This window comes from Streptomyces macrolidinus (assembly GCF_023887685.1).
Classification (GTDB): Bacteria; Actinomycetota; Actinomycetes; order Streptomycetales; family Streptomycetaceae; genus Streptomyces; species Streptomyces macrolidinus.
The window spans coordinates 1-57,671 of record NZ_JAMWMR010000005.1; the positions used below are offsets into that span (position 1 = coordinate 1).

Annotated in this window: 40 protein-coding genes, 1 pseudogene and 1 CRISPR repeat array; of the genes and pseudogenes, 19 read left to right on the forward strand and 22 right to left on the reverse strand. The window is 71.4% G+C overall.

Annotated elements, in window-relative coordinates; translation table 11 throughout:
• Positions 1-302 precede the first annotated feature (302 nt).
• Positions 303-752, forward strand: a complete 450-nt coding sequence (locus NGF19_RS07465) for a PTS sugar transporter subunit IIA (protein ID WP_252423252.1) — start codon at positions 303-305, stop codon at positions 750-752.
• A gap of 92 nt (positions 753-844) precedes the next feature.
• A complete protein-coding gene (gene ptsP, locus NGF19_RS07470; protein ID WP_252423254.1) occupies positions 845-2,515 on the forward strand; it encodes a phosphoenolpyruvate--protein phosphotransferase in 1,671 nt (556 codons plus the stop codon).
• 108 nt (positions 2,516-2,623) lie between these two features.
• Here ptsP and NGF19_RS07475 read toward each other — a convergent pair whose 3' ends face one another.
• Both NGF19_RS07475 and NGF19_RS07480 read right to left on the reverse strand, forming a co-directional pair.
• Complete coding sequence (locus NGF19_RS07475; RefSeq protein WP_252423256.1) at positions 2,624-3,547, reverse strand: DUF8829 domain-containing protein; 924 nt, start codon at positions 3,545-3,547, stop codon at positions 2,624-2,626.
• Positions 3,548-3,656: 109 nt separating this feature from the next.
• Positions 3,657-5,624 carry an acetoacetate--CoA ligase gene (locus NGF19_RS07480; RefSeq protein WP_252423258.1) on the reverse strand — a complete coding sequence of 656 codons (1,968 nt, stop codon included), beginning with the start codon at positions 5,622-5,624 and terminating at the stop codon, positions 3,657-3,659.
• 212 nt (positions 5,625-5,836) lie between these two features.
• Here NGF19_RS07480 and NGF19_RS07485 point away from each other — a divergent pair, with 212 nt between their 5' ends.
• Positions 5,837-8,203 (forward strand): glycoside hydrolase family 31 protein, encoded by a 2,367-nt coding sequence (locus NGF19_RS07485; RefSeq protein WP_252423260.1) that lies wholly within the window; start codon positions 5,837-5,839, stop codon positions 8,201-8,203.
• 71 nt (positions 8,204-8,274) lie between these two features.
• Here the strand turns inward: NGF19_RS07485 and NGF19_RS07490 are convergent, their stop codons facing one another.
• The 6 genes from NGF19_RS07490 to NGF19_RS07515 all read right to left on the reverse strand — a co-directional run bounded on the left by NGF19_RS07490 (position 8,275) and on the right by NGF19_RS07515 (position 17,030).
• Positions 8,275-8,811, reverse strand: coding sequence for an NUDIX domain-containing protein (locus tag NGF19_RS07490; RefSeq protein WP_252423262.1), 537 nt, complete (start codon positions 8,809-8,811; stop codon positions 8,275-8,277).
• A 34-nt stretch (positions 8,812-8,845) separates the two neighbouring features.
• The gene (locus tag NGF19_RS07495) at positions 8,846-9,655 is read right to left on the reverse strand and encodes a M15 family metallopeptidase (protein ID WP_252423264.1); all 810 of its coding nucleotides are present in this window, start codon (positions 9,653-9,655) and stop codon (positions 8,846-8,848) included.
• A 14-nt stretch (positions 9,656-9,669) separates the two neighbouring features.
• Complete coding sequence (locus NGF19_RS07500) at positions 9,670-13,254, reverse strand: hydantoinase B/oxoprolinase family protein (protein WP_252423266.1); 3,585 nt, start codon at positions 13,252-13,254, stop codon at positions 9,670-9,672.
• Between the two features lie 99 nt (positions 13,255-13,353).
• Positions 13,354-13,749 (reverse strand): DUF742 domain-containing protein, encoded by a 396-nt coding sequence (locus tag NGF19_RS07505; protein ID WP_252423267.1) that lies wholly within the window; start codon positions 13,747-13,749, stop codon positions 13,354-13,356.
• Positions 13,750-13,758: 9 nt separating this feature from the next.
• Complete coding sequence (locus NGF19_RS07510; protein WP_252423268.1) at positions 13,759-14,199, reverse strand: roadblock/LC7 domain-containing protein; 441 nt, start codon at positions 14,197-14,199, stop codon at positions 13,759-13,761.
• Positions 14,196-17,030, reverse strand: a complete 2,835-nt coding sequence (locus NGF19_RS07515) for a nitrate- and nitrite sensing domain-containing protein (protein ID WP_252423270.1) — start codon at positions 17,028-17,030, stop codon at positions 14,196-14,198. The genes NGF19_RS07510 and NGF19_RS07515 overlap by 4 nt, the downstream gene beginning before the upstream one ends.
• 299 nt (positions 17,031-17,329) lie before the next feature.
• Between NGF19_RS07515 and NGF19_RS07520 the strand changes: the two genes are divergently transcribed.
• Entirely contained in the window at positions 17,330-17,890 is a 561-nt protein-coding gene (locus tag NGF19_RS07520; RefSeq protein WP_372505612.1) for a hypothetical protein, read from the forward strand.
• 112 nt (positions 17,891-18,002) lie between these two features.
• Here the strand turns inward: NGF19_RS07520 and NGF19_RS07525 are convergent, their stop codons facing one another.
• The 5 genes from NGF19_RS07525 to NGF19_RS07545 all read right to left on the reverse strand — a co-directional run bounded on the left by NGF19_RS07525 (position 18,003) and on the right by NGF19_RS07545 (position 27,546).
• On the reverse strand, positions 18,003-22,580 hold the full coding sequence (locus NGF19_RS07525) for a coiled-coil domain-containing protein (RefSeq protein ID WP_252423277.1): 4,578 nt from the start codon (positions 22,578-22,580) through the stop codon (positions 18,003-18,005).
• Between the two features lie 156 nt (positions 22,581-22,736).
• The gene (locus NGF19_RS07530) at positions 22,737-23,612 is read right to left on the reverse strand and encodes a hypothetical protein (protein WP_252423278.1); all 876 of its coding nucleotides are present in this window, start codon (positions 23,610-23,612) and stop codon (positions 22,737-22,739) included.
• A gap of 127 nt (positions 23,613-23,739) precedes the next feature.
• On the reverse strand, positions 23,740-25,266 hold the full coding sequence (locus NGF19_RS07535; protein ID WP_252423279.1) for a hypothetical protein: 1,527 nt from the start codon (positions 25,264-25,266) through the stop codon (positions 23,740-23,742).
• 168 nt (positions 25,267-25,434) lie between these two features.
• Entirely contained in the window at positions 25,435-26,853 is a 1,419-nt protein-coding gene (locus tag NGF19_RS07540; protein WP_252423280.1) for a HEAT repeat domain-containing protein, read from the reverse strand.
• Positions 26,854-27,153: 300 nt separating this feature from the next.
• On the reverse strand, positions 27,154-27,546 hold the full coding sequence (locus NGF19_RS07545) for an ankyrin repeat domain-containing protein (protein WP_252423282.1): 393 nt from the start codon (positions 27,544-27,546) through the stop codon (positions 27,154-27,156).
• 364 nt (positions 27,547-27,910) lie between these two features.
• On the opposite strand from NGF19_RS07545, the gene NGF19_RS07550 reads away from it, so the two are divergent.
• Together NGF19_RS07550 and NGF19_RS07555 are read left to right on the forward strand one after the other, a co-directional pair.
• Positions 27,911-28,105 (forward strand): hypothetical protein, encoded by a 195-nt coding sequence (locus tag NGF19_RS07550; RefSeq protein ID WP_252423284.1) that lies wholly within the window; start codon positions 27,911-27,913, stop codon positions 28,103-28,105.
• Positions 28,106-28,142: 37 nt separating this feature from the next.
• A complete protein-coding gene (locus tag NGF19_RS07555) occupies positions 28,143-29,798 on the forward strand; it encodes a P-loop NTPase family protein (RefSeq protein WP_252423285.1) in 1,656 nt (551 codons plus the stop codon).
• An 81-nt stretch (positions 29,799-29,879) separates the two neighbouring features.
• Here NGF19_RS07555 and NGF19_RS07560 read toward each other — a convergent pair whose 3' ends face one another.
• Entirely contained in the window at positions 29,880-31,379 is a 1,500-nt protein-coding gene (locus NGF19_RS07560) for an SCO1417 family PLP biosynthesis transcription factor (protein WP_252423286.1), read from the reverse strand.
• Positions 31,380-31,442: 63 nt separating this feature from the next.
• Between NGF19_RS07560 and yczE the strand changes: the two genes are divergently transcribed.
• The 4 genes from yczE to NGF19_RS07580 all read left to right on the forward strand — a co-directional run bounded on the left by yczE (position 31,443) and on the right by NGF19_RS07580 (position 34,960).
• Positions 31,443-32,156 carry a membrane protein YczE gene (yczE, locus tag NGF19_RS07565; protein WP_252423287.1) on the forward strand — a complete coding sequence of 238 codons (714 nt, stop codon included), beginning with the start codon at positions 31,443-31,445 and terminating at the stop codon, positions 32,154-32,156.
• Positions 32,153-32,920, forward strand: a complete 768-nt coding sequence (locus NGF19_RS07570) for a glycerophosphodiester phosphodiesterase family protein (RefSeq protein WP_252423288.1) — start codon at positions 32,153-32,155, stop codon at positions 32,918-32,920. Before yczE ends, NGF19_RS07570 begins: the two co-directional genes overlap by 4 nt.
• Positions 32,921-32,965: 45 nt before the next feature.
• Positions 32,966-34,330 (forward strand): MFS transporter, encoded by a 1,365-nt coding sequence (locus NGF19_RS07575; RefSeq protein WP_252423289.1) that lies wholly within the window; start codon positions 32,966-32,968, stop codon positions 34,328-34,330.
• A gap of 255 nt (positions 34,331-34,585) precedes the next feature.
• Positions 34,586-34,960, forward strand: a complete 375-nt coding sequence (locus NGF19_RS07580; RefSeq protein ID WP_109379407.1) for an RNA polymerase-binding protein RbpA — start codon at positions 34,586-34,588, stop codon at positions 34,958-34,960.
• A 118-nt stretch (positions 34,961-35,078) separates the two neighbouring features.
• Here NGF19_RS07580 and fxsA read toward each other — a convergent pair whose 3' ends face one another.
• The 4 genes from fxsA to NGF19_RS07600 all read right to left on the reverse strand — a co-directional run bounded on the left by fxsA (position 35,079) and on the right by NGF19_RS07600 (position 39,152).
• Positions 35,079-35,645, reverse strand: a complete 567-nt coding sequence (fxsA, locus tag NGF19_RS07585; protein ID WP_252423290.1) for an FxsA family membrane protein — start codon at positions 35,643-35,645, stop codon at positions 35,079-35,081.
• A 45-nt stretch (positions 35,646-35,690) separates the two neighbouring features.
• Positions 35,691-36,485, reverse strand: a complete 795-nt coding sequence (locus NGF19_RS07590; protein ID WP_252423291.1) for a polyprenol monophosphomannose synthase — start codon at positions 36,483-36,485, stop codon at positions 35,691-35,693.
• Positions 36,486-37,016: 531 nt separating this feature from the next.
• Positions 37,017-38,633, reverse strand: a complete 1,617-nt coding sequence (locus tag NGF19_RS07595) for an amidohydrolase (protein WP_252423292.1) — start codon at positions 38,631-38,633, stop codon at positions 37,017-37,019.
• Between the two features lie 78 nt (positions 38,634-38,711).
• Positions 38,712-39,152, reverse strand: a complete 441-nt coding sequence (locus NGF19_RS07600; RefSeq protein WP_252423294.1) for an Lrp/AsnC family transcriptional regulator — start codon at positions 39,150-39,152, stop codon at positions 38,712-38,714.
• Between the two features lie 214 nt (positions 39,153-39,366).
• On the opposite strand from NGF19_RS07600, the gene NGF19_RS07605 reads away from it, so the two are divergent.
• Positions 39,367-39,777 carry a hypothetical protein gene (locus tag NGF19_RS07605; RefSeq protein WP_252423296.1) on the forward strand — a complete coding sequence of 137 codons (411 nt, stop codon included), beginning with the start codon at positions 39,367-39,369 and terminating at the stop codon, positions 39,775-39,777.
• A 350-nt stretch (positions 39,778-40,127) separates the two neighbouring features.
• On the opposite strand, the gene NGF19_RS07610 is transcribed toward NGF19_RS07605, so the two are convergent.
• The 4 genes and pseudogenes from NGF19_RS07610 to NGF19_RS07625 form a co-directional block, all read right to left on the reverse strand.
• On the reverse strand, positions 40,128-41,303 hold the full coding sequence (locus tag NGF19_RS07610) for an acyl-CoA dehydrogenase family protein (RefSeq protein ID WP_252423298.1): 1,176 nt from the start codon (positions 41,301-41,303) through the stop codon (positions 40,128-40,130).
• A gap of 336 nt (positions 41,304-41,639) precedes the next feature.
• A pseudogene (locus NGF19_RS07615) lies at positions 41,640-41,780 on the reverse strand (peptidase C39 family protein); the annotation flags it as partial.
• A gap of 785 nt (positions 41,781-42,565) precedes the next feature.
• Positions 42,566-43,804, reverse strand: coding sequence for an IS701 family transposase (locus tag NGF19_RS07620; protein WP_252423853.1), 1,239 nt, complete (start codon positions 43,802-43,804; stop codon positions 42,566-42,568).
• Positions 43,805-43,936: 132 nt separating this feature from the next.
• Positions 43,937-44,491 carry an AAA family ATPase gene (locus tag NGF19_RS07625; protein ID WP_252423300.1) on the reverse strand — a complete coding sequence of 185 codons (555 nt, stop codon included), beginning with the start codon at positions 44,489-44,491 and terminating at the stop codon, positions 43,937-43,939.
• A 405-nt stretch (positions 44,492-44,896) separates the two neighbouring features.
• A CRISPR array of direct repeats spans positions 44,897-47,304; the repeat unit is 29 nt; unit sequence GGGACCATCCCCGCGGGCGCGGGGAGCAG.
• Between the two features lie 355 nt (positions 47,305-47,659).
• Between NGF19_RS07625 and cas3 the strand changes: the two genes are divergently transcribed.
• The 8 genes from cas3 to cas2e are packed head-to-tail and all read left to right on the forward strand — an operon-like array spanning position 47,660 to position 56,906.
• Positions 47,660-50,476: a CRISPR-associated helicase Cas3' gene (gene cas3 / locus NGF19_RS07630; protein ID WP_252423855.1), complete on the forward strand. Its 2,817-nt coding sequence runs from the start codon at positions 47,660-47,662 to the stop codon at positions 50,474-50,476.
• On the forward strand, positions 50,469-52,169 hold the full coding sequence (casA, locus tag NGF19_RS07635) for a type I-E CRISPR-associated protein Cse1/CasA (RefSeq protein WP_252423302.1): 1,701 nt from the start codon (positions 50,469-50,471) through the stop codon (positions 52,167-52,169). Before cas3 ends, casA begins: the two co-directional genes overlap by 8 nt.
• Positions 52,166-52,849 (forward strand): type I-E CRISPR-associated protein Cse2/CasB, encoded by a 684-nt coding sequence (gene casB, locus NGF19_RS07640; RefSeq protein ID WP_252423308.1) that lies wholly within the window; start codon positions 52,166-52,168, stop codon positions 52,847-52,849. The genes casA and casB overlap by 4 nt, the downstream gene beginning before the upstream one ends.
• On the forward strand, positions 52,846-54,051 hold the full coding sequence (gene cas7e / locus NGF19_RS07645; protein ID WP_252423309.1) for a type I-E CRISPR-associated protein Cas7/Cse4/CasC: 1,206 nt from the start codon (positions 52,846-52,848) through the stop codon (positions 54,049-54,051). Before casB ends, cas7e begins: the two co-directional genes overlap by 4 nt.
• Positions 54,048-54,779 carry a type I-E CRISPR-associated protein Cas5/CasD gene (gene cas5e / locus NGF19_RS07650; protein WP_252423310.1) on the forward strand — a complete coding sequence of 244 codons (732 nt, stop codon included), beginning with the start codon at positions 54,048-54,050 and terminating at the stop codon, positions 54,777-54,779. Before cas7e ends, cas5e begins: the two co-directional genes overlap by 4 nt.
• Positions 54,779-55,564 carry a type I-E CRISPR-associated protein Cas6/Cse3/CasE gene (cas6e, locus tag NGF19_RS07655; RefSeq protein ID WP_252423311.1) on the forward strand — a complete coding sequence of 262 codons (786 nt, stop codon included), beginning with the start codon at positions 54,779-54,781 and terminating at the stop codon, positions 55,562-55,564. The genes cas5e and cas6e overlap by 1 nt, the downstream gene beginning before the upstream one ends.
• Positions 55,561-56,547, forward strand: coding sequence for a type I-E CRISPR-associated endonuclease Cas1e (cas1e, locus tag NGF19_RS07660; RefSeq protein ID WP_252423312.1), 987 nt, complete (start codon positions 55,561-55,563; stop codon positions 56,545-56,547). Before cas6e ends, cas1e begins: the two co-directional genes overlap by 4 nt.
• Entirely contained in the window at positions 56,544-56,906 is a 363-nt protein-coding gene (cas2e, locus tag NGF19_RS07665) for a type I-E CRISPR-associated endoribonuclease Cas2e (protein ID WP_252423321.1), read from the forward strand. The genes cas1e and cas2e overlap by 4 nt, the downstream gene beginning before the upstream one ends.
• The last annotated feature ends 765 nt before the right edge of the window (positions 56,907-57,671 follow it).

Here is a 57,671-nt window from a genome sequence, read left to right on the forward strand (position 1 = left end):
TGTTTTCCCGCCTCTCTGACCACCGTTCCGCAGGCATGCGGAACGACCTCTGAGAGAGGGACTGACGAGTTGGATGCTGCCCGGCCAGGACGCTCGATCGCGTCGCTCAGCCCCAGGCAGGGGTACGACAGTACACGGGGCGCGGAGCCCACGCAAACCAGTTGAGCCGTCTCCCCGGGTCGCCAACCCCTACGTCTTATAAGGAACCGGCACTTCATCTGACATACGCTGCATGCACAGTGCGCCGTCCGGGACACACAGTGACGGCCGCCCGGTTGAACTCCACCGTCGGGAGGCTTCCCATGACCACCGTGACGTCCCCTGTCACAGGACGCGTGATCGGACTGGCCGCCGTGCCGGACCCCGTCTTCTCAGGCGCGATGGTCGGGCCGGGTACCGCGGTCGACCCCGTACGTGAGCCCTCGGCGGCCGTCTCTCCCGTCGACGGGGTTCTCGTCTCGCTCCATCCGCACGCGTTCGTCGTCGTGGACGCGGAAGGTCACGGTGTACTGACGCACCTGGGCATCGACACCGTGCAACTCAACGGTGAGGGCTTCGAGGTACTGGTCCACAAGGGCGACACCGTGACGCGCGGTCAGGCGATCGTGTGCTGGGACCCGGCTGCCGTGGAGCAGGCCGGAAGGTCTCCGGTGTGCCCGGTCGTGGCGCTCGAGGCCACGGCGGATTCCCTTTCCGGTCTTCTCGAGGACGGCGAAGTGACGGCGGGCGCCCAGCTCTTCATCTGGCGGTGACGCCGACGCCGTACCGAGGCACACCGTACTGAGACACGACGCAGACAACCATCGCGGTGGCGGACCCGCCGCGTGATTCGGAGACGGGTGAGATGGAGACAACGCTGCGAGGCGTCGGTGTGAGTCACGGCCTGGCGATCGGCGAGGTTCGGCATATGGGGACGGCGGTGCTCGAACCGCCGGCCAAACAGATTCCGACGGACGACGCGGAACGCGAACAGGGGCGCGCGCGCCAGGCCGTCGAAGCGGTGGCCGCCGATCTCGTCGCGCGCGGCAACCTGGCGGGGGGCGAGGCCCAGGCCGTGCTGGAAGCCCAGGCCCTGATGGCGCAGGACCCCGAGTTGATGGCGGACGTGGAGCGCCGTATCGCCGTCGGGAGCACGGCGGAGCGAGCGGTGTACGACGCCTTCGCCGCGTACCGCGAACTGCTGGCCGCCGCCGGGGAGTACCTGGCCGGTCGCGTGGCCGACCTCGACGACGTGCGGAACCGTATCGTCGCCCGGCTGCTCGGGGTGCCGATGCCGGGTGTCCCGGACAGCGACGAGCCGTACGTCCTCGTCGCCCGTGATCTCGCGCCCGCCGACACGGCTCTGCTGGACCCGACCCTGGTCCTCGGCTTCGTCACCGAGGAGGGTGGGCCCACCAGCCACAGCGCGATCCTGGCCCGGGCGCTCGGTGTCCCCGCCGTGGTGGCGCTCGCGGGTGCCGGTGAGCTCACCGAGGGCACGGTGATCGCCGTCGACGGCAGTACCGGCGAGGTCTTCGTGAACCCCAGCACCGAGAAGAAGGCGCAGTTGTCGGCGGCGGCCGTCGAGCGCAAGGCCGCTCTGGCGGCGTCGACCGGGCCGGGGGCCACCGCCGACGGTCACAAGGTGCCGCTGCTGGCGAACATCGGTGGCCCCGCGGATGTGCCGGCCGCCGTCGAGGCCGGGGCCGAGGGCGTCGGTCTGTTCCGTACGGAGTTCCTGTTCCTGGACGACGACCGGAAGGCGCCGTCACGGGAGAAGCAGGTCGAGGCGTACCGGCAGGTGCTCGAGGCCTTCCCGGAGGGCCGTGTCGTGGTGCGGGTGCTGGACGCGGGCGCGGACAAACCGCTGGACTTCCTGACTCCGGCGGACGAGCCGAACCCGGCGCTCGGCGTGCGCGGTCTGCGGACGCTGCTCGACCACCCCGAGGTGCTGCGGACGCAGTTGACCGCGCTCGCGCAGGCCGCGTCGGGGCTGCCGGTCTACCTCGAGGTCATGGCGCCGATGGTCGCCGACCGCACCGACGCGAAGGCGTTCGCGGACGCCTGCCGCGAGGCCGGGCTGCATGCGAAGTTCGGCGCCATGGTGGAGATCCCGTCCGCCGCGTTGCGAGCGCGCTCGATTCTCCAGGAGGTCGAGTTCCTGTCGCTGGGGACCAACGACCTCGCGCAGTACGCGTTCGCCGCCGACCGCCAGGTGGGCGCGCTCTCGCGGCTTCAGGATCCGTGGCAGCCCGCGCTGCTCGACCTGGTCGCGCTGTCCGCGGACGCGGCGAAGGCCGAGGGCAAGAGCTGCGGGGTCTGCGGTGAGGCCGCGTCGGATCCGCTGCTCGCGTGTGTGCTGACCGGTCTGGGTGTCACCTCCCTGTCCATGGGTGCGGCGTCGATTCCCTATGTCCGGGGGACGCTGGCGAAGTACACGCTGGCGCAGTGCGAGCGTGCCGCGGCGGCGGCGCGGGCCGCCGACTCGGCCGACGGGGCGCGCCGGGCTGCGCAGGCGGTGCTGTCCGGCGAGTAGCCGTCGGCTTCATAGGGCGGGGCGCTCCGCCTGCGGGCGGGGCGCTCCACCTGCGGGTGGGGCGCCCCGCGTGTGTTCGGGCGCCGGTCGGTGTTCAGTGGGTGCGGTTCATGCGTGCCTCGGTGGGTCCGGCTCGTCCGTGCCGTGGGTGTGGCTCGCCGGTCCTTCGTCCCCGAGGTCGGGTGGTGCGCAGTAGTCGACGTTGGACTCCGGTGAGATGAGATCGCCGGATTCGACGTCGGTGCAGTAGGCGTCGAAGACCTCTCCCGCGCTGAGGGGTTCGAGACGCTCCGCGCGCAGGCGCCAGCCGTAGACGCGGTCCGCCGTGCCCGGTGCGATGGTGCGCATGACGAGTCCGCCCGCGCAGCGGGTGGCGATGCCCAGGGCGAGGACGGTGGTGAACTCGAGGGCCTGGGTCTGGTCGAGCTGGGTCGTGCCGTCAAGGTCCCCGTCTGCGTGCAGCGCCGCGACGAGGGACTCGGGTGCGGTCGAGACGCTGCACACGAGGTGGTGGTGGCCGGGGCTCGCGGTGTCGAGGATGCGGCCGAGGAGCCGGGTCGCTCGGGCGAAGGCGGCGTGTCCGATGTCCTCGCCGCAGGCGGCGCAGGGGCCGAGGTGGGCGAGCACAGAGGTCGCGTACTGCCAAGTGGCCTGTCGTACGGCCTCGTCGACCAGGTCCGGGACGAGTTCGTCCAGAGGCCGGCCGTCGTAGGGGACGGTGGGTCCGAGGGCGGCCAGTTCCGCTGTGAAGCGGCTACGGCTGGCCGGGTCGTCGGGTTCCAGGCCGCTGTCGGCGCAGAAGTCCGCGTACTCCTGTGGGTCGAAGAGGGCGACCGTGGTGTGACTGCCCTGCTCGGCAAGGCTCTTGAGCAGGGCTTCCACTTGTCGGAGATAGGTCGTGTGGTCGTCGAAGGCGAAGGTGCGGTAGCGCCGCATCGCGGTGAAGTCGTCCTCGTCGGTCAGCAGACCGATGGTTCCCGCGATTTCGCGGCGCAGGACGCGTCGCACGGTGTCGTGCTCGGTGTACGGCATGGTTCCCCCTGCATGCGGTCGATCAATGCTCACTCACAGTAACGGGAGGCACTGACAACGCCGGTCGGCCGCGGTGGCGAGGGGGCTGGCGGGGTGCCCGCGGGGCGGGTCACTCCCGCTTGCGGGCGAGGTCCTCGAAGAAGTGGAGGAGGTCGAGGTTGTCGATGGAGCCCGGGTTCACGGCCTTGTCCAGGGGGGTGCCCTGGAGGAGACGTTTGACCGGGACCTCGATGCGCTTGCCCGTGAGGGTGTGCGGGACGCCCGGGACCTCGATGACCTCGTCGGGGACGTGCCGGGGCGAGAGCTGTTCACGGATGGTCTGTTTGATGCGGTTCAGGAGGGTCTCGTCGAGGACGGCTCCGGGGGCCAGGTGGACGAAGAGGGGCATCCAGTAGCCGCCGTCGGGCTGTTCCACGCCGATGACGAGGGATTCCTTGATCTCGGGGAGGCGCTCGACGGCTTCGTAGATGTCGGCCGAACCCATGCGGACGCCCTGGCGGTTGAGGGTGGAGTCCGAGCGGCCGTGGATGATCACGGAGCCGCGGGAGGTCAGGGTGATCCAGTCCCCGTGGCGCCACACTCCCGGATACATGTCGAAGTAGCTGTCGTGGTAGCGGCTGCCGTCGGGGTCGTTCCAGAAGCGGATCGGCATGGAGGGCATCGGGTTGGTGACGACCAGTTCGCCGACCTCGTCGATCAGGGGGTTGCCGCTGGGGTCCCAGGACCGGAGGTCGGTGCCGAGGCTTGGCGCCTGGAGTTCGCCGATGTACACCGGGAGGGTCGGTACGGCTCCCGCGAAGCAGGAGCACACGTCCGTACCGCCGCTGACGGAGGCGATCCACAGGTCCTCGCCGACCTCGTCGTGCAGCCAGGCGAAGCCGTCCGGCGGCAGCGGCGAGCCCGTCGTCGCCACGCAGCGCACGCGCGCGAGGTCGTGGTCGCGCGCCGGGTGCACGCCTGCCTTGCGGCAGGCCATGACATACGCGGCGGACGTGCCGTAGAGAGTGGCGCCGGTGCGTGCGGCGATGCTCCACTGGGCGCCCGTGTCGGGGTGACCGGGGCTGCCGTCGTACAGGACGATCGTGGTGCCGGTCAGCAGGCCGGAGACGAGGAAGTTCCACATCATCCAGCCGGTGGAGGTGTACCAGAAGAAGCGGTCCTCGGGGCCGAGGTCGCAGTGCAGGCCGAGCTGCTTGAGGTGCTCGACGAGGATGCCGCCCTGGGACTGGACGATGGCCTTGGGCAGTCCGGTCGTCCCCGAGGAGTACAGCACCCACAGCGGGTGGTCGAAGGGGACCTGCTCGAAGACCGGCTCGACGTCCGCCGAGGTCAGGGCCGCCCAGTCCAGGGCCCCTTCGGGGGCGTCCGTGCCGAGCAGCGGGATGTGGACGACGGCACGCAGGGTGGGCAGTTCGCGGCGCAGTTCGGTGACGACGTCGCGGCGGTCGTGCTCCTTGCCGCCGTAGCGGTAGCCGTCGACCGTGAACAGGACGACGGGTTCGACCTGCTGGAAGCGGTCCAGGACGCTGCGGGCGCCGAAGTCGGGGGCGCAGGAGGTCCACACCCCGCCGACGGCGGCCGTGGCGAGGAGGGCGACGACGGCCTGCGGGATGTTGGGGAGGTAGCCGCTGACTCGGTCTCCGGGGCGGACGCCGAGGGCGCGCAGTTCGGCGGCGAGGGAGCCGACCTGGCGGCGCAGTGCGGACCAGGTGACCGGGCGGGGCTCGTGGGTCTCGTCGACGGCCAGGAGGGCGGGCTCGTTCGCGCGGGTGTCGGCCGCGCGCAGGGCGTGTTCGGCGTAGTTCAGGGTGGCGCCGGGGAACCAGGTGGCACCGGGCATGGCGCGGCTGCCGAGCACGCGCGTGTACGGCGTGGAGAACCGTACGCCGAACCACTCCGCGACGGCCTTCCAGAACGTGTCCAGCTCGTCCACGGACCAGCGGTGCAGGGCGGCGTAGCCGCCTTCGCGGGGGGCTCCGTGGTGGTCGGCCGCCCAGGCCTGGAACCTGGTGATCTGTGCCCGTGCGATGCGGTCGGCGTCGGGCTGCCAGAGCGGCATGGGGTTCGCTGAGGTCATGGGGCGGCTCCCGGACTGTACGCGTGGTGGGCGTGTGTCCGCGCACGGCTGAGGTGTGCGCGTCACGCGGCTGACAGGGACGATGCCATGTGATCGACTTCTGCACCAGGGTGCGCCACACATAGTTGGCCTCATGACGATGTGCTCCTGCCCTGGGTGAACGGCAGTTGAACGATGCCGCCGTACGGGGAGGTCCATGGCAGGGTGAGCGAATGGACGGTCGTGACCTGGTGCGTTCGGTGAAGGCGGTCGGTTCGTGGGGTGCCGTGCGGGGCTTGCGCACGGTACGGGCCGCGTGGCGCAGGAGGCGCGCCGACGCCGCCGGACTGCCGCGGCGGGGGGCGGAACGGGCCCGGGTGCCCGGCGCCCTGCAAGAGGTGCGGCCCGAGCCCGGCGGCGGTGTCGTCCGCTTCGCCCGCTCCGAGCTGCGGATCACGGTCGCGGTGAACGGGGCCGTGTTCTGGGGCTGGGACGGGGCCGGTCCGCAGCCGTCGTACGCGCTCGCCGGTCATGGTCCCGAGCCGGACCGGCGGGTGGTGCTGGAGCCGGACAAGGACGGGGGCTGGCGTGTCGTGGCGAAGCGCGTCACGGTCGCGGTGTCGCGGCAGGGCGCGATCGAGGTGCGTACGCCGGGCGGGGTGACGCTGCGCCGGGATCTGCCGCCCCGCTGGTGGGAACCGGTGGGCGGGGGTGCCGCGCGCTGGATGCAGCGGTCCGAAGTGGCGCCGGACGCGCGGTTCTTCGGGCTCGGCGGGCGGTCCGCGGGGCCGCGGCTGACCGAGGGGAGCTACCGGCTGTGGAACACGGACCCCGGCCGGCCCTTCGTCCCCGGCGACGACCCGCTGTACCTCACCATGCCGGTGCAGTTGGTGGTCGCCGACGCGGGCACACACCTGGTGTTCCACGACACGCCGTGGGACGGCACGGTGACCTTGCGCGAGGGCGAGGAGGGTGCGGGGTCGGGGCACGACCGGGCGGGAAGCTGCGAACTGCGCATGGACGGCGGCCCGCTGCGGTGCTGGGTGATGGTGGGCACCCCCGCGCGCGTGCTGCGCGTCTGGGCGTCGCTGACCGGCGCGCCCGCCCTGCCGCCGGCCTGGGCGCTGGGGCACCATCACGCGCGGTGGGGCTTCGACAGCGAGGCGGAGGTGCGGCGGATCGTGGCGGGCTACCGGGAGCGCGGGCTTCCGCTGGACGCCGTCCATCTGGACATCGACCACTACGACGGTCACCGAGTGTTCACGGTCGACCGGGACCGCTTCCCGAATCTGCCGGTGCTCGCCGAGGAGCTGCGCCGGGACGGGATCCGCCTGGTGTCGATCGTCGACCCCGCGGTCAAGGCCGAGCCGGGCGACCCTGTGTACGACAGCGGCGCGGCCGAGGACGCGTTCGTACGGGACGCGTCGGGCCGGGTGGTCCAAGGGGTCGTATGGCCCGGGGAGTCCGTCTACCCGGACTTCACGCACGCGCGCGTGAGGCGGTGGTGGGGCGGGCACTACGAGGAGCGTCTCGCGCAGGGCTTCGCCGGGTTCTGGCACGACATGAACGAACCGGTGTCGTTCACGGCCTTCGGGGAGAACACCCTGCCCCGCTCGGCCCGGCACGCGCTGGAAGGGCACGGCGGCGACCATCGCGAGGCCCACAACGTGTACGCGCTGTGCATGGCCCGGGCCGCGTACGAGAGCCTGCGCGTACTCGCTCCGCAGGAGCGGCCGTTCCTCTTCTCGCGGTCCGGGTGGGCGGGCATGCAGCGGTACGGGGGCACCTGGTCCGGGGATGTCGCCACCGGGTGGCCGGGGTTGCGCGCCTCGCTGTCGCTGGTGATGGGGCTCGGGCTGTGCGGAGTGCCGTACTCCGGCCCTGATGTGGGCGGCTTCGACGGGAGCCCGTCGCCGGAGCTGTATCTGCGCTGGTTCCAACTCGGCTCGTACCTGCCGCTGTTCCGTACGCACGCGAGCCTGCGGGCCGGGCGTCGGGAGCCCTGGGAGTTCGGCGACGAGGTCCTCGCGCATGCGCGCGAGGCGCTCATGCGACGGCGGCGTCTGTTGCCGTACTTCGTCACGCTGTCGTATGTGGCGCGCCGCACGGGTGCGCCCTATGTGCGGCCCCTGTGGTGGGACACGCCCGGGGACCGGACGCTGCGGGACTGCGGGGACGCGTTTCTGCTCGGCGAGGGTCTCCTGGTGGCGCCGGTGCTGGAGCCCGGCGCGACCCGGCGGACGGTGCCGCTGCCGAGGGGGCGCTGGTACGACACGGTGACCGAGGAGGTGTTCCAGGGGCCCGGCCGGGTGGTGGTCGACGCGCCGTTGTCACGGATTCCGGTGCTCGCGCGCGCGGGCGTCGTTCTGCCCGTGCAAGGGGCGGACGGAGGCCTGGAGTTGGAGGCCTGGGCGCCTGCGCCGGGACGGTCCGGTGGCGGGGTGGTGGCGCGGGACGCGGGTGACGGCTGGGCGGAGCCGGAGGTCGAGCGGTATGTGAGCCGGTGGGAGGACCACGGGGTGGTCGTCCGGTGGGACGGGGACGAGGACCGCGGCGAGCCCGCGCATCCGGTCCGCGTCCGGGGGCTCGGCCAGAGGTGAAGCGGCGGCGCGGGGCAGGCAGGTGCAGGTGCCGGGCGGGACGCGTGTGTGTGCTCGTCCCGCCCGGAGGCTCACCCGTACCGGCCCTCGAACCAGCTCCGCACCGCGCGCGTGTGCAGCGGGAAGGCCAGGTCGGCCGGTCGTCGCAGCAGATGCCAGCCCTCCGTCTCGTCCGTGCCGACGGACGGCGGCAGGTCGGCGGCGGCGCGTTCGGGCAGGAGTCCGAACAGCAGCAGATAGCCGTCGGCCGAGCTCATCGCGTCGGCCAGCCGCACCTCGCGGCCGGCCGCTTCGATGCCGGTCTCCTCCTTCAGCTCACGCACGACGGCGTGCCGCCAGTCCTCGCGCTGGTCGATGAACCCTCCCGGCAGGGCGATGCCGCCGCGCGCGGGAGGGATGGTGCGGGTGATGACGACCAGGGCCGCGCCCTTGGTGTCGTACACGGGCTGGAGGGCCACCGCGACGGGCAGGGGATTGCGGTAGGCCACCGTGCCGCAGGAGGCGCAGGTGCGCGGCCAGCAGGAGACTCCCTCTCCGTAGGGCGCTCCGCAGCTCGAACAGTGGGAGTCCGCCGCGAAGTCGACGGAAGGGAACGGGGATTCGGACACGGGGCGGACTGTAGCCGATGGCGTCGAAGGCGGCTCAGTGGCCAGGGGTGAGCGACGCGCGGGAGACCGGGAAGTCGAAGTAGGTGTCGGGGTACGGCTCCGGCTTGAAGGTGTAGTGCCACCATTCCTCGGCGAGGTTGACGAATCCGAGGTTCTCCAGCGTGTTCTTCAGGAGCTGCCGGTCGGCGCGCTGCGCGCCGGTGATCCGCGGGTCGTCGGTGTGGGCCAGGGTGTCGAAGCAGTCGAAGCCCGTCCCCATGTCGACGGAGTTGTCGGGGAAGCGCTCGTCCTGGGGTGCGTAGCAGGGCACGAGCGGCTGGTTCGGGACGTACGGGTGGGTCGGCCGGGCCGGGAGCCGTACGATCGTCAGATCCATGGTGGAGCCGCGGCTGTGTCCGGACTGCTCCGCGATGTAACCGTCCGCGAACAGGCGGGTCTTGTCGACCTGCGGATAGAACTCGGCCTTCATCCTTTGGTCGTCGAGGTCCTTCGCCCAGCGTACGAAGTGGTCGACGGCGCGCTGCGGCCGGTAGCAGTCGTACACCTTGAGCGTGTAGCCCTGACGCAGCAGCTTCGTCTGCGCCTTGTGGAGGGCTTCGGCGGCCGGGCGCGTGAGGACGCACAGGGGCTGCCGGTAGCCGTCGACGCGTCGGCCGACGAAGTTGTGCGGGGTGAAGTAGCGGATCTCCTCGACGATGGTCGGGTCCACGGATCTGAGGGACACGAAGTCCGCGGGTGCCTTGGGTTCGGGGGCGGCCTGGGCGGTGGCGGAGGCGGAGGCGACGGACAGGAGGGCGGCGAGCGCGGTGACGATGCCGCGTACCGCGGCGGAGAGTCGTGTCATGTCCCCTGCATTTATCAGTCGGGGAGGGGTCCGGGGAAGGGTGCGCCGTACCCTCCGCCGCCCGGAGTCTCGACCACCAGGACGTCGCCGGGGCCGACGTCCGTGGTGTCGCTGCCCTTGAGGGGCACCACGGTTCCGTCGGCGCGCTCCACGCGGTTGGCGCCGAGGGCGCCGGGCTCGCCGCCCGCCATGCCGTAGGGCGGGACCCTGCGGTGCTGGGAGAGCGTGGAGACGGTCATGGGCTCCTGGAAGCGGATGCGGCGCACGGCGCCGTCCCCGCCGCGCCAGCGGCCCGCGCCACCGCTGCCGGGCCGTACCGCGAACTCCTCGAGCACGACCGGCAGTCTCCCTTCGAGGACCTCGGGGTCGGTCAGGCGCGAGTTGGTCATGTGGGTCTGCACGACGGGGGCTCCCGGGAAGCCGTCGCCCGCGCCGGAACCGGAGGCCACGGTCTCGTAGTACTGGTACCGGTCGTTGCCGAAGGTCACGTTGTTCATGGTGCCGGAGCCCTCGGCCTGCACCCCGAGGGCGGCGTACAGGGCGCCGGTGACGGCCTGGGACGTCTCGACGTTGCCCGCGACGACGGCGGCCGGCGGCTCCGGCGCGAGCATCGAGCCGGGCGGCACGATGATGTCCAGGGGGCGCAGACAGCCGTCGTTGAGCGGGATGTCGTCGGCGACGAGGGTGCGGAAGACGTACAGGACGGCGGCGTTGACGACGGAGCGGGGCGCGTTGAAGTTCGTGGCCGACTGCGGGGAGGTGCCGGTGAAGTCGATGGTCGCGGAGCGGTTGTCGCGGTCCACGCGCACGCGTACGCGGATGACGGCGCCGGAGTCGGTCTCGTAGGCGTACTCACCGTCGTCCAGGGCGTCGATGACGCGGCGGACGGCGTCCTCCGCGTTGTCCTGGACGTGCTTCATATAGGCCTGGACGACGTCGAGTCCGAAGGTGTCGATCATGCGGCCGACCTCGTCGACGCCCTTCTGGTTGGCCGCGATCTGGGCGCGCAGGTCGGCGAGGTTGGTCTTCGGGTTGCGCGAGGGGTGACGCGCCTCGGTGAGCAGGCGCGATGTCTCCTCCTCGCGGAAGCGGCCCTGTTCGGCCAGGAGCCAGTTGTCGAAGAGGACGCCCTCCTCCTCGATCGTGCGGCTGTGCGCGGGCATGGACCCGGGCGCGATGCCGCCGATCTCCGCGTGGTGGCCGCGGGAGGCGACATAGAACAGGATCCGCTCGCCCTCGGCGTCGAAGACGGGGGTGATGACGGTGACGTCGGGCAGATGGGTGCCGCCGTGGTAGGGGTCGTTGACCGCGTAGCTGTCGCCGGGGCGCATGGCGCCCGCACGCCTCCGGATCACCTCCTTGACGCTGGTGCCCATCGAGCCCAGATGGACGGGAATGTGGGGGGCGTTGGCGACGAGATCGCCCTCGGGGTCGAAGAGGGCGCAGGAGAAGTCCAGCCGTTCCTTGATGTTGACGGACTGGGCGGTGGACTCCAGCCGCGCGCCCATCTGTTCGGCGATGGACATGAAGAGGTTGTTGAAGACCTCGAGAAGAACCGGATCGACTTGTGTAGCGAGATGGGAACTCTCCGTAATCGCCGTGCGTTCGATGACCAGATGCCCCTCGTCGCTCGCGACGGCCCGCCAGCCGTCGTCGACGACGGTCGTCGCACTGGCCTCGGTGATGATCGCGGGGCCGGTGACGGTTTCGCCGGGAGGCAGATGCTCCCGGCGGTGCAGGGGTACGTCGCGCCAGGCGCCGCCCGTGTGGAGGCGGACGGTCTCGGGCGCGGCGCGGTGGCCTTCGTACGGGGCGAGGGCGGAGAGATCGGGGGGTGCGGTGAGGCCGGTGGCTTCCACGGAGAGGGCTTCGACGACGATCGGGCGGTCGAGGGTGAAGGAGTAGGTGGCGCGATGACGTTCTTCGAAGGCGTGCCGCATCGTGTCGGGGTCGGTCAGTTCGACGACGAGAGCGGTGTCCGTGCCGTCGTAGCGCAACTGGGCCCGCCGGGTGGTCCGGACCCGGTCCTTCGGCACGTCCTCGGCGAGGAGTTCGGCGCGGGCGGCGCCCTCCAGGTCCGCGGCGGTCCGCAGGATCGCGGGCATCGAGGCGTGCTCCAGCGGTTCCTCCACCGACTGCTCGCGCATGGCCGTGGTGTCGGCAAGGCCGATCCCGAGCGCGGAGAGCACTCCGGCCATGGGGGGTACGAGGACGGTGCGGATGCCCAGGGAGTCCGCGACGCGGCACGCGTGCTGACCGCCCGCTCCCCCGAAGGTGGTGAGGGCGTAGCGGGTCACGTCGTGGCCCTGCTGGACGGAGATCCGCTTGACGGCATGGGCGATGTTGGCGACGGCGATCTGGAGGTATCCCTCGGCGACCTGTTCGGGGGTGCGCCGGTCGCCGGTGTGCTCGCGGATCTCGCGCGCCAGCGCGGCGAAGCGGTCGCGCACGAGCGCGTCGTCGAGCGGCTGGTCTCCGTCCGGGCCGAACACCCGTGGGAAGTAGGCGCGTTGGATGCGGCCGAGCATGACGTTGGCGTCGGTGACGGTGAGCGGGCCGCCGCCCCGGTAGCAGGCGGGTCCCGGGTCCGCGCCCGCCGAGTCCGGCCCTACGCGGTAGCGGGAGCCGTCGAAGTGGAGGACCGAGCCGCCGCCCGCCGCAACGGTGTGGATGTCGAGCATGGGCGCGCGCAGCCGCACACCGGCGAGTTGAGTGGTGAAGACGCGTTCGTACTCACCGGCGAAGTGCGAGACGTCGGTGGACGTGCCGCCCATGTCGAAGCCGATCACGCGGTCGAAGCCCGCGCGTTGCGACATCCGGGCCATGCCGACGATGCCGCCCGCGGGCCCGGACAGGACGGCGTCCTTGCCGCGGAACTGCCCGGCCTCGGTGAGTCCGCCGTTGGACTGCATGAACATCAGCCGTACGCCTGCGAGTTCGTCGGCGACGTGCTGGACGTAGCGGCGCAGGACGGGCGAGAGGTAGGCGTCGACGACGGCGGTGTCCCCGCGCGGGACCAGCTTCATCAGGGGGCTGACCTCGCTGGAGAGCGAGATCTGCGGGAAGCCGATACGGGCGGCGAGTTCACCGACGGCCCGCTCGTGGGCGGGGTGCAGATGGCTGTGCATACAGACCACGGCGAGGGCGCGGATCCCGTCGTCGTACGCCTCCTGGAGCGGCCCGGCGAGGGCGTCGAGATCGGGGGCGCGCAGCACGGTGCCGTCGGTGGCGAGGCGTTCGTCGACCTCGACGACCCGCTCGTACAGCAGCTCGGGCAGTTCGATCGCGCGGGCGAAGATACGGGGGCGGTTCTGGTAGGCGATGCGCAGGGCGTCGCGGAAGCCGCGGGTGATGACAAGGAGGGTGCGTTCACCCTTGCGTTCCAGGAGGGCGTTGGTGGCGACGGTGGTGCCCATGCGGACGACGTCGACGGGTCCGTCGTCGAGGAGCGCGCGGACGCCCGCGACGGCCGCGTCCGCGTAGCGGTGGGGGTTGTCCGACAGCAGCTTGTGGGTGAGGACCCGCCCGTCGGGGCGGCGTGCCACGACATCGGTGAAGGTGCCGCCGCGGTCGACCCAGAACTGCCAGCCCGTGGTCACGTCCGTGTCTCCGATCGCACTGTTCGCAACGGTGTTCGCGGCAGATCAGGAGCCGCGATGCGGCTTGTCGGTGCTCGGTCCGAGCATATCGGGGGTGGCTCACAGGGCGCGCAGGCCGTCGATGACCTCGCGCAGGACGTTCTCGTCCACCAGCTCGGCGGGGGGCACGGGGCGCGTCACGCGCACGAGTTCCCGGTCGACGAGATCGCCGAGGAGTACACGCACCACGCCGATGGGCAGATCGAGTTCGGCGGCGAGTTCGGCGACCGACTGCGGCGTGTCACGGCACAGTTCGACGAGGGCCATGTGTTCCGGGGACAGCGCCGGGTCCGTCTCGGGCAGGCCCGTGCGCGGCTCCGAGAAGACCACCGCGATCAGGTCGAGGCGGTGCTGGGCCGCGTGCCGGGTACGGCCGCGCGTCATGGCGTACGGACGGACCACCGGCCCGGCCTCGTCGTCGAACCACTGACTGCTTCCCTGACCGTCTCCGCTCATGCCGTCCCACTACCCGCCCGAGGGCAGATCGGTGCGCGGCGCGGACCCCAGATGGGCTCCGACGCGTTTGACCAGGAGGGTCATCTCGTAGGCGACCTGGCCGACGTCGGGGGCGGCGTCGGCCAGGACGGCGAGGCAGCCGCCGTCCCCGGCGGCGGTGACGAAGAGGAAGGCCTCGTCGAGTTCGACGAGGGTCTGGCGGACGCCTCCGGCCTCGAAGTGCCGGCCGACCCCCTTGGCGAGGCTGTGGAAGCCGGAGGCGACGGCCGCGAGGTGCTCGCTGTCCTCCCGGGACAGCTCGCTGGAGACGCCTGTGGGCAGGCCGTCGCCGGAGAGGACGAGTGCCTTGCGGATACCGGCGACGCGTGCCACCAGGTCGTCGAGCAGCCAGTTCAGCTCTCGCGATGGCGTGCTGGTCGCGGTGGGCCCTGCGGTCTTCGGTGCGGTCATCGACCGTCCCCCTTCGTCGTTCCTGGTGCTGGGTCGTCCCGGGCGTCGTCGCCCGCGGCGTTCTCCTCGCGGCCACGCCGCCAGCCCCGCTGGAGCGAGGCGAAACGGCTGCGGACCTCATCGGCGTCGCGTTCGGCGAGTCCCTCGGCGGGCGCGGTGCGGGGCTGCTCGTCGTCGCGCTGTGCGGGGTCTTCCTTCAACTGCGGGGCGAGGCTGGCCTGCCGCACGCGACGCGGCAGCGCGTCCGGGCCCGGGTCCGCCGGTCCGGTCCGCGGGATGCGGCGCGGGGCGGTCCGGTCCGGGTCGGCCGGGGGCGGGGTGCGGCGCCGCTGCGGCAGAGCGGGAGGGCGCGAGCTGTCTTCTCGCTCGGCTTCCTCGACGGCCTCCTCCGGGCGGCCGGAGGACCGGTCGGCTTCCCGGCGCCGCGTCATGTTCCGCTCGCGCGGACCCTGTTCGCCGTCGCCTCCCGGGTCGACTCCCGGTTCGGCTTCCTTCACGGGGCGGCCGTGGGAGCTGACCAGCTTGGGGGTCCGGCGGCGGGGCAGCGGGACCGGGGCGTCCGGATCGCCGTCGCCGTCGGGGCGGGCCGTCTCGTGCCGCCGGTCGCGCGGCTGCCGGTGCGGCTCGTCCGGGACCTTGACGAGGGACGGGCGGGGCCGGAGCAGGCCGCCGCGGTCGCTGTGCTGCTCCCCTATGCCGCCCAGGTCACCCACGGGGTCCGTGTCGAAGGCGTCCACGTCGAGAGCGGCCGGGAAGCCGTCGAGCACGTCCTGGCCGACCGGTGCCTCCAGCTCCACCGGCCCGTCCAGGAACGAGGCCGCGGCACCAGGGCGCTTGCCGGGCCTCGGGGACCGCGCCGTCGTGCGCTCCTCCCCGGTCCCGGCCTTGGTGCCGGACGGAGCGCGGTCGAGGCGGAAGCCGATGCCGTTGGTGTCGGGGACGTCGTCGGTGAGCAGCGCGTCGGGGATGAAGACGACGGCCGTGGTGCCGCCGTACGGGGACGGCTGGAGGGAGACGCGGACGTTCTGCCGCCGGGCGAGCCGGCTGACGACGAAGAGGCCGAGCCGGTCGGTGTCGGAGAGTTCGAACTCGGGGGTCTCGGCGAGCCGCAGGTTGGCGTCCAGCAGCGCCTCGGCCGCCATACCGAGGCCGCGGTCGTGGATCTCCAGGGTGAAGCCCTTGGCGACGCGCTCACCGACGACCTGCACGGCGGTGTGCGGCGGGGAGAACACCGTGGCGTTCTCCAGGAGTTCGGCCACCAGGTGGGTGAGGTCGGCGACCGCGGATCCGGTGACGGCGACCCGGGGCAGCCGCCGTACCTCGATGCGCTCGTAGTCCTCGACCTCGGCGACGGCGGCCCGTACCACGTCCATGAGCTGGATGGGCTTGCGCCACTGCCGGGAGGGGGCCGCGCCGGAGAGGATGACCAGCCCCTCGGCGTGGCGGCGCATGCGCGTGGTGAGGTGGTCGAGACGGAACAGATCGGCGAGTTCGTCGGTGTCCTCGGTCCTGCGCTCCATGGCGTCGAGCAGGGTGAGCTGCTTGTGCAGCAGGACCTGGCTGCGGCGGGCGAGGTTGACGAAGACCTCGGAGACCCCGGCGCGCAGTTCGGCCTGTTTGACGGCGGCCTCGACGGCGGCGCGCTGAAGGGTGTTGAGGGCCTGTCCGACCTCGCCGATCTCGTTCTTGTCGTACGTCAGGCGCGGCACCTCGGTCTCGACGTCGATCTGTTCGCCCGCCGAGAGGCGGCGCATCACGCTGGGCAGCCGCACTCCGGACGCCTCATGGGCTTCCAAGCGCAGCCCGCGCAGATCGCGGATGAGACCGCGGCCGATACGGACGGACAGGATCAGTGAGACCAGCAGGGCGACGAGGCCGAGGACGCCCGCGACGACCGCCTTGACGATGACGTTGACGGCGCGAGGGCGGACCCGGTCGTGGTAGCGGTCGTCCACCTGGGCGCTCATCTTGTCGAGCCGGGCCAGGACCTGCCCGGCGGCCGTGTCCCAGCTCTTGGCGGTCACGCCGTGCGGGGCGCCGGGGGCGGCGTCGATGACGGTCCGTTCGGCCACGCGTAAGGGCGCGGTACCGGCGTCCTTCCAGTAGTGCTCGAAGCGCGCGCTCTCCGAGGTCGGCAGCATCGGCAGGCCGACGTCGTACAGCACGGTGCGCTGAGCGGCGAGGTCGGAGACGCCGTGGATGTCGTCGCGGGTCAGTCGGCCGGCGACGAGCGCGGAGCCGAGCAGAGCGTCCTCGCGGGAGAGCAGTTCACGGGCGCGGGAGACGGTGACGATCGCCCGGCCCTGCTTGTCCATCTCCACGTTGTCGAGGACGCGCAGGTTGGTCAGGAGCATGAAGCAGGGGGCGACCAGGCGGTTGTAGAGGTCGAGGGCCTGGGCGCGGTCGACGGTGCCGTCCTCGATGCTGCGGCGCAGCGACCCGATGCCGTCGAGGGCGTCCAGGATCGAGGTGAGGCGCCCGCTGGTGCCCTCGCCCATGTCGTCGTGCAGGTCCCCGTCCTTGCTGTTCTCGCGGAGCGCGGCCACGGCCTCGTCGGTGGCGGCGCGGCTGCGGTGGAGTGCGACGAGGGCGTCCGAGGCGCGCGGGTCGGCGAGGTAGACCAGGGACTGGCGGCGTTCCTGCTGGAGTACGCGGACGGTGTCCTCGGTGGGGTAGCCGACCTTCTCGACGATGCGGGAGACGGTGAACAGCGACTGCGCCGCACGGCCGGTGAGCAGCGTCGCGAAGGCCCAGATGGAGGTCAGGGACAGCAGCGGCACGAGAAGCAGCGCCACGATCTTCCGGCGGATGGACTTCCCGCGAAAGCGCATGGCCTCCCCCAGCTCGCCCCTCCGATGTGACGGGGGGTACACACGTTCGTCAGCAAACGGCGTGAGCCTACTACCGACTCATAGGGATCTCGAAGGGGGCGAACTGGCCCGTCGTCGCTCGAACAGCCAATGGGACATGGGGAGTTGTCACGTCATTGCGGGAGATCACCGCCACGGAACCGGCCTGCCGCGGGGGACGGTTCCCGGTGGGGATCCGGGGCCGGTCGGCCGGATTTCCTCCCTCGGCCGACATCTTCCTTTCGATGGGAATCTTCACGGAACGCCGATCGTCTACCTCTATGAGAAGGGGGCGGAATCGGCCACAGGCGCCGCATGCCGCGCCCAGGCGGCGTAAAGCGGAGCAAGCCGGGCAATCACTGGGGGCCGGTGTCGATCGACACCGGGACGAGCGGTCTGCGGGCGGTGGGGAGGACGAGTTGGTGAGCGAGGCGCGCTACGAGGCGGCGTACCGCCGTCCGTTGTGGGTCGAGGAGCCCGCGCGCCGACGGCGGTTGCCGGATCCGGTGCGTACGGCCGCGGTGCGGGCGGTGCTCCTCATCTCGGTGACGCTGATCCAGGCGATGGTCGCCTTCCTGTGCACGTTGGCCGAGTCCTGGCTCGCCTTCCCCATGGTCCTGAGCAGCGTGGCCAGTACGGTGGCGGCGACCTGGGGCGTGCTCGACGTCTGGGTGACACGCCAGGTGTGGAACCAGCGCCATGGAGTGGTCTCGGACCCGAGCAGCACGGCCCGTGCGCTGCGCCGCGAGCGCCGTACGGCCCGTCGGCAGGCGCGGGCCGCCGCGCGGGCCCAGAAGCGCATACGCGGGCAGGGCGGTGCGGGGCAGTTGTCGCACCCGTGAGGCTGCGGTCGCACTCCTGAGGCCGCGGTCACGCTTGTGAGGCCGCGCTCGCACTCGTGAGGCCGCGGTCACGGGGCGGGCCGTCCGCGCCCGTGACCGCGTACACCGCCCGTTACACGACGTCCGCCGTCGGCCGCTTGAACATCCGGGTCGCGGTGATCTCGCTGTGCACCGCCTCTCCGGCCTGAGGCTGCTGCGGCAGTCCCGGCCTGAGATGCTCCTCGACCCGGATGTACTTCAGTCCGGCCCGCAGGTCCGCGTCGTTGCGCAACCGGATGACCAGCGGGAACTCCGCGAGCGCGGTCGTGTCGAACAGACCGGTGGTGTACAGGAGTTGGACGCCGAGCGCATCCGAGACGGCCCGCTGGAGCTCCAGCAGATACGTCGCGTTGGCGCGCCCGATGGGGTTGTCCAGGAAGAGCGTGCCCGCGTGGCGGTGCTTGTCGCGGCCCCGGTCGTTGGAGCGCAGCGCGGCCATCGTGCAGTAGAGCGCGATCGCGGCGGTGAGCAGCTGACCGCCCGAGAACACGTCTCCCATCTGCCCGACCGGCACGCGCTCGGCGCGCAGCACGGCGTCCGGCTTGAGGATCTCCACGGCGACGCCCTTGGGTTGGAGCGCCGCGCCGACTCCCCGGAGCAGAAGGGACAATCCGTCGCGCCTGAGGTCGGAATTCTTCTTCACGGCCGCGCGGGTCGCCTCGTCGATGACCTCGCCGAGCCGTTCGGTGAGCGTGGCCTGGTCGGGTTCCTCGAAGCGGATGCGCAGGAACTCCTGCCCGGACCATTCGCCGAGCCCCTCGGGGAGGCGGGAGAGGCGCTGGGCCGACCGCAGGGTGGCGAGGGCCGACTCGACCAGTCCCCGCAGCCGGTCCACGATCGAGTCGCGGTTGCGCTCGAGCTGCGCGAGTTCGTCGGTGAGGACCCTGAGCCGGGGCGCGAAGGCCTCCGCCCACTTCTGCGCGTGCTCCGGCAGCGCGGACGCCGGCAGTTCGCGGATCTGTTGCCGCGCGGGCGTACGGACCTGCTCGTACCGCGTGGAGTTGGCATGCCGTACGAGCACGTCGCTCGCCTCGCGCACGCCTGCCTCGGCGGCGGACAGGTCGGCGGCGCACCCGCGCAGCGACCGGCGGGCCTCGGCGGCGGAGCGCCGGGCCTCGTCGAGCGTGCCGGGGTACGGCTCGGTCTCCTCCTGCTCCTCCTCCACGGCCTGCTCGCGCAGCAGATCGCGGAGCATCGCGGCGACCTCGTCGAAGCCGCTCGCGGCGTCCTCGGCGGCCCGGTGGGCGGCGAGGAGTTCGGCGTGGGCCTCGCGGGCCCGGCCGAGCGCCTCGGTGCGGGTGGCCAGTTCACCGGTGGCCGTGCGCAGCAGGGTCTGGGCGTGCTCGGTGTCGCGCGGGAGAAGTTCCTCGGGCAGGTCGGTGTGCGCCTCGCCGTTCTCGGGCGCGTGCCGCTCGGCTTCGCCGCGCAGGCGGCCGAGTTGCTCGCTCGCCGTGGACATACGGGTCTCCAGGAGCTGCACCAGCTCCTCGGCGCGCGCGGCGGCAGCCTGCCGGGAGGGGCCGTCGGAGCCGTCCGGGGACGTGAGGAGCTGCTCGGCGCGCGTACGGACCTTGTTGCTGAGCCGGTCCAGTTCGGCGAGCGCGGCGGACTCGTCGCTCTCGGCCCGCGCCTGTTCGGCCCGCAGATCCGCGCCGACGCCGACCTTCTCGTACACCTGGGAGGCGGCCCGGTAGGCCTCGCGCAGGGCGGGCAGGGACGCCTTCGGGGCGTGGGCGTCGTCCTCGGGTACGTCGTCCGGGGCGCCCGCGATCTCGGCGCGTTCGGCGCGCAGTGAGCGGGCCGTGCGGCGGGCGTCGTCGGCGGCGCGCTGGGCCGCGCGCCGGTCCTCGTCGGCGACGCGTGCGCGCTCGAGGCAGGTCTGGGCGCGGGCCTCCGCCTCGACCGCCTCGTCGGCGAGTTCGCGCAACGTGACCTGCCAGCCCTCGCGTTCCCGTAGTCGGAAGGCGAGTCCGGAGAGCGCGTCGGCGGCGCGCCGGGCCTTCTGCGCGGCCTCCTGGCGCTCGTCGCGGAGCTGCGCGGCCTCGGCGGCGGCTTCCTCGGCCTCGGCCCGGAGGCCGCGTGCCTCGGCCAGTTCGGCCTCGGCCTCCTCGGCGAAGGCGCGCGCCTCCTCGGCGGCCGTGGCGAGTTCGGTGAGGCGGCCGGCCGGGCAGCCGGTGCGCCAGGACGCCAGCCGGGCCGCGAGTTCGCGGTCCTTGCCGAGCCGGGCCGCGAGCGTGCGGATCTCCTCGTCCCGGTCGGTGGCCCGCGCGCGCAGCGTCTGGCGTTCCTCGTCGGCGGCGAGCTCGTCGTGCATGGCCGGGTTCGGCGGTACGAGGAAGACGCCGCTGTCCTCGTCCGGGGCCGGGGTGGGGGCGAGCAGCGCGGCGGCCGTACCGACGGCGACGGCGGAGCGCGGCAGCAGCGCGGCGTCGCCGAGTGCCTCGCGGGCGCGGGCGTGCGAGTCCGGGTCCGTGATGATCACGCCGTCGACCAGCTCGGGCCGGGCGGCCAGTACGCGCGCGTGGTCGGCGGGGTCGACGGACTGCGCGAGATAGCGCCAGCCGGGCAGCGCCGGGATGCCGTGCTCGCCGAGGAACTCGACGGTGGCCAGGACGTCCGGCCCCGGCGGCAGCAGGCCGCCGTCACCGAGAGCGCCCAGGATGCGCGCGTCGTCGGCGGCGGCGGTCCGCAGCTCGAAGAGCTGCCGCTCGGCGGAGGAGACGGAGGTGTCGAGCAGTTCACGCAACTCGTCGGCGAAGCCGTCCAGTTGCTCCGCGACGAGCGGGCCCTCGCCCGCCGCGGCGGTGCCGGACAGGCCCAGCAGTTCGGCCAGCCGCTCCTCGGCCGCGAGCGCCTGCGCCGTACGACGTTCCGCCTCGTGCGCCCGCTCGGCGGCCGTGGCCGCGTCGGCCGCGCGGGCCGCCGTCAGCTCCGCGCGGGCCTCGGTGGACGCCGCCTCGCGCGCGTGCTCGGTCGCCCGGCGGGACGCCTCGCGTGCGGTGTCCCAGGCGGCGACGGCCGTCTTCTCGGCGTCGCTCGCGGCGAGCGCGGCCCGCGCCGGGTCGGCGTCGGGCGCGCTGTCGTCCAGCCAGCCCGCCCGTACGGCCTCGGCGGTCTCCTGCTCGACCTCGCTCAGCCGCTGGCGCAGATGCCCGGCCTCGCTGCGCGCGCGCTGCGCCTGGGTGGCGGCGGCGGTCGAGTCCCGGTAGGCGCCGTCGCCGACCTCCTGGAGCGCGGCGGAGCGGTCCTCCTCCTCGTTGGCGAGCGTCTCGGCGCTCTCGGCGGCCGTGTGCAGTGCCCGTACGAGATCGACGGCGGCCTTGGCACGGGCGGCGAGCGCGGGCGCGGCGTCCCGCTCCGCCTCGCGGATCGCGGCGGCCACGCGCGCGGAGCGGTCGGCGGCGGCGCGGTGGCGCAGCACGGCCTCCGCCGCCTGCCAGGCGCTGAACAACTGGCGGGCGTCGGCCAGTTCACGCTTCTGCGCGGCGGCGGCCTTCTCCGCGCCGGTGAGCGCCAACGAGGCGTGCCGGTAGGCGAGTTCGGCGGCGATCAGGGCGCTGCGCGCGCGGGCGCCCTCGGCGTGCGTGACGGCGTACGCGGCGGCGGTCACGCGCTGGGCCAGGTCGGCGGCCCGTACCCGCTCCCGCACTCCTCGCGCGGACAGCCGCCGGGCCAGGGTGCGGGTGCGCCGTTCGGCGCCCGCGTGGACGTCCCGGGCGCGTGACCGCGCCTCGGCCGCCTCGACGATGCGGCCGAGCAGGTCCACCGAGCCCGCGGTGAAGTCGCGTTCGGCCATCAGCTCGGCGCGCCGACCCAGCTTGTTGCCGAACCCGCTGACCAGGTCGGCGAGTCCGTCGGTGTCGCGGGTGTCGGTGACGGCGCGCAGCAGCAGGTCCGTGAAGTCGGAGTCCTTCTTGACCGCGAAGAGGCCCGCGGCCTCACCCTCGTCGGCATTCATCTCCCGCTGGTAGCGGAAGAGTTCGGGGTCGAGGCCGAGGTCCGTCAGATGCTCGTTCCAGCGGTCGTGGATCTCCTCCCAGTGCACCTCCAGATGCGGGTACGTCCTGCCCGCTTCCGTGAGGGCGTCGCGGAAGCCCTTCATCGTGCGGCGCCTGCCCTGCGCCCCGGACGCGCCCTCGACGGGCGGCCGTACGGCGGTGGACTCGGCGACCGGGAGGTTGTCGAGGCTGAGGCCGGGGCCCGGCCGGAAGGAGTACCAGGCCTCGGCGAACTTCCGCGGGTCGTTGGAGACCTGGCGTCCGCGCCACTCGCTGACCTTGCCGACGACGACGCACTCGCCGGTCAGCGTGTGCTGCCACTCCAGCGCCACATGCCCGCAGTCGTCGGCGAGCAGGAACTTGCGCAGCACACCGGAGCTGGCGCCGCCGAGCGTGTTGCGGTGGCCGGGCAGCATCACCGAGAAGATCAGCTTGAGCAGGACGGACTTGCCGCCGCCGTTCTCCAGGAAGAGCACACCGGCGGGCGCGGGGCGGCGCAGCGGCCCGGCGGGCTCCTGCTCGAAGAACTCCGCCTGGACGGGCGCGGGGTCGGGCACCGGATCACCCACGCCCCGCAGGTCCAGCACGGTGTCGGCATAGCGCGCACCGGCCGGGCCGATGGAGTAGAGGCGGACCCGGGACAACTCGTACATGGCGGCGGACTCTCGTCGTGATTCGTGCTGAGTTCGGAAAACGTATTGCGTGGTGAGGGTGGAGAAAACGTAAGGGCATACAGGGACGTCAGGGGACGTTCACGGATGTCTACGGCTGTCCGCGGACGTCCGCGGTACGTCGGGGCTCCGGGATCGTCAGGAGTGGAACGGCAGTCCGGCGTCGGCCACCAGTTCCAGGTCGTCGGTGTCCTCGGCGGGCAGCAGGGTCGCCGTGCCGTCGGTGACCGGGACGACGCCGAGGTCGAGCAGCTCGGTCATGGCGGCACTGGCCGCCATGTCGCGCACCTGAAGCTGGTAGCGGGCCGTCGTGCGGTAGGTGCCGCCGCTGTCGTCGCCCGTGCGCTGCAGGAACCCGGAGTCGGTGAGGAAGGCGACGGCCTTGCCGACGATGCCGGTGGTCGAACCCGCCAGTCGGCGCGCGTCCTTGGTGGCCCCGGTCGCGGTGCGCCGGGCCCAGATCCGCCAGGCGGCCTCCAGGCCGGGCGCGTCGCTCACCGGGTCGGTGTTCTCGCCCTGGTGCTCGGCCCGCTCCTCAAGCCGGCGGCAGGCCTGGCGTACGAAGGCGTCGACGCCGTTGACCGTGACGCGCCCGATGTAGCCGTCGTCGGCGAGGTCCTCGGGGCGCGGGAACGCCAGGGCGGCGACGGCGAGATGGGCCAGTCCGTGCAGGAAGCGGTCTCCGGAGTCGGCCGCGGTACGACGCGCGTAGTCGCCCATGCGGACGGCGAACACGGAGTCCTCGGCCGCGGTCACGGCCATACCGGCGCGCGGGGACACCTCCAGGACGATCAGTCCGAGCCCGGTGGCGACGGCGTCGACGAGCCGCGCGAACGGCGGGTCCTCGCGGTAGCGGCGCAGCAGGTCGGCGTACTCCTGGTCGCGCGCGGGCTGGAGCTTCGGCTGGAGCCCGAAGGCGACGAGCCGCGCCGCGTCGGCGGTGTCGGCGGGAGTGACGGCGGCACTGGCCGGCGCGGCGGTCTCCGGCTCGCTCGGGTCGACGTGCTCGGTCACGGTGGGGGCTCCTTGGTGCGCTGGTACTCGTTCTCGGCTCATGTGGGCTGCGTCCGGGCCCGTCGTACTCATGTGGGCTGCGTCCGGGCCCTGCGTGCTCGGGTGGCTTCCGTCCGGGCCGTCTCGCTCATGTGACTTCCGTCCGGGCCGCGGCCATGCCCGCCGCGTCGAGCAGGGCCGTCCCGACGACGAGGTCCGCGCCGCCGAACTCGGGGTCGTCCAGCTCGGTGCCGTCGTCCACGGCGAACAGGAGCTTCTCCTCGCCCTGCCGGTAGGCCGTGCCGACCGGGGGGCTGGCCGCGTGCACGGCCAGCAGCGCCACCAGATACGGCAGGTCCGGGTCCGTCCTGCGGGCCTCGGCCAGCAGTCCGGACAGCCGCCGGGGGGCGTCCGCCGGGAGGTCCAGCAACTGTGTCGCGGCGGCCAGTTGCTCCTCGCTGAACCGGCTGTCGTCCGGCGTGGCGATCAGATCCGGCTCGGGCATCTCGGCGCCGAGGTGCTCACGCTCCACGGGCGGCGTCAGCAGCAGGTCGACCAGGTCGCCCACCCGGACGGACACGGGAGTGCGCAGCCCCGTCCCGTGCGCGAAGAAGGCGTCCGTGACACGTATCGCCTGCTCCAGCGGCAGCGGCAGGACGGGCGCGACGAGATGCCCGTAGAGGTCCGTGCCCGAGGTCCTCATCGGTGTGGCGAACGCCTGCCGGTCCTGTTCGGCACGGAAGAGCGGGCCCGCCTCCAGGAGCCGCGACTGGAGCTGGGTGTGGCGGCGGATGCAGTCCTTGACGATGTCGACCAGCTCGGCGGCGCGCCGCTTCTGCTCGGGGTCCTCCGACTCGTCGCGGGCCTTGCGGATGTTGGTGAGGATCGCGTTCTCGTGGCGGTAGCGGTCGGCGACGTGCTCGAGGGCCTCGGCGATCATGTCCGGGACCGCCTTCAGCCAGTCCACCGCGCGGACGTTGCGCCGGGTCGCCTCCAGGGCCCTGCGCAGCGACTCGGAGTACTGCACGGTGCGGTAGCGCGCCTGCTCGGCGGCGAGTTGGGCGTCGGCGAGGCGCCCGCGGCTGATCAGGACGTCCAGCTTGACCTCGGCGGCGATCTGCGCGCTGGTGACGTCCGTGTCGAGGGCGCCGACGAGGACGTTGACCGCCTCGTCCGTCGTACGGAGGTAGACGAGGCCGCCGTATCCCGGCACCTCTTCGATCAGCTTGAAGTCGTAGTCGCGGCGGACGTAGGTGCCGTCGGTGGCGAACGTGCCGTACACGGCCCGGAAGCCGCGGTCGGCGCTGCCGACGTTGATCAGGTTCTCCAGCACCCAGCGGGCCACCCGCTCGTGCTCGGGGGCCGGGCGGCCGGGGGCCTGGGCGGCGACGCGCGGGACGAGGCGGGCGACGATCTGCTCGTGGTCCGCGCCGGTGTCGAAGTCCATGTTCAGCGTGACGAGGTCGATGGCGGCGAGGGCGACCTCCGCCATCCCGTACACCGAGTACTCGCCCGCGAGGTTCGCCTTGCGCGCGTCCAGGTCGTGGATCGGCGCGGTGCAGGCGAGCGCGCGCAGCCGCCGCGCCAGCCCTTCGTCGGCGGCCGGGCCCGCGGCGGGGCGCGGCCCCGCGCTGAGCTGGGGCGGAACAGGATCCGTCGGTGCAGGCGAAGTCACGTGCACAGATTAGGTCCTCGGTCCGACAAGGACCCAAACGGCGCAGAGGCGCCCCGGCGTGCGCCGCGTCCCGCCAGGGCGCCCAGGGCCTCTTCCGAGGTGGCCCGCCTGCGCCGCGGCGCCCGCCCTCCGGGAGAACGACGGGCACCTCGGAACAGACCCCAGGGCTCACACAGCAGGCATATCCGGCCCGATCCGGCTGCGTACAGCCGTCTGGACCTCGGCCTCCTCGGCCGGATCCGCGGCGAGCCTGCGCAGTTGGTCCACGACGCGCGTGTCCCCGGTCTCGGCGTGCCGTGCGGCGATCTCGCGGGTCGACTCCTCGCAGTCCCACAGGCATTCGACGGCGAACCCGGCGGCGAAGGAGGGGTCCGTGGCGGCCAGCGCGCGGGCGGCGCGGCCCCTCAGATGCGACGAGGCGGTCTCGCGGTAGACATGGCGCAGCACGGGGGCCGCGCAGGCGATACCGAGCCGTCCGGCCCCGTCGACGAGCGTCCACAGGGTCTGCGCGTCGGGTCCTTCGCCCCGGACCGCCTCCCGCAGCGCGGCGAGGACCAGCTCGCGGTCCTGTGCGCCGCCCCGGCAGGCGAGGACGCGCCCGGCGGCGGCCCCGAGGGCGTCCGGCCTGCGGGCCCAGCCGCGCGCGCGGTCGACGGCGGCGACGCTGCGCATGCGCTCGAAGGCGTCGACGGCCGCGTCGACGACCAGCGCGGAACCGGTCGACACGGCGGCCTCGACCAGGTCGAGGGCGTCGGGATCGTTGCTGTCGGCGAGATAGCGCAGGGCGGTGCAGCGTGCCCCGTCACCGCCCGCGCGGGCGGCCTCGACGATCTCGTCCCGGTCCTCGGGGCCCGCGACGGCGGTGAGACAGCGCGCGGCCGGCACATGGAGCACGGCGCCGCGTTCGAGGCCCTGCTGGGCCCAGTCGAAGACGGCCTGGACGCTCCACCCCGGCCGGGGCCCCTGCGGCCGCATCTGCCGCTGCCACCGGTCGAAGCTGCCCGCTTCCTGGGCGGCGCGCACGCGCGCGCCGACGCCGGGTCGGGGGTCCTCGGCCCACAGCCGCCAGGGACGCGGTTCGAAGGCGTCCCGTACCGCGGCGGTGAGGTCGGCCTCGCCCTCGGCGTCGGCCGGGAAGCGGGACAGGACGGGTACGGCGAGGGCGCGCAGGCCCGCGTCGTCGTCGCGCAGCGCCAGTTCGTCCAGGGCCCAGGCCCAGTTGGTGCCCGAGGCCGCGTATCTGCGCAGGAGCGCGAGCGCGTCCTGTCTGCCGTACGAGGCGAGGTGGCCGAGGACCGCCAGGGCGAGCCCGGTGCGGCACTCGTCGGTGTCCAGGACGTCCTCGGCGCCGAAGAGGTGTGCCTCGATCGCGTCCAGTTCGCCGTGCAGATCGAGGTAGAGGCGGGCGTAGTACAGGGAGCGGTTCTCCACCTGCCAGTCGTGGCGGGGGTCGCTCAGCACACAGTGGTCGAGGGCAGCGAGCGCTTCGGCTCGCGGTGCGGTGAGCGCGTGCAGCGTCCCGTCGCCGCGGCCCCTCTGGAGGAGGCCGAGCAGGGTTCCGCTGGGCGCTATGACCGGTTCGAACATGGCAAACAGCCTCACATCAAGCGTCGACGCAACCGGGTACCACCCACTACCGGGCCGCATGCCAACACGTCGGGGCGCCCGCCGTCTCTTGCTTGCTGTAGACCATTTCCTCTGCCTCTCGTCGGTGGCCCATACGGACCGCTTCACGGTCCGCGCGGTGCAGCAACTCGTGCCCAGTCATCGCGTCCGTGAATCACGACGTCATGATGACCCGGCGTCTTCGCCTGCCGCGACCTTATTTCGGGCGGCCCCGTACTACCTCCCCCATTGTCCGCGTTCTCCCTGGTCAGCGCGGTCGGATCAGGATGCGCCGAGCAGTTCGAGCAGCTCTGCCTTGCCGAACATCCGCGCGGTGTCGATCGCCGAGGGCGTGCCCGCGGCCGGGTCGGCGCCGCGCTCGAGCAGAGCCCGGACGACCTCCGTCTCACCCTTGAAGACCGCACCGGCGAGCGGGGTTTGACCCCGGTCGTTGACGCGGTCGACGTCGGCGCCGCGCTCCAGCAGAGCGCGGACGGTGTCGGCGTGGCCGTGGTAGGCGGCCAGCATCACGAGGGAGTCACCGCGGTCGTTGGTGAGGTCGGCCGGAACGCCCGCGTCGACGTACGCCGCGAGCGTCTTGGTCTCGCCTCGGCGCGCCAGATCGAAGATCTTGGTCGCCAGCTCCACGACCTCGGGGTCGGGGGCTTCACTCATCGCCGGACCGCCTCTCAACTACGACTGCTACGACTACTGGGGACTACTGGGGACTACTGGGGACTGCGGGAGCGTACGGCAGCGAGCGGGGCGGCCGTACGCGGGGCCGTGCGACGCCGAGCGGTGACGCCGTACGGGTGAATCGCCAAGCGTACTGGCTTGCGCGCCCCCTGCCCGCTCTCGCGCTCGCGCGGGCGCGGCAGCACCGGGTGGGCGCGGCAGTCCTGCCCGGGAGAGCACTCCGACGCTGCCAAGTGGGGCAATTCGATGGATTTCCACTCAGTTGCACCTTTTGTCGTACAGATACATCCTGTGAGCCTGGAAGTACTCATGGTGACTTCACCCCATGACCCAGGAGAGCGCAATGATTCTGAACATGTCAGGCGTCGTACTGCTCGGCGTCATCGTCTTCCTCTACTGCCGCAAGGACGGACTCAAGGGATCGCACGCGCTGATCAGCGGGCTCTTCGGGTTCTATCTCTCGAGCACCGCCATCGCCCCGAGCATCAAGGCCGGCGGTTCGAGCCTCGCGAACCTCATCGGCGGGATCAACTTCTGACCCGCCCCCGTCCGCTCGCGACTTCCAGGAGAACGACGTGGCCCGCCGCCCCCTCCCCCGCATCCTGACCCACGGCAGCGCACAGATCGCCCGCAGCCGGGAGCTGGCCCGGACGGCCGCCGACGGCGCCACCGACATCCTCCATCCGCTGATCATCCTCACCCGTGGACTGCGCCGACTCGCCGCAGCCGCGCACCGCACCTGGGCGGACACACCCAAAGACCGGCGGGGGCCGCTCCTCTTCCTGGTCGCGACAGTGATCCTGGTCGTGGCCCTGGTGCCGTACGGGCCGATGCTCGCCGCCATCACCCTGATGGCGGCGGCCGGCTGGAAGGGCCGCGATCGCCGGACACCGCAGCCGACGGGCCCCGACCCCGCGCAGAGCAAGCGGCTGCGGTCGCTGTACGAGGCGCTGGTGCCGTACTTCTCGACGCCCGAGGACCCGGCACCCCTGTACACGCACGGCGGCGAATGGACCCGGGCGTTCTCCTCCTACGAGTTCGAGGAGAGCGGGCGCATCTCCCGGCTGCTCATCCGCTACCCGGCCTACTTCACCGACGGCGAGGCCGACTCCAGGGCCCGGATCGAGCATCTGCTGCACGCCAAGGCGGGCCGGGGCCGCGAGTACCACTTCGCGTGGGACGAGGAGGGCAACGAACTGACCGTGACCGCGCTGCCGCCGCTGCCCACCGACATCACCGCCCAGCGGTTCGTGACCGCGCCCGGCGAGGTGGTCCTCGGCTTCACCGACTCGACCGGGGTCCAGCGCACGCTCCCGCTCATCCACGGCGAGCAGCAGCGCGACGTGCCCCCGGTGGTGTGGCGCACGGGCGCGCGCTCCACCGAGCCGCATCTCCTGGTCGTCGGCGGGCCCGGCAGCGGTACGACGACGCTGATGCGCTCCATCGCGCTGCAGGCACTCCAGCGCGGCGACATCCTCGTCGTCGAGGGCGGCGGCACCGGCGAGTACGCGTGCCTGGCGGGCCGCGAGGGGGTCATGGCCGTGGAGTCGGGGCTCGCGGGGGCGATGGCGAGCCTGGAGTGGGCGACCCATGAGACGGAGCGCAGGCTGATCGCGGCGAACCGCGCGCGGCAGGCCGGGCAGCCGCCGCCGGAGGACGTCAAGCGGCCCCTGTGGATCCTGCTGGACCGCCCGAGCGTCCTCGGACACCTCGCCGCGGCCGAGGGGCACCGGGACCCCCAGGCGCTGCTCCAGGTGCCGCTGCGGCACGGTCGCGCGGCGAACGTGACGGTCGTGGTCGCCGAGCAGTTCGACGGTGCGGACGGCCTGTCCGACGCGGTACGGCAGCACACGCGCGCGCGTGTGGTGCTCGGCCCGGCGGCCCCGGACGACCTCGCGGCGGTCCTCGGCGCGTCGCCGCACACGACGCAGGTCAGGGAGTTCCCGCCCGGTCGCGGCTACGCCCGCCTGGGCTCGGGCCCCGTCCACCGCCTCCAGGTACCGGTCACCCCGGACCCGTACGACGACGCGACCAGCGAGAACCACCGGCAGGCGGTGCTGGACCTGCTCCCGCAGCGGAGCGAGCCCGCCGAGACGGTGACGGTGCGGACGGTGACCGTGAAGCCCGTACCGGTGGAGGCACCGGCCGTGGAGAGGGCCATGGAGAAGGCCCCGGAGCGGCCCGCAGAGGCGGTCGCCGCGGAGAGAGAGACGGTCGCCGCGGAGCGATGAGACAGTCGCCGCGGAGCGAGGGGACACGCCTCCTGGTCCGGCGGCTTCCGGCGAGGCGCCTTCCGGTCGGGTGACTTCCCGTCAGGCGACGAAGGTGCGCGGGTCCTCCACGGGTCCGGGCACGCCCGTCTCCACCAGGCGCGCCGCCGCCGCCAGGCGCACCGCCGCCTCCTCGGCCACCGCCCCGCTGACCGTGAACGGCAGCCGCACATACCCCTCGAAGGCGCCGTCCACACCGAAGCGCGGCCCCGACGGCACCCGGACGCCGACCCGCTCACCCGCCACGGCGAGCCGGGACCCCGACAGACCGCCCGTCCGCACCCACAGCGTCAGACCGCCCTGGGGCACCGAGAACTCCCACGCCGGCAGCTCCCTGCGCACGGCGGCGACCAGGGCGTCCCGGTTCTCCCGGGCCTGGGCGCGCCGCAGCTCCACCGCCTGCTCCCAACCGCCCGTGCTCAGCAGCCAGTTCACGGCCAACTGCTCCAGTACCGGGGTGCCGAGGTCGGCGTACGCGCGGGCCGCGACCAGGCTGCGGATCACATCGGGAGCCGCCCGCACCCAGCCGATGCGCAGCCCCGCCCAGAACGCCTTGCTCGCCGAGCCGACCGTGATGACCGTCGACCCGGCGGGGTCGAACGCGCAGACCCGGCGCGGCATCTCCATGCCGTCCTCCAGGTACAGCTCGCTCATCGTCTCGTCGACGATCAGGACCGTCCCGGCCGAGCGGGCGGTGTCCACGAGCCGGCGCCGCTGGTCCTCGTCGGCCAGCGCGCCGGTCGGGTTGTGGAAGTCCGCGACCACATAGGCGAGCCGCGGCGCGGCCTCCCGCAGCACCTGGCGCCAGCGGTCCAGGTCCCAGCCGCCGAGCCCCTCGGACATCGCGACGGGGACCAGCCGGGCGCCCGCCTCCCGCATGAGCTGGAGGATGTTGGCGTAGGACGGCGACTCCACCGCGATGCGCTCGCCGCGCCCGGCGAAGAGATGACAGATCGCGTCGATCGCGCCCATGGCGCCCGTCGTCACCATGATCTGCTCGGGCATGGTCGGGACGCCGCGCGCGGTGTAGCGCTCGGCGAGCATCGCGCGCAGGGCGGGCAGGCCCGCCGGGTAGTCGCCGTGGGTGTGCGCGTAGGGCGGCAACTCCTCCAGGGCGCCCTGGGTGGCGCGGGTGAGCCAGGGCTCTGGCGCGGGGAGCGCCGCGCAGCCGAGGTCGATCATCGAGCCGAGCGCCTCCGGTGGCAGCGGCTCCAGACCGCGCGCGGGCAGCGGGTTGCCGGCCGGGACGGCCGTCCAGCTACCGGCGCCGCGGCGGGAGCCGAGGAACCCCTCGGTGCGCAGTGCCTCGTAGGCGGCGGCGACCGTCGTACGGCTGACGGACAGCGCGAGGGCCAGTTCCCGCTCGGCGGGCAGCCGGGCCGCGACCGGCACACGGCCTTCCAGGACGAGCAGCCGGATGCCGTCGGCGAGCGCGCGATAGGCGGGCGGGCGGCGGCTGCCGGGGCCCGCGGGACGGTCCTGCTGGGAGTTGAGCAGCCGGGCGAGCTGTGCAGCCCCCACGGCTGAGGTCCAGTGCGCCACGAATCCAGTCCACCTTCCCCGAATTGGCCATGGATGGCTTCTGTTTCCAAGCCACAGAGTGACATGCATCGGTCCACCGCCACCACAGGGGGGTATCTCTTGTCCACCGAGCCGGCCACAGAACCATCCGCACGGCGTCGTCTCGGGCGACGCCTGGTCCAGCTCTACGCGGGGCTCGTGCTGTACGGCGCGAGCTCCGCCCTTCTCGTCGAAGCCGGGCTCGGTCTGGAGCCGTGGAACGTCCTGCACCAGGGCCTGTCGGAGCTGACCGGGCTCAGCATGGGCGTGGTGCTGACGATCGTGGGCGCCGGGGTCCTGCTGCTGTGGATCCCGCTGCGTCAGCGCCCCGGCCTCGGCACCGTCTCCAACGTCCTCGTGATCGGCTTCGCGATGGACGCCACCCTGGCCGCCCTGCCCGACGCCCACCATCTGGCCGTACGCATCCCCCTGCTGCTCGCGGGCGTCGTCCTCAACGGCGTGGCGACCGGCCTCTACATATCCGCGAACTTCGGTCCCGGCCCGCGTGACGGCCTGATGACCGGGCTGCACCAGCGCACGGGCCGCTCGATCCGACTGCTGCGCACCGCCGTGGAACTCACCGTCGTCGTGACCGGATTCGCCCTCGGCGGCACCGTCGGGATCGGCACGGTCCTGTACGCGCTGGCCATCGGCCCGCTCGCCCAGTTCTTCCTGCGCCTGTTCGCCGCCCCCACGGCACCGGCCCGTAGCACGGTCGTTGCCACCGGGCAGCCGGAGGAGGCCATACTGCCCCGGTGACCACCCTCATACGCCACCCCTACCTCGACCACCCCGGCCCGATCGCCTTCGCCCACCGGGGTGGGGCGGCGGACGGTCTGGAGAACACCGCGGCCCAGTTCCGGCGCGCGGTGGCGGCGGGGTACCGCTACATCGAGACGGACGTCCACACCACCGCTGACGGGAAGCTGGTGGCGTTCCACGACGCGACGCTGGACCGCGTGACGGACGGGACGGGGCGGATCGCCGACCTGCCCTGGGAGGACGTACGGCACGCGCGCGTGGCGGGCAGCGAACCGGTACCCCTCTTCGAGGACCTGCTGGCGGAGTTCCCCGAGGTCCGCTGGAACGTGGACATGAAGGCGGAGCCCGCCCTGCGCCCCCTGCTCGCCCTGATCGAACGCATGAACGCCTGGGACCGGGTCTGTGTCGGCTCGTTCTCCGAGGCGCGCGTGGCCCGCGCCCAGCAACTGGCCGGGCCGCGCCTGGCGACGTCGTACGGCATCCGTGGCGTGCTGGGCCTGCGGCTGCGCTCCTGGGGCGTGCCCGTGGCGCTGCGCCGCTCGGCGGTCGCCGCCCAGGTCCCGGAGTCCCAGTCCGGCGTCCCCGTCGTCGACCACCGCTTCGTCCGCACCGCGCACGCGCTCGGGCTGCAGGTCCATGTGTGGACGATCAACGAACCGGATCGGATGCACCGGCTCCTGGACCTCGGGGTCGATGGCATCATGACCGATCACATCGACACACTGCGCACGGTCCTCGAGGACCGGGGTACCTGGGCCTGAACGCCCCGCGCACGATCACGTTCCACGGGGAAGCGAGGGGCTGGGGTGGGCAACGACACCGTGGTGGCGGCGGTGACCGACGAGGTCGGTGAGCGGCAACGGGAGCAACGCGGCTGGTACTTCTACGACTGGGCGTGCTCGGTCTATTCGACGAGCGTGCTGACCGTGTTCCTCGGCCCCTATCTCACCGCGGTGGCCAAGTCCGCGGCGGACGCGGACGGTTATGTGCATCCGCTGGGGCTGCCGGTGCGCGCGGGGTCCTTCTTCGCGTACTGCGTCTCGGCCTCCATCGTCGTGGCGATCGTCGTGATGCCGCTCGCGGGCGCCGCGGCCGATCGCGGCGGCCGCAAGAAGCCGCTGCTCGCCGTGAGCGCGTATCTGGGCGCCGCGGCCACCACCGGGATGTTCTTCCTGGACGGCGACCGCTATCTGCTCGGGGGCCTCCTGCTGATCGTCGCGAACGCGTCGGTGGGCGTCTCGATGGTCGTCTACAACTCCTACCTGCCGCAGATCGCGACGCCCGAGGAACGCGACGCCGTCTCCTCGCGCGGGTGGGCCTTCGGCTACGCGGCCGGTGCGCTGGTCCTGATCGCGAACCTGGTCCTGTTCACGGCCCACGACTCCTTCGGTGTCTCCGAGTCGACGTCCGTCCGGATCTGTCTGGCCTCGGCGGGGGTCTGGTGGGGCGCCTTCACGCTCGTACCGCTCCGCCGTCTGCGCGACCGGCGTACGACGTCGACGGCGCCCACAGCCCCCACGGCCCCCTCGGCGCACGGCTGGCGGCAGTTGGCGGCCACGGTCCGGGGCATGCGCGACAAGCCGCTCACCCTCGCCTTCCTGCTGGCCTACCTCGTCTACAACGACGGCATCCAGACGGTGATCTCGCAGGCGTCGGTGTACGGCTCGGAGGAGCTGGGCCTGAGCCAGTCCACGCTGATCGTGTCCGTGCTCCTGGTACAGGTGCTCGCGGTGGGCGGCGCGCTGGGTATGGGACGGCTGGCCCGCGCGTACGGCGCCAAGCGCACGATCCTCGGCTCGCTGATCGCGTGGACGGTGACACTGGCCGCCGCCTACTTCCTCCCGGCGGGCGTGCCGGCCGGGTTCTTCGCGCTGGCGATCGGCATCGGGCTGGTCCTCGGCGGCAGCCAGGCGCTGTCCCGCTCGCTGTTCTCGCATCTGGTCCCGCCCGGCAAGGAGGCCGAGTACTTCTCGGCGTACGAGATGAGCGACCGCGGGATGAGCTGGCTGGGGCCGCTGCTGTTCGGCCTCACCTACCAGCTCACCGGCAGCTATCGGGACGCGATCATCTCGCTGGTGGCGTTCTTCGCGATCGGGTTCGTGCTGCTCGCGCGGGTGCCGCTGCGCCAGGCGGTGCGCGACGCGGGCAATCCCGTTCCCGAAAGGATTTAACACCTGGCCGGAAAGGCCTGTAATGTACGCGGTTGGCTTACCAGGCGTACCGTTACTGCGCGTCGATGAAGACGAAACGCTGGGTGACATCTGTGAGCAGATGTGACAAACCGGGCGCCGGTGGGTACAACAAGGGGCGGCTACGACGGCGACGCATGGCCCGGAACGGGAATCTTTACCGCCGACCGGACGTTGACCGGATGACGACGACAGCGACACCTGTCCTGTGGGCGACAAGCCCGGGAGGCACGATTCATGAGTGAGCGAGCTCTTCGCGGCACGCGCCTCGTGGTGACCAGCTACGAGACGGACCGCGGCATCGACCTGGCCCCGCGCCAGGCCGTGGAGTACGCATGTGAGAAGGGGCATCGTTTCGAGATGCCCTTCTCGGTCGAGGCGGAGATCCCGCCGGAGTGGGAGTGCAAGGTCTGCGGGGCCCAGGCACTCCTGGTGGACGGCGACGGCCCGGAAGAGAAGAAGGGCAAGCCCGCGCGTACGCATTGGGACATGCTGATGGAGCGGCGTACCCGTGAGGAGCTCGAAGAGGTCCTCGAGGAGCGCCTGGCCGTTCTCCGCTCCGGCGCGATGAACATCGCGGTCCATCCGCGAGACAGCCGCAAGTCCGCGTAGTCCCTCCGGGGGTTGGGCGGGGCACAGCACGCCAGTGAACAGCGGGCGCCCTACGTCATCTCGACGTAGGGCGCCCGCTGTTCGGTGTGCTCGGAAGTTGCTCGGAAGTTCCTGTGACTCAGCGGCTGAGCGGGGGGCGCGGGCCCGGCGGCGGCGAGTCCGTACCCCGCTCGTCGTCGACGACCTCGCCCTGGACGACCTTGCCGTCGTGGCGGTGCATCCGTGCCCGCTGGAAGGCGTCACCGACGCTGCCGAACGGCGTCCTGCGCAGCGTGCGGTCGAGGGTGCGCTCCGCGGTGCGGCCCACCAGCCGCTGGACCGGCGGCACGAGGAGCAGCAGCCCCACCACGTCGGAGATCATGCCGGGCAGCATCAGGAGCACGCCGCCGAGCATCATCAGGCCGTTGCCGCCGGCCGATGGTGCCGCGCCGCTCCTGCCGGGGCGCAGCGTCTCGCCGAGGTTCTGGAAGGCGCGGCGCCCCGCCGTCTTGACGATCACGCCGCCCAGGACGACACCGATGGCCAGCAGCAGGAACACCGTGAACCCGCCGGCCGCGTTCGCGACCAGCAGGAGCAGCCAGATCTCCAGCACAAGCCAGGCGGCGACACCCAACGGCAGGAGGGTGAGCAGCCGGGAACGCCGCGGCCGAAAGGAGCGGGAGGAAGTCGATGTGCCAGTGGTCATGTTCCCAGTGTGCATCGGTCCGGCCTCCCGCTCAGCACCGGAGGCTCAGGACGACTTGGTGCGGCCCGTGACCTTGGCGACGCGCTCCCCCACGCCCCACGCCGTGACGCGCCACAGCGCTTCGACGACGATGTCGCGGCTCATCTTGGAGTCGCCCAACTCGCGCTCGACGAAGGTGATGGGCACCTCGACCACGTGGTAGCCCGCCTTGACCGCGCGGCGGGCCAGGTCGACCTGGAAGCAGTACCCCTGCGAGGCGACCTCGGCCAGGCCGAGGCCCTCCAGGGTCTCGCGGCGGAAGGCGCGGTAGCCGCCCGTGATGTCGCGCAGCGGCAGACCGAGCGCCAGCCGTGAGTAGAGGCTGCCGCCGCGGGAGATGACCTGGCGGGACCTGGGCCAGTTCACGGTCCGGCCGCCCGGCACCCAGCGCGAGCCGAGCACCAGGTCGGCGCCCGAGAGCGCGGTCAGCAGACGCGGCAGCTCCTCGGGCTGGTGGGAGCCGTCGGCGTCCATCTCGATCAGGACGCCGTAGTCGTGCTCCAGGCCCCAGCGAAAGCCCGCGATATAGGCGGCGCCGAGCCCTTCCTTGCCCTTGCGGTGCAGGACATGGACCTGCTCGTCCTCGGCCGCCAGCTCGTCCGCGAGCTTGCCGGTGCCGTCAGGGCTGTTGTCGTCGGCCACCAGGATGTGCGCCTCGGGCACGGCCGACCGCACCCGGCCGACGATCGCCTTGATGTTCTCCGCCTCGTTGTAGGTCGGAATGATCACCAGGGCGGTACCGAGCGGACCGAATTGCCTTCCCTGGCCGTCCGCCGCGCGGGTCCCGTCGCCGTCGTTCACTGCTGCCCCTTCGTTCCGTACGCAGGGGTCCACCATAGTGGCCTCCGGCATGGGCCGATGGAGCGGCAGGTGCGCACGGGGGTGTCGTTTCCACAAGAGTCGGGTAAGAACCTGATTTTGCCCGGTTCGGTGCGGGGATCGGGGCCCGGCGCCCTTCGGGCCGACCTGGGACCCGCTGGCTGCGGGCCGACCGAAAGCCGTTGTCTACTGAACGACCGGGCCCCCACCCGGGTCACACCCTGCCGACCGGCCGGAACGCTCCCTCGCCGTGGCAGGGCGCTGGGCCTGGCTCCCAGTGGCGATGTGCCGGTGCGGCACATCCCCGACCCAGCGGCGCACCGGCGACGGCGTGGAGGTTCCCCGGTCGGACGTCCGGTGGTGGACCCGGCCGAACCTACCGGCCCGCGGCTCCCCACTGTCAACAGCCGTTCGACCTGCGCATCTTCCCTCTCTGGCCTGGTCAGGGCAGAGAACGTACAGGTCGCGCGACGAAGGTTCGGCGGGTGATCGCCGCCGCACCACTCCTGGAGATCACTCGCCCGGCCGTACGAACACCGTCCGGCCGCCCACGACGGTGCGCAGGCAGACGGGCAGGTCGAGGCCCGGGGTCAGATCCGGCAGTCCGGGGGTGCCCGAACGGGGGTCCGTGGACCAGCGGGCGACCCGGTCGTCGGGGGCCTGGACCACCAGCTCGTCGGTGCGCCACACCGCGTAGTCCGCGGGCGCGCCCGGCACCAGGACGCCCGCGTCGTCCCGTCCGACCGCCCGCCAGCCGCCGCGGGTGTGCGCGGTGAACGCGGCCCGTACGGAGACCCGGTGCTCGGGGGTGCGGTGGAAGGCCGCGGCGCGGACCGTGCCCCAGGGATCGAGCGGGGTGACGGGGCTGTCGGAGCCGAAGGCGAGCGGGACGCCGGTGCGCAGCAGGGCCGCGAACGGGTTCAGCGTGCGGGCCCGCTCCACGCCGAGGCGCTGGGCGTACATGCCCTCCTCGCCGCCCCACAGCGCGTCGAAGGCGGGCTGCACGGAGGCGGTCAGGCCGAGTTCGGCGAAGGCCGCGATGATCTCGGGGGTGAGCATCTCGGCGTGCTCGACACGGTGGCGGGCGGCGCGCACGCGGGCGAGGCCGAGCTTCTCGGCGGCGGCGCGCATCCCCTCGATCACCGCGGTCACGGCCGCGTCCCCGATCGCGTGGAAGCCCGCCTGGAGCCCGACCTCGGTGCAGGCGACGACATGGGTGGCGATGTCGGCCGCGTCGAGGTTCGCGGTGCCGTGGTGGGCCGCGTCGGCGTACGGCTCGTGCAGGCACGCGGAGTGCGAGCCGAGCGAACCGTCGACGAACAGGTCACCGGCGGCGCCGAGCGCGCCCAGCTCCCGCGCCTTGTCGACATCGCGCTCGGCCCAGTAGCCGACGACCCGGGGGCCCGACTCCTGCGCGGCCAGGCTCAGCAGCCCGGTGAAGTCGTCCTCGGAGGAGATGTCCGGGCCCGCGCACTCATGGACCGAACCGATGCCGAGGGAGGCGGCGTGCGCGAGGGCGGCGCGCTGGGCCTCGGTGCGCTGCGCGGGGGTGACGGCCGCGAACGCGGCGGCGCGCACGGCGTGGTGGGCATCGCGGGTGAGCGGCTCCCCGTCCACGAAGCCGGCCTTGTCCCGTACGCCCGGGGCCAAGTCCAGCAGGGCGGTGGTGGCGACGGCCGAGTGGACGTCGATACGGCTCAGATAGAGCGCGCGGCCACCGGTCGCCTCGTCCAGTTCGTCCCGCCGCGGCGCCCGGCCTTCGGGCCAGCAGGCCGCGTCCCAGCCGTGGCCCAACAGCACCCGGTCGTCCGGGTGGGCGGCGGCGAAGTCGCGGACGCGGGCGAGGGCGGCGGCCAGGGACGGGGCGCTCGACAGGTCGAGACCGGTGAGCGCGAGTCCGGTGGAGGTGGTGTGGACGTGCGCGTCGGTGAACGCCGGGGTGACCAGTGCACCGTCCAGGTCGACGACCTCGTCCACGCCGTCCGCGAAGGCGTCGGCGGCGCCTTCGGAGCCGACCCAGGCGACCTGACCGCGCTCGACCACCATGGCGGTGGCGAAGGGGTCGACGGGGCTGTGGACTTCTCCTCGGCGCAGCAGAACGGTCCGCGGCGGGGTGGTGCGCTCATTCATGAGACCAGTCTCGCGCCTCCCGCGGCCCGTCCCGCACCGAGGGCCTCTTCGAAGATCCCGGACACCGGCCCGGGCGCGTCAGATCTTGGGCGGTCTCGCCTCGTACGGGGTCGACAGGACCACCGTGGTGCGGGTCGAGACGCCTGCGAGCGAGCGCACCCGGGCCAGGAGTTCCTCCAGCTCGTGCGGGGTGGCCACGCGGACCTTGAGGATGTAGTTCTCGTCGCCCGCCACGCTGTGGCACGCCTCGATCTCCGGGACGCCTGCCAGGCGTTCGGCGATGTCGTCGGGGGCGCTGGGATCGAACGGCTTCACCGAGATGAACGCGGTCAGCGACAGCCCCACGGCCTCGGCGTCGACGACCGCGGCGTACCCGCGGATGACGCCGCGCTGCTCCAGCCGGCGCACCCGCTGGTGCACCGCCGACGTGGACAGGCCCGTGGCCTTGCCCAGGTCGGTGTAGCTCATCCGCCCGTCCGTGACGAGCAGCTCCACGATCTGTCGGTCCAGCTCCTCCATGCCGCTAGAACCTACAGGGCGCCCGTTCCCGGCGGATGCCGTGTGCGGGACAAACCCACCGGGGCGGACATGCGCAAGCCGTATGTGATGAACGCCACACCGCCTGGACCGGCTTCGTGATGCTCTCGTGATTACCGCCGAGACCGGACGGGAAGTGCTTGCTGTGGTCGACGCCGAAGCGGCTTGTTCGACCCAGCCCGAGGGGGAGAATCCCATGCAGAGTCTGAAGCGCCGTGGTCGTGGCGCGCCCAAGCGGCTCCAGCCCGCTGTCGAGCCTGAGCCGGACGACGTCGAAGCCGATGACGAGTTCGGCGCGTACGACACCTTCGAGATGTACCGGGTGATCTGCCCGGACTGCGCGCAGCCCATCGCGCTCCTGGCGGGCGAGGACGTCCTGCCCGAGCACGCGCTGTGCGCCTCGCCGTGGAACCCGTTCGGTCTGACGGTCTGCCCCGGTACGGGCCGCGCGGCGGCCGACACCCGGCCCGCGGACGAGTCCACGAAGCCCCAGGAACAGGACACGGCCCTGCTGTTGACGCTCCCTCAGGGGCTCGACTGGCGGACCCAGCCGTTCTCGCACGTCGGCGGGCCGGGTTCGCGCCCGATGCGGCGTCTGGCCGCCTGAGGCCCGCACGTCGGTATGTCTCCGTGCGTACGTCTGCGTACGCACTTCCCTCCGCGGCCCGTGGGAACGGGAACTCACGCTCGATGAGCGGCGGCGGTGACCTGTGCCCGCGCCCCGGCGTTGTTCATGCATGACCGCCACAGACAGCGGGCGTCGGCGATGGGTGCTCGTTCCGACGCCGGCCGTATCGCTTCCGCCGCCACAGCATCAGGACCCACCCATCTACCGTGCGCTGATGCGGGTCTGGGCCGATCGCGGACGGACGCTGCCGGGGCGCCACGACCCGGAGTGGGTTCGGCTCGCGGCGCCCCCGTTCGGTCAGGGCCTGCTCACGGCGGGTCTGGATCCGTTCAGCGCGTCTCGGGTCCTGCGAGGTGACGGGCGATGACCATGCGCTGGATCTGGTTCGTGCCCTCGACGATCTGCAGGACCTTGGCCTCGCGCATATAGCGCTCGACCGGGAAGTCCGCGGTGTAGCCGTACCCGCCGAGCACCTGGACGGCGTCGGTGGTCACCCGCATCACCGTGTCGGTGCAGTGCAACTTGGCCATGGCCGCCTGCTTGGCGAAGGGCCGACCGGCGTCACGCAGCCGCGCCGCCGCCAGATACAGCGCCCGCCCGGCCTCGATCTGGGTCGCCATGTCGGCGAGCATGAAGCGCAGCCCCTGGAAGTCGGAGATCGGCCGCCCGAACTGCTGCCGCCCGGAGGCGTAGGCGACCGCCTCGTCGAGCGCCGCCTGGGCCACGCCGATGGCGCACGCCGCGATACCGAGGCGCCCGGAGTCGAGCGCGGACAGGGCGATCGCGAAGCCCTGCCCCTCCTCCCCGAGACGGCGGTCGTCATCGAGACGTACGCCGTCGAAGTGGACCTGCGCGGTGGGCGACCCCTTCATGCCCATCTTCTTCTCCGGCGCCGCGCTGCTGAGCCCCTCGATGTCGCCGGGCACCAGGAACGCGGTGATGCCGCGCGGGCCCTCGCCGCCGGTGCGCGCCATCAGGGTGTAGAAGTCCGCGATCCCGCCGTGTGTGATCCAGGACTTGCTGCCGTCGACCGTCCAGCGCCCGTCGTCGCCCCGGACGGCTCGGGTCCGCAGCGACGCCGCGTCCGACCCGGAGGCGGCCTCGGACAGGCAGTACGCACCCAGCAGACCGCCCCCGAGCATCGCGGGCAGATGCTCGGCCCGCTGCTCCTTGGTGCCGTAGTACGCGAGGCCGTGACAGGCCAGGGTGTGGACGCTGACGCCGAGGCCCACCGTGAGCCGGGCGGCGGCCAGCTCCTCGAGGACCTGGAGGTAGACCTCGTAGGGCTGGTCCCCGCCGCCGTACTCGGAGTCGTACGGCAGGCCGAGCAGGCCGGACTCGGAGAGCAGGCGAAAGACCTCGCGCGGGAAGAGCCCGGCGTCCTCCTCCTCGGCCGCCTTCGGGGCGATCTCGCGCTGCGCGATGTCTCGGACGAGTGAGATCAGCTCTCGGGCCTCGTCCGTGGGCAGTTGTCGGTCAACCGGCTGCGGGGCGCGGTCGGGCATGGCAACGCTCTCCTCCCTCTCGGGCACATCGGCGAACACGCGCTTCGGTGGGGCGGCTCCGCCGGGTCTCACTGGCCCAGCCGACGCTCCCCACTCCGGGTCTCGGACGCGGCTGACCAGCGGCTGTGCGGTTGGAGTATGCCCGATCAGAGGCAGCGAGTCACCAGTTAACGAGCGCTTACTTTCGGAAGATTCCCGCCCGCACGAATGGTCTGAACCATTAGCCCGAACGGAGCAGTGTCCGGTGGCACCCCGAACATGGCGAGACCCCCGGTCTCCCGGGGGTCTCGCCATGTGGTCGGTACCTACAGCGTCGTACCTACAGCGTCAGTGGCATCAGCGGACACCCACCGCCGCAAGCGCCTTGCGCTGACGTCCACTGAGCTGAGCCGGGAAGTAGAGGTAACAGACCCCGCCCGTGCCGGAGACGACCGTGCCGGAGGCGTTGTGCCGCTTGGTGCGCAGCCAGATGTTCTCCAATTGGGAGGGCGTTTCCTAGCACGCGACGCCCTCCTAAGCAAACGCACAGGTCACAGCGATGGAACCAGTGAGGACTGGCGTGGGGTGTATGCGCTCGTGCTGACCCGGTGCTGGTTTCCGTTGGCGTCCGTTCCGGACCGTTCGGGTGCCTCGCGCTGGTTCCGTGCTGACCCGCTGCCCCTCTTCACCCGGCAGACCTCCACCCACTTGGTGCGGCCGCCTTTCCACACTACCGTCCTCGCGAACAGCCGAATCTTGCGTGGGGAACTGTTTATGCACGAGCCGATGTGGGACGTTAAGGCGCTTGCCGCCTATCTCGGGAAGCCGACTTCCTGGGTGTACGACAACCACCTCAGGGAAGAAGTACCGAGCTTCCGCGTAGGCCAGCAGCTACGGTTCTCCCCGACAGAGGTTCGGCAATGGCTGGAAGATCGATGCCGAATGGTCGCATGAACGTTAAATACAAGGAGACGGCCCGGGGCGGGCTGGCGGTGAACATCATCGAGTGCTAGAGAAACAGGCCCTGACCAGCTCGTTCGTTCCTTTCGGCGCTGTCATGACCTTCCTTGCTTACGCGGCGGAAAGTCCCTGGAGACTCTCTGAGACAGGTGTGGAAGTCCCTGGGAGTTCCCACAAGCCAGGCGTCTGGTCTTGTGGCTCGTGCCAGGTACTCAACGACAGTCCTCCGTCGTCCGGAATCACTTCACCAGCGAAGACGGTGGCTTTGATCAGCTCGCGCGGGCGCGAAGTGTGCCTAATACTCCAGCCGTAGATCGTGATCTTCATGTCTGATTCGCGGCTTGTCGTCGGTAATGGCTTGCCTGGGCTCGTGCCTGGTGGCGGCGTCGCCAGGCGGACCAGCCGAGCCTGTGGGCCGCGTCGTGCATGGGTTGGGTGAGGAGCATCGTGAACAGCCGCTGGATCTCGTTGCAGGTGAGCGGGATCAGCTCGTCTGGGGCGGGATGGCGGGCGTGTTCATCAGCGCGGACTACGGCGAGGAAGGCGTGAGCGAGCATGGCCAGGGTGACCCAGCCGGACCACGAGGTGAAGCGCCGGACCTGGTGTTCGTCCAGCCCGGCCAGGCCCTTTCCGGCCTGAAACGTCTCTTCCACCCGCCATCTTGAACCGGCGACGCGGACCAGCGTGGTCAGGGGCACCGGGGCGGGCGAGAAGCAGCGGTAGTAGGCCAGTTCGCCGGTGGTGCGGTTGCGGCGGATCAGCAGTTGGTGGCTGCCGGCCTGGGCTTCGGCCAGGTCGATGACTGCCCAGTCGTAGAAGCGGTGCCCCTTGGCCCCAGCCCCGGCCGACAGCTTCTGCCAGGCCCGCTTGGGCACTTTCGCGGCCAGGACGTCCGCGCGGAACTTCCCGGCAGTGGTGGTGACTTCGGCCGAGCAGGCCACGGCGAGCACGTAGCCGACTTGGCGCTCTTCCAACGCGGACCGCAGGCGCGGGTTGCCGCCGTAGACCTCGTCGCCTGCGACCCAGCGCACGCGGTGTCCGGCGTCCAGGAACCGGCCGATCATGCGGGCGGCCAGCTCCGGCTTGGTCGCGAAGACGGTGTCCTCGCCAAGGCCCGCTGCCCGGCAGCGGGCCGGGTCGCACGTCCACGAGCGCGGAATGTACAGCTCACGGTCCACTGCCGCGTGCCCGCGGCGGCCAGCGTAGACGAGGTAGACGGCGACCTGGGCATTCTCGATCCTGCCGGCGGTGCCGGTGTACTGGCGCTGGACACCCACGGTGTGCGTGCCTTTCTTCACGTCCCCGGTCTCGTCGACGACGAGTACCGCATCCTCATCACTCAGATGCTCCAGGACGTACTCGCGCACGTCATCACGGACTCGGTCGGCATCCCACCTGGCCCGGCCGAGCAGGTGCTGCATGCCGTCCGGACTGGGCTGCCCGGCCCACTCGGCGATGCTCCAGCAGTTCTTGCGCGGCAGGTCCGACAGCAGCCCCAGCACCAAGTCCCTGACCCGGCGCCGGGGTTCGACCCGCGCGAACCGGCCCGCTATCCGGGACATCAGGGCCTCGAACGCCTCCTGCCAGCGGGCAGGGTCTACGCTGTGACCCGCGGCCACCATCTGAACTTCAGTCTTCACACACCGATGATCATCGGTGGCCGCACCCCTCCCCGGACGGACTCGTCGGCACGATCACCGTCTGCTCGCGGAACGCGGCCCGGTCCAGTCGGTGGCGGCCACCACCTCGTGCGCGATGTCCACGACGGCCCGCCCATCCGTCACCACCCTTACGGTCTCCGCGGGTGCCAACTGGTCCAGCAGCCGAGCCTTGCGAGCACTGCCCTCCAGCTCCTGCTCCAGCTCCGAGCCGAGTTCCCGGCGCACCAGCCGCTCACGGGCGGTGGCATCGGAGGCAGTGAGCAGGACCCGTACGATCCGCACCCCCGTCCCCATGGCACGCTCGAACATCCCAGCCGCCTCGGGAAGAACCACCACGGTGTTCGTATAGATCAGCCGCCGGTAGCCGCGCCGGGCGAAGTTCGCCCACACAGCAGTCAGATTGCTCTCCGTGATCTCCGAACGGTGAGGATCCCCTTCCGGGGCCGGATGAACCTGGCCCATGAAGTCTCCATCGATGACCGCATGGGAGACCGCCGCTGCCCGCAGCAACGCTGAAACCTCCCACCCCACTGTCGTCTTACCGACTCCGGCTCGCCCTCCGATGAGCAGTACTTCCGCGTGATCCATAGAGGCAGCGTGCCAGCTCGCATCCCTCTCACGCGATCCGATATCGACAGCCCAGGGCTGCGGGCACCATGAGCAAGATCACGATCTACGGCTGGAGTACTAAGAGGTCACGCCGATAGGCGCGTTGAGTGAGTCTGGGCGGCGACCAAAGATGAGGTCCAGCGGCCTGTGCCTCAACGTGCGGGGCGGAAATCCCGAGGACGGCGCGCAGATCGTCCAGCACGACTGCGACGTACACACGCCCACCCGACGGTTCACCCTGGGCTGACCTGAGCCTGCCGTCAGGCACGTTCCTGTAGACCATTGGCCCACGGCCGCTGACCGTGGGCCTTGGCGTCAACCTGACACCTTCCCATCAGCCCCGGGTGGGGCAACGTTCCTGGACGAGGCGGGTCGACCGTCAACGGGACCATCCCCGCGGGCGCGGGGAGCAGGGCTGCTCATCACCGCGTTCCGTCACCTTGCCGGGACCATCCCCGCGGGCGCGGGGAGCAGGGCTGCTCATCACCGCGTTCCGTCACCTTGCCGGGGCCATCCCCGCGGGCGTGGGGAGCAGGAGGAGGGCCCGCTGATGAGTGCCCTCGGCAGGGGACCATCCCCGCGGGCGCGGGGAGCAGCTCCTGCGTCGTGCCTTCGGCACAGCCTGGTCGGGACCATCCCCGCGGGCGCGGGGAGCAGTTGGCCTTGACGTACTCGGAGTCCCGGATGACGGGACCATCCCCGCGGGCGCGGGGAGCAGAGCAGCGGACGGCCGGCGCCGAACCTCTGCGCGGGACCATCCCCGCGGGCGCGGGGAGCAGCGGACGGCCTTTACGTTGCCGACGTCGTAGATGGGACCATCCCCGCGGGCGCGGGGAGCAGACCATCTGGTGCGGGGAAGGGGATGGAGTGGAGGGACCATCCCCGCGGGCGCGGGGAGCAGTTGCCGTCCTCGTCCACGTAGACGAGCCGCCCGGGACCATCCCCGCGGGCGCGGGGAGCAGTTGCGGTCCTGCCCCAGGTAGACGCCCACGGCGGGACCATCCCCGCGGGCGCGGGGAGCAGGGGCGGGATCATCTCCCGGATGCGCGAGGCCGGGGACCATCCCCGCGGGCGCGGGGAGCAGGTCGAGCACGCAGACACGCCCCCACCGGCCGTGGGACCATCCCCGCGGGCGCGGGGAGCAGATGGAGCCGGTGTCCACGGGTGGCTCGCGGGAGGGACCATCCCCGCGGGCGCGGGGAGCAGGATGCGGACGAGCGCTGTGCCGATGTCTTCGTGGGACCATCCCCGCGGGCGCGGGGAGCAGCGCCACCTGCACGAAGCAGGTGACGGGCCCTTGGGACCATCCCCGCGGGCGCGGGGAGCAGCACGACCGGCCGACCAGCGCCGCGTTGGCCGGGGGACCATCCCCGCGGGCGCGGGGAGCAGTCGCGCAAGACCGCCAAGGCCTGGCGCGCCGTGGGACCATCCCCGCGGGCGCGGGGAGCAGTCGGTCAGGATGCGGCTCATCTGGCCGATGAGGGGACCATCCCCGCGGGCGCGGGGAGCAGTCCAGCACGACCAGCAACAGCCTGGACGGCGCGGGACCATCCCCGCGGGCGCGGGGAGCAGGAGGTCGTCTCGCCCTCGGTGATCGGTCCCGTGGGACCATCCCCGCGGGCGCGGGGAGCAGTGCGATTCCCCGCCTGCGCCGGACTGTCCCTGGGGACCATCCCCGCGGGCGCGGGGAGCAGTTTTGGGCCGGGCAACCCTACGCACTCGTGAGGGGACCATCCCCGCGGGCGCGGGGAGCAGAACTGGGTGCCGGGAGCGGTCCCGTGCCACAGGGGACCATCCCCGCGGGCGCGGGGAGCAGATCCAGTCGGCCGCGCTGTACCCGCGCCCGCCGGGACCATCCCCGCGGGCGCGGGGAGCAGAGCGCCCGGCTACGCTTCCCGGTACGCCGCTGGGGACCATCCCCGCGGGCGCGGGGAGCAGCACAAACTGATCGCGCCGAACCTTCTGACGAGGGGACCATCCCCGCGGGCGCGGGGAGCAGCTGGTCGGCGGCTGCCGCCGCCTCACGAGCCAGGGACCATCCCCGCGGGCGCGGGGAGCAGGAGACGACGTAGAACACCGGCAGCGCGATCACGGGACCATCCCCGCGGGCGCGGGGAGCAGGCTGGCCTTCATCTCCTGGTACGCCTTCCAGAGGGACCATCCCCGCGGGCGCGGGGAGCAGGCTCGGCGGGCGAGGTTCAGAGCCTGCACGCCGGGACCATCCCCGCGGGCGCGGGGAGCAGCTCGCCCGCGAGGAGCGCGAGCACGCCGCCCTGGGACCATCCCCGCGGGCGCGGGGAGCAGCACGCGACCACCCCGGACGCGGACGAGCCAGAGGGACCATCCCCGCGGGCGCGGGGAGCAGGAGCCTTTCTTGCAGAGCCTGGACACGTGATCAGGACCATCCCCGCGGGCGCGGGGAGCAGTGGACCCGGACACGATCCGTATCAGCGCCTCCGGGACCATCCCCGCGGGCGCGGGGAGCAGAGTGCGCTCCACAGCCGCTCGTGGTCTGGCACGGGACCATCCCCGCGGGCGCGGGGAGCAGGACCGCCGCACCGCCGAGCAGCTGATCCGGCAGGGACCATCCCCGCGGGCGCGGGGAGCAGGTGCGGGAGTGTCATTCGTTCGCCTTTCAGGCGGGACCATCCCCGCGGGCGCGGGGAGCAGTCGGTGTGGCTGGGCATCTGCGTCCTCTCGGAGGGACCATCCCCGCGGGCGCGGGGAGCAGGACGGCTTCGCCCTGGGGATGAGTTTCCCGCAGGGACCATCCCCGCGGGCGCGGGGAGCAGACTCCATGACCTGCAGCTTTACAACGAACAGAGCGCAGGTTCAGCAACTTTTGCAGATACCGGCAATTCGTTCATTTCCGGCCCCTGGCGTGCCATCCACACCGCTTCCTGGCCCGCCGTCCCCAGATCCCCCTTCCCACCCACCGGCATGACACCCACTCATCTTCAAGGTCAGGAGACTGTCGAAATATCAGGGAAACACCCATACAGAGATGCGCACATCATGTACATATCTCATATGACCAGTGGGGGAAGTGCCCACGGTAGCCTGCTGAGCAAGCTGGGGGAGCCTGCTCGGGCGGTATGGGCGAAACATGATCGCGATACTGATGGCTGGCTGCCGTTGTGGCGTCATATGGAAGACAGTGCTGCCGTGGCCGGGCTGCTTTGGGATCAGTGGCTGCCCCTCGGGGTGCGCAGGCTGATCGGCGAAGCGCTCCCGGGTGGTGACGCGGACGCACGGGCCCTGGCTGTGTGGCTCGCCGGCGTACATGACATCGGCAAGGCCACGCCTGCCTTCGCCTGCCAGGTCGAGTTGCTCGCCGACGCGATGCGTGACCAGGGCCTGGAAATGCCTTCCCGTGCGGCGATGGGGCCGGATCGTCGGTTGGGACCGCATGGCCTCGCCGGGCAGCTCCTGCTCGCCGAGTGGCTTGAAGAGCGACACGGCTGGCGGGGAGCGCAGACCGGTCAGTTCACGGTGGCCGTTGGCGGGCATCACGGCGCGCCGCCGGAGCGAGGCCAGATCAAGGCCTTGGACGACCATGAGGAGTTGTTGCGGACACCTGGTCCAAGTAGCAGCACCTGGCGCCGCGTGCAGAACGAGCTGCTGAACGCGTGTGCCGCTCATTTCGGTGTCGAGGAGCTGCTCAAGGCCTGGGAGGCTGTCAAGGTGCCGCAGCCCGTTCAGGTGCTGCTCACGTCGATCGTCATCGTCTCCGACTGGATCGCGAGCAATCCGGACCTCTTCCCGTATTTCCCCGATGCCGCATCCCACAGTGCCGAGGAGCGGCTCAGCAGGGCCTGGCGAGGGCTTGATCTGCCCGCTCCCTGGCAGGCCGAGGAGCCGCACGGCACTGTGCAGGATCTCTTCGCCTCCCGTTTCGATCTCCCGGACGGGGCCGATCCCCGTCCAGTCCAGGAGGCGGCGGTCGCCCTGGCGCGGGAGTTGGACTCCCCAGGCCTGATGGTCATCGAAGCGCCGATGGGAGAGGGCAAGACGGAGGCGGCGCTCGCCGCGGCGGAGATCTTCGCCGCACGCTCGGGGGCGGGCGGAGTCTTCTTCGCGCTGCCTACGATGGCCACGGGCAACGCCATGTTTCCGCGGCTGCTTGACTGGTTGGACCGGCTGCCCTCGGCGGACGGCACCCGCTATTCGGTGCACCTGGCGCACTCCAAGGCCGCGCTCAACGAGCAGTTCGCCGGGCTGATGGCCAGGGCCGGCAGCGTGGCAGCTGTCGACCTTGATGGCGCCTACCCGGAATCCGGAGCTACGTCCAGGGCGGGGCACAACCACAGGAGGGCTGGCGCCGAGCTCGTGGCGCACGCATGGCTGCGAGGCCGTAAGCGGGCCATGCTGGCTTCCTTCGTCGCTGGCACCATCGACCAACTGTTGTTCGCCGGACTCAAGAGCCGGCACCTGGCACTGCGGCATCTCGCCGTTGCCGGGAAGGTTGTCGTCATCGACGAGGCGCACGCCTACGACACGTACATGAGCGTCTACCTGGATCGGGTGCTGTCATGGCTGGGGGCGTACCGGGTACCGGTCGTGGTGCTTCCCGCGACCTTGCCGGCCTCGCGTCGCCGAGAGCTCGTCGAGGCTTACGCCGGGCGTGCCGGGGCCGTTGCCGAGGATGCGGCGGAATCAGCGGCCTACCCGCTGCTGACTGCCGTCGCTCCGGGCGGGAGTGCGCTGATCCGGCACCCACAGGCCTCGGCACGGTCCACGGAGGTCGCGGTTGAGCGGCTCTCCGACGATCTGAGCGTGCTCGCGGACCGACTGGACGATGAACTGGTGGACGGTGGTTGCGTACTGGTCATCCGGAACACCGTCAGGCGGGTGCTGGAGACGGCGCGGGTTTTACGGACAAGGTTCGGCGCCGAGAATGTGACCGTTGCCCACTCCTGCTTCGTCGACCTCGACCGTGCGGAGAAGGACAGCAGACTGCTCCAGCTTTTCGGTCCTCCCGAGAGGACGAACGACAGACCCACCGGCCGGCACATCGTGGTGGCGAGCCAGGTCGCCGAGCAGTCTCTGGACGTCGACTTCGACATGCTGGTCAGCGACATGTGCCCGGTGGACCTTCTCCTGCAGCGTATGGGCCGCCTGCACCGCCATCAGCGTGGGCCACACCAGAGTGACCGGCCTGACCGTCTACGGACCGCACGGTGCCTGGTGACCGGGGCCGACTGGAAAGCAGACGTACCGGAGCCGGTGCGCGGATCCGTTGCCGTGTACGGGCGGTATGCGCTGTTGCGGTCAGCGGCCGTCCTCCTCCCCCATCTCGACGGCGGAGCTGAGCGGCCTGTGAGGCTACCGGCGGACATCAGCTCTCTGGTGCAGGGCGCTTACGGCAACGAGCCCGTCGGGCCGGAGCACTGGCAGGACACGCTCAGGAAAGCCCACGCTCAGTTCAAGCAGTACCACGACGATCAGACGGAGCGTGCCGCCGTGTTCCGCCTGGGAGAGGTCGGCAAACCGGGGCGGCCGCTGTTCGGCTGGGTCGCCGCCGGTGTGGGAGACACCGACGACACTCCGACCGGGCGTGCCCAGGTCCGTGACACCCGGGACAGCCTGGAAGTCGTCGTCGTCCAGCGACGAGGTGACGGAAGCCTCGCCACCCTGCCCTGGCTCAAGCCGGACGGCAGGGAACGTCCGCGCGCGGGCATCGAACTCCCACAGAACGCGACACCGGTACGGTTCGCGGCCCGCACGGCGGCAAGCTGCGGGCTGCGGCTCCCGATGCAGTTCTCCTACGCCGAGACCATGGACCGCGCCATCGCCGAACTGGAGCAGCTGTACCTGCCCAACTGGCAGGGCAAGGAGAGCCCTTGGCTCTCCGATCAGCTCATCCTCGCTCTCGACGAGGACTGTCAGACCCGGCTGGCAGGATTCACTCTCCGGTACAGCCCGGAAGACGGCCTTGAGGTGACCCGTGACTCAAATGACTGAACCCCCTGCTGCAGCAGCAGGGGCCGAAGGGGCACTGTCCTTCGATCTGACCAGCCGACCGTGGATCGGAGTGCTCCGGTGCAACGGATCGGAGGACGAGCTGTCACTGAGCGAGGTCTTCGCGCAGGCCGATGATCTGCGGCAGATCGTGGGCGACCTGGCCACCCAGGAGTTCGCCCTCGTGCGACTTCTCCTGGCCGTCGCCCACGACGCCCTGGACGGGCCGGATGACGCCGAGGACTGGGGCGAACTGTGGGAGGACCCCGACTGCTTCGCGCCCGTCCAGGCCTACCTGGCACAGCACCGCGACCGGTTCGACCTTCTTCACTCCACGGCACCGTTCATGCAGACCGCCGGACTCCGCACAGCGAAGGACGAGGTTTTCTCCCTCAATCGCATCGTGGCCGACGTGCCTGCCGGTGACCCGTTCTTCAGCGCGCGGATGCCCGACGTGGACCGACTGAGCTTCGCCGAGGCAGCCCGCTGGGTGGTCCACGTCCACGCCTACGACACTTCTGGCATCAAGACCGGCATGGTCGACGACAAGCGGGTCAAGGGCGGCAAGGTGTACCCGCTCGGTACCGGATGGGCCGGCGGGCTGGGCGGCGTCTTCGTCGAGGGTAAGACGCTGCGCGAGACCTTGCTGCTCAACCTGGTGGCAGCGGACACCGAGGGACTGAGGTTCTCCCCCGACGACCTGCCGGCCTGGCGCCGCAAGCCCTGCGGACCCGGGTCCGACGAGCGCTCCGCGACCGGGTTGCGAGACCTGTACACGTGGCAGTCAAGGCGAGTACGCCTGCACTGCGACGCAGACGGCGTCCACGGGGTTGTCCTCGGGTACGGCGATCCGCTCGCCTCAAGGAACATGCACGACCAGGAGCCGATGACTTCGTGGCGGCGCAGTCCCGCACAGGAGAAGAAGCTGGGCCAGTCCCCGGTGTATCTGCCGCTGGAACACGATCCGGCCCGCTCGGCCTGGCGAGGCATCGCAGCCCTCGTCGCCGACCGCCTGGAGAGCGGTGGCGGGAGCGAAGCGGCGCCACGCCTCCGGCCCGGGATTCTCGAGTGGGTGGCCCGACTGGTGACCGACCGCCACCTCCCCCGCCACTCGCTCATCCGCACCAGGCTGGTGGGCGTCAGTTACGGCACCCAGCAGTCCGTGATCGACGAGGTCGTCGACGACCGCCTGGAGATGCCCGTCGTCCTTCTTCACCAACAAGACCGTAAATACGCCCAGCAGGCTGTCGCCGCCGCTGAGGAAGCCGATCGGGCGGTTCGCATCCTCGGAGATCTGGCGACTGACCTGGCCCGGGCCGTGGGTTCCGAGGAGGAGGGCCCCAAGTCGGCCGCGCGGACGACCGGCTTCGACGCACTGGAGTATCCGTACCGGCAATGGCTGGCCGAAATGGCCAAGGCCTCGGACCCTTTCGAACATCGGCAGGCATGGCAACGCGAGGTTCGAGGGACGGTGAATCGTCTCGGTGATCGTCTCATCGCCGCCGCGGGTGACGCTGCGTGGGAGGGACGGGTCTACACGGACCGAAAGAACGTGACTCACTGGCTGAACACGGGCCTCGCAGACCGGTGGTTCCGGGGACGTCTCGCCAGAGAGCTTGCTGACCCCGACGCCGCTGATAGCGGCGGCCGCCCGGACACCGACCAACCCGCGACCGAAGCGAAGGTGCAGGCATGACGACCGTCTCCGCCCCGGCCAAGGAGCCCAGCGTGAGTGCGCGCATCGCCGAACTCACAAGGGCGAGTATCAGCGACTGGCAGAGGGGCTATCTCGCCGACGAGTCGCACTCCGTCGCCGCCCTCGCTCGCCTGCGCCGTGGCGCGGGCCGGGAAGCGGGGGAACTGCCGGATCTGTGGAACTTGATCGACACCAGCGCCCTGCACTCCCAGGAGGTGAACGGGCCGAGGCCACTGAGCGAGCCTGAGGCGGTGCGCGCCGAGAACGCGGTGTACGCGGCGCTGACCCTGTGGGCATTCCACCAGCAGTCCCGCGGCGAGGGCATGCACCGGCGCCACTCCCCCGGGCAGCCGACCGGCCTCGGCGCGGCCGTGCGGCGGCTGATGCCACCCGATGCCATCGACGAGCCCGTACGCAAACGCCTGGTCCGCGCCGGAACCGCGCCGGACCTGGTCTCCCTCGCTCAGCGGCTGCGCGACATCGTCGCCCTGTTGCGTCGGGAGAGCGTCCCACTCGACTACGGCCTGCTGGCTGGTCAGTTGTACGTGTGGCAGTGGCCCGACGGTCCGCGCGCCGTGCGCCGTGCGTGGGGCCGTTCCTTCCACACCCCGCCACGCAGGCCCCGCCAGCCCACAGGCGACAACCCCACCACCCCGCACACCGACAAGGACCTCTCGTGAACCGCATCTTCCTGGACCTGCACGCCCTGCAGACCGTCCCGCCGAGCAACCTCAACCGGGACGACACGGGCGCACCCAAGACGGCCGTCTACGGCGGTGTCCCGCGCGCCCGGGTCTCCAGCCAGGCATGGAAGCGAGCCATCCGCGCCTACTTCGCTGACGAACACCTTCTGGATCCAGCCGAGTTGGGCGTGCGCACCAAGAAGGTGGTGGAGCTCCTCGCAGACCGGATCGAAGGGCTCGACGGCGCCGTGGACCGGGAAGCGGCACTGAAGCTGGCCGACGAGACGGTGAAGGCGGCCGGCTTCAAGACCGAGGTCCCCAAGCGCAAGGCCGGCCAGGCGAAGAAGAACGAGGACCCTGACGCCCCGGCCCCCGCACCGGAGAGCAAGTACCTGGTCTTCCTGAGCTCCCGGCAGCTCGACGGTCTGGCACACCTCGCCCTCCAGGGTGCCGCGGACATCACGGCGTTCCTGAAGACCAAGGAGAACAAGGCCCGAGCCAAGGAGATCGCGGACACCCGGCACTCCGTCGACATCGCCCTCTTCGGCCGCATGGTCGCCGACATCGCCGACATCAACGTCGACGCCGCCGTCCAGGTCGCCCACGCCATCAGCGTCCACCGCGTGGACAACGAATCCGACTACTACACGGCCGTCGATGACGAGAACAAGGACGAGGAGACCGGCGCCGGGATGATCGGAACCGTCGACTTCAACTCCGCTACCCTCTACCGCTATGCGGCGCTCGGCGTGCACCAGCTCGCCGCCAACCTCGGCCAGGGTCTGCGTGAGGAAGAGCCGCGCACCGAGCCCGTGCGCCGTGCCGTCGAGGCGTTCGTGCACAGCTTCATCGCCTCGCTGCCCACGGGGAAGATCAACACGTTTGGGCACCACACGCAGCCTGACGCCGTCGTCGTCAAGCTCCGCACCACCCGGCCCATCAGCTTCGTGTCCGCATTCGAGGACCCGATCCGCAGCGACGCCGGTGGACACGTGCGTGGGGCCTCCGACCGGCTCGCCGCCTACGCGTTCGATGTCGAACGCGTCTATGGCGACCCGGAGACCACCCTGACGTGGGTGCTGCGCGTCGGCCCGAACACCCAGAAGCTCGCCGATCTCGGCACCCGGACCGAGACCCTGGGCGAACTCGTGGAAGCCGTCGGCAAGGCCGTGACCGAGCGCCTGGAGAAGCCCGAATGAGCGTGCTTGCCCTGCGTCTGGCCGGCCCCCTCCAGTCCTGGGGGGCCGCCTCCCGCTTCACCCGCCGCACCACCGAATCGGCACCGACAAAGAGCGGCGTCGTCGGCCTGCTCGCCTCCGCGGCCGGCATCGATCGCGACGACGAGACCCGCCTCGCACCGCTGGCCGCGCTGCGGTTCGGGGTCCGCATCGACCAGCCCGGCACACGGATCCGGGACTTCCAGACCGCGCACCACGCCGTGACCGAGGCATCAATGCCATTGTCAGAGAGGTTCTACCTCGCCGACGCCGTCTTCGTCGCCGCCGTCGAGGGCGACCACGCTCTGCTCACCAACCTGCGGGACGCACTGCGCACTCCGGCGTACCCGCCATTCCTCGGGCGACGCTCCTGCCCCCCCACCGAGCCCCTCTGCCTGGACCTGTACAAGGGCGCGCGGCTGGAAGACGTGCTGGCGAACGTGCCCTGGCAGGCCTCCGCCTGGTACCGAAAGCGCCGGCAAGCCCCGCAGAACCTCGTCGTGCTCCGTGAGATCGGCGCGGGTGAGTCCGCCAGGAACGCGGACGTCCTGCGTGACCAGCCCGTCAGCTTCGATGCCGCGCACCGCCGGCACGCCCTACGCACGGTCATCTCCGATCCGGTCCCCTTGCCCATCGCGGCCGACGGCAGCAGCACCGACGACCACGATCCGTTCGATGCCCTGGCTGCCCTGGAGGAAGAGAGCGACTGATGTTCATCTCCCGCTTCCGCGTCAACACTGCACGGCCCGGCGCCCGAAAGCTTCTCTCCTCACCGCAGGCCATGCACGCGGCAGTCATGTCGTCGTTCCCGCAGATCCTGCCCTCCGACAGCCCCGCTCCGGATTCGCCCCGGGTGCTGTGGCGTCTGGATCAGATGGCTCGCGCCGAGGTCCTGCTCTACATCGTCAGCCCCGGTCAGCCGGATCTGACGCACCTGGTCGAGCAGGCTGGCTGGCCAGCCGTCGTCACCCGCGAGAATCCCGGCTGGCAGAGCCGGGCCTACGCACCGCTCCTCGATCGTCTGACCGCCGGCGACCGCTGGTCGTTCCGGCTGACGGCGAACCCGGTGCACAAGATCCGCCGCAAGGAAGGCGAAGAGCAGAAGATCACCGCGCATCTGACGCCCATCCACCAGATGGGGTGGCTGCTCGACGACAGGCGCCAGGAGCGCCTCGGCTTCCGCGTCTGCGAGAAGCCCAACGACCGGCGGCTCCTTCCTGAGGGGACCACCCATCAGAAGCGGCCCCACCCCGGCGACCGGTACGAGCTGGCCATACGGGACACCCGCTCCCTGGCCTTCAACAGGTCCCGCGCCGCCGAGGGCCGTAGGGGGAAGCCAGTCACCGTCGTCACCGCCACCTACGAAGGGCACCTCGAAGTCACCGACCCCGACGCCCTGCGGCGTTCCCTCACCCAGGGCATCGGCCGGGCCCGCGCCTATGGCTGTGGTCTCCTCACCCTCGCACCTCTCGCGAGGAGTCCGCGCACAACATGACAACCGTATCCAAGCGCCCGGCCCTCAGTCCTCGGCAGCTCACCCGCACCGGCGACCGTCTCTCCTTCATCTACCTGGAGCGCTGCACCGTCCACCGCGACGCCAACGCGATCACCGCACAGGATGGGGAGGGCACCACACACATCCCGTCCGCGACGATCGGCACGCTCCTTCTCGGGCCGGGAACTCGCATCACCCATCAGGCCATGAGCGTCCTCGGCGAATCTGGTGCCGCCGTCTGCTGGGTCGGGGAACACGGAGTGCGTTACTACGCGTCCGGCCGCGCCCTCAGCCGCTCCTCGGCCCTTATGGAAGCGCAGGCCCGGCAGTGGGCCAACCCGCGCAGCCGTCTCGCCGTGGCCCGGGAGATGTATCGGTTGCGCTTCCCCGACGAGGACCCGGCTGGCTTGACCCGGCGTGAGTTACTCGGACGGGAGGGGCGACGGATGAAGGACTGTTACCGTGCCGAATCGTCCCGTGTGGGGGTCCCCTGGCGGGGCCGCCAATACGTACCGGGCGACTTCACCGCCGGAGACGCCGTCAACCAGGCCATCACCGCCGCTGCCCAGTGCATGTACGGCATCGCACACGCCGTCGTCACCTCTCTGGGATGCAGTCCGGCGCTCGGCTTCGTGCACTCCGGCCACGAGTTGTCTTTCGTCCTGGACATCGCCGACCTCTACAAGACGGAGATCGGCATCCCTCTTGCCTTCGACATCGCGGCGGAAGGAGAGGAGGACGTCGGCTCACGCACCCGTCGCGCCCTGCGGGATCGAATCAACGAGACCTCCCTGCTGAACCGTTGCGTCGACGACATCCGGCGCCTGCTGTTGGAGCCGGATCAGGCGAAGGCAGCCATCGACGGCGACCAGGACGTCGTGACCCTCCAGAGCGATGGCGGCCATCAGGTCCCTTCGGGTGTCAACCACGACGGCCCGGACGGATACCAGGACTGGGACTCTGCTGGAGGGGAAATCTGGTGACGGTCATAGTTCTCACCAACTGCCCCACTGGCCTGCGGGGCTTCCTCACGCGCTGGCTCCTGGAGATATCCGCGGGGGTCTTCGTGGGCAACCCCTCGGCCCGCATCCGCGACGTCCTCTGGAACGAGGTCCAGCAGTACGCCGGTCAAGGCCGAGCTCTGCTGGCCCACACCACCAACAACGAGCAGGGCTTCACCTTCCGCACGTTCGACCACCAGTGGCACCCCATCGACCACGAAGGGGCCACCCTGATCCAACGCCCCATCGCGAAGCCGCAGACCTCACCGATGCAGACCTCAGGTAGCCCACCGCCAGGTTGGAGCCGGGCCTCCAAGCGCCGCCGATGGGGGAGAGGCTAGACCCGGCCGCAGTGGACCAGCGACGCTCCGTGGCACGGGTTGGCGCTATCACGGTGTCGGGTGCCTTGGAGGCCGGGATGGGACCAGGCCCACGTCAACTACCTGTGGCCAATACGTCCTCGGGATGTGCTCCCCGGTTTCAGGGGAGCACATCCCGAAGAGCAGTGGCAACGCACGTACCCATCCCCGCTGGAGCGGGGAGCAAAAATCCTCGTCCCTGAGATCAGGACCATCCCCACGTCCGTGAGGAGCAGATCAGAGCACCACGTCAGTGCCACTAGGAGGGATCTCTCACCACTTCTTTGGCGACTCAGCCCCGCCGTCCGCCCAGCGTACAAGCGGAATTACCACCACGGCACAAAGAGCGCTCGCGAAGGCCGTCGCCACCGTCCACCGGATGCTGTCGTCTCCGGGCGCACCGAGCGGCAGTAGACGGCCCAACTGAAGGCCCAGACAGAAGGTGAGGACGACCGCACACCCGACGGAACCCCACCTGATGCACCTACGTAATCCCGACATCAGAGATAGCCTTCCTCTTCCCTCAGATCGTTGGAACCAGACCTTAAGGGGCTTCGGGAACGGTCGTCAATTAGGGCTGTTCCAGGGGTTGTTGGGGGCTCTCGCCGTATGCCCGACTGCTCCCATTGACCTCGGCGCCGACGTGCCCCTGGTTCCCGCAGCCGTCGTCCTGGCGCCTCCAGAGGCCATCTGTTCATGGCGATACCGGCCCACTACCTGTCAGGCAACTGCTCACCCCTGGAGTAC

What these genes read in the sequence shown, in the direction of transcription:
- NGF19_RS07465 (WP_252423252.1), top strand. Translation starts at nt 303, where the DNA reads ATGACCACCGTGACGTCCCCTGTCACAGGACGCGTGATCGGACTGGCC.
- ptsP (WP_252423254.1), top strand. Translation starts at nt 845, where the DNA reads ATGGAGACAACGCTGCGAGGCGTCGGTGTGAGTCACGGCCTGGCGATC.
- NGF19_RS07475 (WP_252423256.1), bottom strand. Translation starts at nt 3,547, where the DNA reads ATGCCGTACACCGAGCACGACACCGTGCGACGCGTCCTGCGCCGCGAA.
- NGF19_RS07480 (WP_252423258.1), bottom strand. Translation starts at nt 5,624, where the DNA reads ATGACCTCAGCGAACCCCATGCCGCTCTGGCAGCCCGACGCCGACCGC.
- NGF19_RS07485 (WP_252423260.1), top strand. Translation starts at nt 5,837, where the DNA reads ATGGACGGTCGTGACCTGGTGCGTTCGGTGAAGGCGGTCGGTTCGTGG.
- NGF19_RS07495 (WP_252423264.1), bottom strand. Translation starts at nt 9,655, where the DNA reads ATGACACGACTCTCCGCCGCGGTACGCGGCATCGTCACCGCGCTCGCC.
- NGF19_RS07505 (WP_252423267.1), bottom strand. Translation starts at nt 13,749, where the DNA reads ATGAGCGGAGACGGTCAGGGAAGCAGTCAGTGGTTCGACGACGAGGCC.
- NGF19_RS07510 (WP_252423268.1), bottom strand. Translation starts at nt 14,199, where the DNA reads ATGACCGCACCGAAGACCGCAGGGCCCACCGCGACCAGCACGCCATCG.
- NGF19_RS07515 (WP_252423270.1), bottom strand. Translation starts at nt 17,030, where the DNA reads ATGCGCTTTCGCGGGAAGTCCATCCGCCGGAAGATCGTGGCGCTGCTT.
- NGF19_RS07520 (WP_372505612.1), top strand. Translation starts at nt 17,330, where the DNA reads ATGAGAAGGGGGCGGAATCGGCCACAGGCGCCGCATGCCGCGCCCAGG.
- NGF19_RS07525 (WP_252423277.1), bottom strand. Translation starts at nt 22,580, where the DNA reads ATGTACGAGTTGTCCCGGGTCCGCCTCTACTCCATCGGCCCGGCCGGT.
- NGF19_RS07540 (WP_252423280.1), bottom strand. Translation starts at nt 26,853, where the DNA reads ATGTTCGAACCGGTCATAGCGCCCAGCGGAACCCTGCTCGGCCTCCTC.
- NGF19_RS07545 (WP_252423282.1), bottom strand. Translation starts at nt 27,546, where the DNA reads ATGAGTGAAGCCCCCGACCCCGAGGTCGTGGAGCTGGCGACCAAGATC.
- NGF19_RS07550 (WP_252423284.1), top strand. Translation starts at nt 27,911, where the DNA reads ATGATTCTGAACATGTCAGGCGTCGTACTGCTCGGCGTCATCGTCTTC.
- yczE (WP_252423287.1), top strand. Translation starts at nt 31,443, where the DNA reads ATGCATCGGTCCACCGCCACCACAGGGGGGTATCTCTTGTCCACCGAG.
- NGF19_RS07580 (WP_109379407.1), top strand. Translation starts at nt 34,586, where the DNA reads ATGAGTGAGCGAGCTCTTCGCGGCACGCGCCTCGTGGTGACCAGCTAC.
- fxsA (WP_252423290.1), bottom strand. Translation starts at nt 35,645, where the DNA reads ATGACCACTGGCACATCGACTTCCTCCCGCTCCTTTCGGCCGCGGCGT.
- NGF19_RS07595 (WP_252423292.1), bottom strand. Translation starts at nt 38,633, where the DNA reads ATGAATGAGCGCACCACCCCGCCGCGGACCGTTCTGCTGCGCCGAGGA.
- NGF19_RS07600 (WP_252423294.1), bottom strand. Translation starts at nt 39,152, where the DNA reads ATGGAGGAGCTGGACCGACAGATCGTGGAGCTGCTCGTCACGGACGGG.
- NGF19_RS07605 (WP_252423296.1), top strand. Translation starts at nt 39,367, where the DNA reads ATGCAGAGTCTGAAGCGCCGTGGTCGTGGCGCGCCCAAGCGGCTCCAG.
- NGF19_RS07610 (WP_252423298.1), bottom strand. Translation starts at nt 41,303, where the DNA reads ATGCCCGACCGCGCCCCGCAGCCGGTTGACCGACAACTGCCCACGGAC.
- NGF19_RS07620 (WP_252423853.1), bottom strand. Translation starts at nt 43,804, where the DNA reads ATGTCCCGGATAGCGGGCCGGTTCGCGCGGGTCGAACCCCGGCGCCGG.
- NGF19_RS07625 (WP_252423300.1), bottom strand. Translation starts at nt 44,491, where the DNA reads ATGGATCACGCGGAAGTACTGCTCATCGGAGGGCGAGCCGGAGTCGGT.
- cas3 (WP_252423855.1), top strand. Translation starts at nt 47,660, where the DNA reads ATGGAAGACAGTGCTGCCGTGGCCGGGCTGCTTTGGGATCAGTGGCTG.
- casA (WP_252423302.1), top strand. Translation starts at nt 50,469, where the DNA reads ATGACTGAACCCCCTGCTGCAGCAGCAGGGGCCGAAGGGGCACTGTCC.
- casB (WP_252423308.1), top strand. Translation starts at nt 52,166, where the DNA reads ATGACGACCGTCTCCGCCCCGGCCAAGGAGCCCAGCGTGAGTGCGCGC.
- cas5e (WP_252423310.1), top strand. Translation starts at nt 54,048, where the DNA reads ATGAGCGTGCTTGCCCTGCGTCTGGCCGGCCCCCTCCAGTCCTGGGGG.
- cas6e (WP_252423311.1), top strand. Translation starts at nt 54,779, where the DNA reads ATGTTCATCTCCCGCTTCCGCGTCAACACTGCACGGCCCGGCGCCCGA.
- cas1e (WP_252423312.1), top strand. Translation starts at nt 55,561, where the DNA reads ATGACAACCGTATCCAAGCGCCCGGCCCTCAGTCCTCGGCAGCTCACC.